Origin of the sequence: Streptococcus sp. oral taxon 431, from assembly GCF_023115445.1 — a bacterium.
GTDB lineage: Bacteria > Bacillota > Bacilli > Lactobacillales > Streptococcaceae > Streptococcus.
The window spans coordinates 1-57,671 of record NZ_JALDUI010000012.1; the positions used below are offsets into that span (position 1 = coordinate 1).

Genomic DNA, 57,671 nt, shown 5'->3' on the forward strand with positions numbered 1-57,671 from the left:
AAAGTGACAAATTTATTAAGGGAAGTTCCAAATATCTTTGAATGTTTAGAGCGCTTTTTTAAAACTAAATGACTATAAAAGTAAATCCAAATAGTCATAAAAAAAGACCTTAAAATCATTCTAAAGGTCTCATTTTTATTATTCGAAAAAATACGAAAAGAGTTCTAAATTAGAGTTAATCCTGACTCTTACTCCAGCTCTATCCCCTTGTCACGGAGATTAGCCAGACACTCCTCATAGTAGGCAGCATCATGTTCGCTGTAAATAGGACTTTTCAGCTTTTCCTCTGCTAAGTCTTGATAAGGAGGGCAGGTCTTGCCACGGTAGTTCTTGTCCAGCCACTCTGGACTGACATTGTAGCCACGGTCAGCCATCTCCTCCATGATCAAGCGATGATAGGCATAGAGACGATAGGGCGAGTGGGTAAAGACATAGTCCACTGTCTCATGCTTTCTGCCCCAGCCATTGCCACGAAGGGCGCAACACTCTCGATGTTGCCCCAAGAGCTGAGGACGGGGGAGTTGTGGGATCAAATCCTCATGCCAAAGTCTCATGGGAGTCTCCTTTCAGCAAGGTAGAATGTTGCAGATAAGCATTTGGGTAACGTTCGAGCAAATCTCTAGTTCTAGCAATCAAGTCTTGCTTAGAGGCTTGACCAAAGCGGTAGCGATCTAGCAAGAGCATATAGTCTCTGCACTCGTCAAGACTGGCTTGCTTTTTAAAATAGCCCCAAATATGCTGGAAGGCATTGCAAACCTGACCCCGGTGTTCTGGAATCTGGCAGGCACGGTCAATCAGCTCTTGAACCTGACTCACTTCCACCACTTCTTGCTTTAGATACTGGCGAATGTCCTTGTAAATATTGCTGGAATGGCTCAAAACAAGGTATTTATTTTCTGCCCAGAGTTGCTGACAAAGGGCACGTTGGTTGTTATTTTCCATATTTTTCCTTACTTTCTACTAGTTCCCAGGAAATACGGAAACAAAGTTATTTCTATAAAATGAGCGAATCATGAGCGGAATATGAGCGAATTGATCAAGCTCATCATCCTTTAAAGTTTTTCAAAAACTTTTTGAGTTCAGCATCGGCTTCTGGTGTGGTTCCGTGTAGTTGACCGAGCATTTCAAGTAGAGAAGCGGTTTGATTTTGGATTGCTTGATTGGTCGTGTTAATCTTGCCAACGATATCTGTCAGTGGCTCGACTTCTTCTTCCTCAAAGGTATCTACATAGCGAGGGATATTGAGGTTGTAGTCATTTTCAACGATTTCTTCATAGCTTGATAGATGGGCAAACTTGTCAATCTCACCACGAGACTTGTAGGCTTCCAGAATCTTCTCGATATGAGCATCTGTCATGATATTCTGGTTTTTCCCTTTATCAAACTCCTTAGAGGCATCGATAAAGTAGACATCACGATTGGTACGGTTCTTCTTGAGAATGATGACCGTTGTCGGAATGCTGGTATTAAAGAAGATATTGGCTGGTAGACCGATAACCGTATCAATAGCTCCTTCTTCTAACAAGGCCTTGCGAATGGTTCCCTCCGCATTTCCACGGAAAAGAACACCGTGAGGAAGGACGATAGCCATGACCCCATTATCCTGCTTGAGGTGGTAATATCCATGTAGGAGAAAGGCAAAATCAGCCTTGGACTGGGGCGCCAGTTTCCCAAAAGGAGAGAAACGAGGATCATTCAGGAAGCCAGAGCTTGCAGACCACTTGGCTGAGTATGGAGGGTTCATGAGAACACCGTCAAAGTTGGTCGGTTCTTGAGTCGGCCAGTCTTCATCCAGTGTATCAGCATTGTGTAGAAATTGATTCTCAACAGGAACGCCGTGTAGGATCATGTTCATCCGAGCTAGGTTATAGGTCGAAGTATTGAGCTCCTGACCAAAGTAGACGACTGTCTGCGGTTTATGAGAATATTTCTTGGCATTGAGCAAGAGAGAGCCCGACCCCATAGTCGCATCATAGATGGTAAAACCTTGCTGGTCTTCACGACCTAAAAAGGCAATCTGAGTCATGAGCTTGGCAACAGGCTGAGGTGTATAAAACTCACCAGCCTTCTTACCCGAGTCAGTCGCAAACTGACCGATCAGATACTCATAGGCATCCCCCAGCATATCGCCAGCATGACCAGCTACGTCTAGCACAGCCAACTCTTTCATGACTGCTGCCACAGTTTGGTTTTGCTTTTGCGGAGTAGCCCCTAGCTTTTTAGAGTAGAGGTCGATGTCTTCAAAGAGATTTTCATAGAGGTCGTCACTCTGCTCGATATCACGAAAACCTTGAGCTAGTTCTTCCAGCTGAAAAGTCCCCTCATTGACACGAGCTACCAGAGCTGTAAAGGTCAAGTCTGGCTTGATAATATAGTTGAGCTCGCCCTTCATGACAGAGACCAAATCCTCATGGGTATCCGCATCCTCGTAGTAGTTGCGATAGACCTCAAGGGCATCCTCCAGACTATCTGTCCCTTCTTCCATAGTCTCAGCCACGAAAAAGAGCATCTTGTCAGATAGATACTTGTAAAAGACCATGCCCAAGAGATAGGACTTGTAGTCATTGGCATCCATCTTGGAGCGGAGAACATCCGCTGAGTTCCACAGGGCTTGGTAGAGCGACTGGGAAGTTTGTGTTGTTTCCATAGTGTTTCTTTCTAAGTTCTGCAATTAATTTTTTTAAACAAGCAATCATTTATAACAAATCACTTCATTCTCAATCGTTCGAATCAAATCTAAAGGAATATCAGAGACAGGAAGTTGATAAACGATATTTTTTCGAGGGTTATAAAATCCAAGATTTTTGATAGATAGAAAGTCGGGATCATAGGAATGTAGACCCATGATATAGTAGACGAGCACTTGTAGTGTATGGTCTTTATTAGGAGCTGTTTTAGTCACCTTAAAATCCCATAATGTATCTTTGGTCAGAAAATCTCCATCCCCCTTATCAATCGTATCTGTATAGCCTCCCAAAAAGTTAAAGCCATCCTTTACCAAAGGACCATAGAGGTCGAAAAAGCAAAGACTTCGCTCTACCATGATGCGAATATTCTCTATCGTTTCTGCATCCACCGAAATTTCCTCAAAAGGCTTATAATACTGTTTCCCCGCACGAAAAACGACATCAAAAGAAACCAAACGACAAGCACTTTCTATCGATAAATCGTCCAATCCTGTCACCAAATCGAGCAGTGCTTCTGCTAGGTCTCCCATGTTAACCCTATGAGCTCCCATGAGAGAAATTCTGAAAGCATCACGGGCTTCTGCCCCTTTCATGAGACGGGTCAAGTAGTCCACACAAATCCCCACTAAACTAGGAGATACAGACTCTACAGGATACAGAACTCTGTGATCTTCGAACTGCTCAACTGAAAATAACTTGATGGGCAGATAACCACCTCGAGGTTGGTTAATTTCTTTGATACGTTGTGTTACAGATACCATGAATTCTCCTTTTATATAAACATATCTTTCAATAGTTTCTTTTTCAATATCTCAAGCTGAGAAATTTTTTCTTTGTGTGAGTTGATGAGGTTATCTAGGTTAGAGAAATAGGCACCGATGGCTTGTTGTTCTCGAATATTAGAAGGCACTAATACTTTAATCTTAGAAAACTCTTTCTTTGTAATATGAGGTTGTGCAGAACCAACTTGATTTACTTTCATAAAATCACTAATCAAGTTTCCACGTAAAACAGCTAAAATATAATCTGGAGATATTTTGTTGCCTAATAAAGGTCTTAAAATTAGCATAGCTGAATTTATTCTAACGGAACTATATCTTTTTTGGATAATTTCATTATAATGCGCTACATTCCCAAGTGTCCCTCTACTAGTTAGAATAAAATCCCCTAAGATTAACTTACCATTTCTTAATTCCTTATCCTTCTTTTCTGATATAAATTTAGTTGAACTAAAATCTAATCCTGTCTTTTTTACATTCCCTGTGTCTAAAAACAAGGTATGACCAACACTATGGAAGTCATCTTCTCCTGGATAACTTTTACCTCTATCTCCATCTATTATTTGGAAAATCTCTGCCATTTTTAAACATTCCCACTCACCTTCAAATCTATCCAATCGAATCTCAGGCACTGTCTGTCCAGCTTTGGGAAACATCTTGGAAAGCATGGTCGCCTTGAGAGATTGGTAGTTGGTAAGATTGTCCTTGTAGCTCGTCAAAAGGTTGTCGAAGGTGCGGAAGAGGGAGCCTATAGCAGATTGTTCCTCTTGACTAGGAAGTGCTATTAGAGTTTCTAAAATATTTTTATTGTACAATCGCTTGATAGTAGTTCCTTCAATCCCTTCCCATTTCACTATTGAATAAAATTGCTTCAGAAAAGAATTATCCAACCGTTCATCATGCTTTAACCAAACTATATTTGAATCTTGAAAATAAGCTTCCTCTCCTTGGTATTCTACAGTTCTACCGATACTTCCTGAAGCGGAGAGCAAAATATCTCCAATCTCAGGATATGGATATTTAGATTTATACTCCTCAAATTTGTCACGTGTTATGAATGAATCTGGTTCGCCACCAAAAGTGCCAATTTTATAAAATGGAACCTCTCCAGTTTGAGAAGTTTCCCCCTTAAAAATTCTCTTATTCATAGCAACCGATCCAAGTTCACCTATTTGTTTACTTTCCCAGTTATCACTAAAATCATAGAATCTAATTTTAGGAATACTATTTTTACTCATTATTTTCTCCTAGGCTATCGTTAAATTCAATCCGCTTCTTTCTAAATCCATATCCATATAGCTTTAATACAGAATTTTCATGTTTTGATTTATTAGAAATCAACTTCCTTGTCTTTAAGTAATCAAGAAGTTTTTCATTAAATTCAGAATACGAAACCTCCACTTCTTGATTACCATTTCTCCCGTTACCTTCATTTTGATTTAATTTGTCAAAGGCAATTCTCCATTCATAGTAGATATCTTTGTCGATTTCTTCCTTCAAAAATTTCATTATATCAGATAGTTCCAATAAATCTAAATAAGAACCTAGCAAAGTAAGCCTATCTACTTCTATTTGACTTTCCGAATCAGAAATTAATTTTTCGAAAAGTTCTTTCTTATATTTAAGTAAAACATCATTCGCATTTAGGATAGATTCATACAATGGAATGCTAATTTCATTTTCATCTAATGCTATAAATTGTCTTATATATTTTTTAACTATTTTTTGTATTTTATTTTGAAGCGTAACATCTAGCGAATCATATCTATTTTGATTTATTAAATCATCAAAGTAATACTCATTAAATTTATTATCTAAAAGCAATACTAATAATTCAACTACATATTTTTCGTCTATATCAGGTTTCTTTAACAATTCTCTCATTTCCATATCGTTTCGAACAACATTAGTAGCATTCAAATAATCTTCTATATTTTTGAATATAAATTCTTCTAGGTATTCCATTGGTCTTTTACGAATAAACTCAAGATTTTCTTTATTGAATTCAATACGATTACCATTTATTAAATTCCATAAATCTTCTTCATCAATATCAGTATTATCAATTCTTTTAAAATAGAGTCCAAGCTGACTAAGTATTCTTTTTCGAATATTATCATTTAAATCCAAAGAATTAATAATATTGTCATTAAAATCATCTTGTAAATCATTATTCAATTTTGAATAAATTTCTTTATCCAACTCAAAATTAGGATTCAGATTAATAAAATCTACCAAAAAGTTATCAACTTCCTTATTTTGACCGAAATATTCTAAAACAATTTCAGTATTTACTTCTGCTTTTTTAGTTTGAACAAAATTTTGTACTAGTATTTCTCTATTTTCATTCGAAAGGGCATTGAACTTACCTTGTGTAAAAGTGATATAAAAATCTGGGACACTAGCGATAATTTTATCTGCTAATGTACTTTTTTTGATACTTTCATCATTATATAGGTAATCAGATTCATCACTTCCTAACTTTTCTTGAGGTAATTGATGATTAAATACAACATTATTATTCAATAATTGCTCAATATACTCAGGTTTATCACGCATCTCTCCCTCTGATAAAGTAACATACATTAAAATATACTTCAGGAATTCTTCATCAGAAGATTGACAATAATCTAGTAAAGGTTTTAATCCATTTTGACTAGTCATGATTTCATAATTTTTATGTTTTATATCTGATAACTCTGTGCCCATATCAGAATACCGTTCCATGAAAAATAGTACATTAGATTTGCCAATATCGTATAAGCCATTCTTATAAATATAATTCAGCACATTTTCCTCATATCCTGAACTCTCAAAATCAAATTCCTTAATTTTAAAATCTATAGCCGATAAATTGAAATTAAACTTCTCAAAATCACAATAATTATTATGAAAAATGTTAAGAAAAACCTCTTGTGTCATCTCTAGATATTTAGAAATCTGTTCTTTTGTTTCTTTTGTACAATCACTCAAATCAACTAAATTCATTAAAGATAATATCAATTTTCTTTTATCAACGTAAATAAAATCGCTATGTTCTTGGTTAATATATTCGTTGAAGAGATCCGAGTTATGATGTAGCCATTTTCTCAAAAATACCCTTATATCACGCTCTGAGAAAAACGATTTATTTTCAACATTTAATCTAAATAATTCGTTATAAAAGTCCAGTAAAAATTCCAAAATATTATCTTGGTAAAAGATTAATTTCAACTTCTCATTATGTTCATTTGAATATAACAGAAATCTAAATAAATCATAATTTAACACATTACTACTTTTATAATTTTTTAATTCTAAATAATTAAAGATTTCATCAAAATTTTTTAGAGAAATATTATATTTATTCTGTCTGCCAGAAATTACATTTCTTAAATATTCTTTTTCTTCTACCGTTATCGTATTCGCATAGAAATGAGTTAAATAATCTTGATAACTCTCATCAATATAAGCATTTCTAATTAGGAAAGAAATTATAGAGAATTGAGGATTCTTTCTTATTTCTTCTGTAAAATCATTTTTAAAATCATCAATATTTGACGCATATTGATAAATATCTGATAATCTATAGCTGTCTAGTTCACCAAGTTCATCATTTATTTTCTTAATTTCTTCTTTTAATTTTTCTATTATTTTTTTATTTTTAGTATTCTTTAAACGCTCTTGGAATTCTGGAGTATTCCTACTAGGAAATAAAGAATCAATATCCTCATTTCGTTTATATTGATTATACTCTGCATCATGATAACTATCAAAAGAATAAATTTCACTATCTCCTGCAATTAACTCTTTTATGTAATCATAACGTGTTGAAAAATCTTTTTCAAATTTTCCATTTACTTTAATTATTTTTCTTCCAGATGGTATTTTTAAGATAGTTCCATATAATTCAACTTCATCGTTTAAATGTTCTTCCTCAGCATTCTCTATCTTTCTCTCCAATGCATTTTTCTTATTATTTAAATCCTCTCTAAGATTTTTTAATGCTATTTCTTTTGAGTTCAACAATTCATATAAATACCCTTGATTTCTTTGCAAAAGTGAAAAATCTTTAGGGAAAATATTCTTATAGACTACCATTGAAAAAATTTTCTCATGCTCTAACGGTAACTTACTTAATGTTTCTTTATAAGTCAGATACTCATTGCAAACATTATTGATTAATCTCATATCATCGAGATACAAAGAGATATTAAATAAAAAAGTTTTATCTAAACTATCGTATTCCCACATTTCTGTTAGCAATTTTTTTAATATGTCATGAGAATTAGAAGCAGTTACTACAGGAATTACAGGGATAATAAAATCAAAAAACTTCGTTCTTTCTTGTGATTCAAACAAATCATCCTTTACAAGATAGAAAAAGACTAGTTTACGTTTGTGATTTGCCTTTCGATTTCTATTGATAACTATATTTAATTCCTTCAATTTTTCAAAAATTCTAGAGTCATTAAAACGTTCAATATCTTCAAATACTATGATATCTGCTCCTGATTGCTTAAATAAATAAAGGACATCGTCTAAGTATCGATCAAAATAGGATACTTTAGAATTATCATTTGAAAAAATTTCGATATCAGTTTCAATTTTTTCTGCTTTTAAGGATAATTTTTTGATAAAACCAAAATCTTTTTGTAGCTTCAGTAAAAAATAAAATCCATATACAATTAAAACAAATAAAATTACTAGTACAAGAAGGGAAATAATAGGTTTCGTAGTCCAAGATAGCCAAGAAAAGTTCTGAATCAAACCATTCCATGAAGAAATATTTAGTAAGTATAAGGATAATAATACTAAACTTACATAGACCGAAATATTAAAAGGTTTAATCTGTGATTCTGCATCAAGAGTTTTAAAAATTGATTTTCTTATTCGATTAGGATTAATTTGATGAAGTAATTGATTGATTATCTTTCCTTCTATGGTATTAATTTGACGATTATTTAGCCCATTTTTTTCACTACCTATTGTTTCATCATACTGCCCTAAAGATATATGGAGGAATGTTTTATCAGTATATTTTCTCTCAAAGCTCTCAACAACACTACTTTTCCCCGCTCCATAATTCCCAGTAATAGCTACATTGGTCACTTCCGAATTATCGTCAATCGCAAACTCAAATGCTTTTTGTGTTACTGGCTTTATTTCAACATTTTTATTTGAAGTAAGTGCTCTAAACTTATATTCTTTTCCCATTGACTTTTCTATTTCCTTACGATTATAATATTCTTTTCATCTATATATACCATTATATCAATTCTGACTCAGTATATAAAGCTTTTATACACAACACAACCCCTTAGAAACGGATTTCTAAAGGGTTATTTTTTATCCTACCACTGTTATTGCTTCTTCTACTTTATCTTTTTTCTCCTTCTTACTCGAGCCAGTCAATCGTCGCTTGCTATCTCGGATTGTATTCAAGTCTTTGAGGAGTTTACTCAGATGTTCTTTTTCAGGGAAAGCTTCTGCACTTGCTGCGGTATAGCGCATAAAAAGGTCATAGATAGTTGAAAGTTCGGTACGGAGTTGTCTGGTCTTGCCAACTTCCTTGGCAGACTTAGAAGCACGCGCCTTACTTTCCACTTGATCATACTCCTCTTGCGCACTAGTAACTGCCAATAGCATTGGATTCAGTCCTAGACTGGTTACTGCTCCATAATAGGGTTCTTCACTCAGTGTTTTGAGAAGACTCTTGACTTCTGCTGTTTCAACATCGTTACTGTGCTTGGTGATATCCTTGTACTTAGTAAAGACTGGCTTGAGTGTCTCATAGGCTTCCTTAAGACTACTTTCCTTGATTTTAGCAAATCCTCTATGAAGGGTAAAGAGACCTACTAGAGCACTATCTCTTTCCTTATCCACTATGGTCAGACTGGTAGTCTCTTTTTTCTCCACACTAGCAAGTTGAGCTTGATAATCTGATAGCTTACTTTGGAAGGGATCAAGATGCTTGCCGTACATAGTCTCATCCTTGTGAGACTTCGTGAAATCTTCTAAAACTTGACTTGTATCAATCATGAGACTTTCAAATTCTCGATTAGTAAAGTTAGTATAGCTTAGCGGACGGATGTTATAAGTTTTTGTCATGTTGTGACCTTTCTATTTTAAATTATTTAGCTTCTATTTGTTCAAACAAATCGTGGATTAACTCTGACAGATAAAAATGTTTTTGATTTGTCTTTACGATACTTCTTTGTCTTTCCTTTGGAACCAAAGAACTTCCCTCTGTTTTATAGGCCTGTATTAAAATAGCTATTAGTCCGATTAGACATAGCATCATAAAACTAGAGTACCAATCATCATCAACTGTTTTGTTTTTCTTCATCAGAATTTCCCCTTTAAGTTTATAAATAAATAGTAACAGATAAAAATGAAATTTTAAGCACCGTTAGCTCAACTGACTCTTTTTTCAGCTCAACAGCACACTTTTAGATTTTTTGTAATGTTCACAGGACAAATCTGACATTTCAAAAAGAAAAATCCCTATCTGGCTAAACAAATACCTTGTCTGTCAGATAGAGACTTTTACTATTTTTAGATTTTAACCTTTCTAGCCTTATAATACATCTAAACTTTAGGAAAGACGACTATTCGAAAGTTCGAAGACCTCAAAACTTTTTCAGCTTGAGCATTCGAAACTTAGAACACTAATAAATTTATGTATTTCTTGTCTTTCTAAGTTTAGAATACATATAAATTTTGGACGATTTATATTTACGAGACTTCGAAGAACTACCTCCCAACTCTCAACGGTTCAATCACCTCTTCTATCAGTTGGGTATAGGCTTCTTTGATTTGTTTTTTATAGAGGAGTGGGTTGAGGGCATCTGCCACGTCAACTTTATAGTCCTTGTAGCGCTGACTCTTGGTCAGTTGGCTTTCTCCTAGTTGCTTTTTAGCGCCCTTGCGGTAGTGATTGACATAGTAGCGGAGTTCATCTTCACCCACATACCAGGTCTTACTAAATTCTTGGATATGCTGCTGGATGACTGCTTCAATCATCTGGTCAAGGATATTGGCGATGGATTGACCTCTGTAGCAGTCAGGATTTGCCTGTACTTCTTGCCAAAGTTCTGAGATGATCTGGGCAAGGTTTGGATTGGTCTTCTCTAGACTTTGGATATAGGTATCCACTGCTTCTCTGTCCTGTGCACTGAGACTCTTTTCCTGACTTTGCTCTTGCTCGATCAGGCTTTGGATCAGGGTCAGTATATAGGCATAGTTAATCTCATCGACTTGAATAGACTCCAGTTCGTAGTGGATATCCAGTGGCTCCCCATCTTCATCACCATCTTCTGAACGACTTTTAAGTTCGGCAAGGATATTTTGATAGAAGCCTAGATAGTTTTCCAATTCTTCTGCGGTTAGTCCAGTCTCTGCATAGATTTCTTCCTCGTCATACTCTTTATAAACTCGGATAGAAGCCAAGTATTTATCAAAGGATTGATAAGCCTTGGCTAGTTTTCTCAATTCAGGCGTAGAGATTTGTTCGATTTGGAGTCCTTCTTCGGGGTCATCGGTGATTAGATTTCGAAAGTCGCTACAACTTCTCAAAAAGTTTCTCTTTTCCTCTTCCCAGCTAGGGGCTAGGACATCATTTTCACCACCATTTGAGTAGAGCTTGAGGGCATTATCGACTGCTTCCTTAAAGGCTAGTGGCTTTTGGAAGGTGATGATATGACCATAGGTCTTACTAGAATCAAAGATCCGGTTGGTTCGACTAAAAGCCTGAATCAAGTCCTGCGGTTGCATTGGTTTACGATCGATAAAGAGGGTCGATAGACAAGGTGCATCAAATCCTGTTAAGAGACGATTGACCACGATAACCAAGTCCAACTGCTCATTGCGATAGAGATACTTGTCTTGCTTACGGGCAAGGCGGTTATTGACATCGGTATTAAAGCCACGGAGATCTGCCATGGTAAAGTGAGTATCAAACTCTCGGTTATAGTCTTCTAAGACCTGTTTCATATGGTCTTGGTTGGCTCTTGAGTCCTCTTCATTTTCTGTGACAGAGTAGGTAATGGTAAATTTCGGAAAGTCTGGAAGGAACATCTTGACTCTCTCTGATACCTTGACCCGTGTTTGACCAGCCTTGACTCTTTTGAGAAGGTCATAGTAGGCTTGAGCTTGAGGGATAGACTTGACCGTCAGAATGGCATTGTAGGTATTGCCCACACCTTTTTGGATGCCTAGTTGTTGGCGGGATTTATTGATAATGGCATCCAAGACTTCCAGCATATGCTCCTCATTCTCGTAGACGGTATCTGGTATTTCATTTTCAGACTGGTCTGTGATGAGGGTATTGCGATAATCTACCTTAAAGCCTAAGACAGCTCCGTCATGGATGGCTTCCTTGACCGTATACTCATGGAGACGGTCTCCATACTGTTGCTGGGTGGTTTGGGCTAGGTCTCCGACCTGCTGGCGTTTATTTTCCTTAAAGATGGGGGTGCCTGTAAAACCATACCAGAGGGACTGAGGGAAAAAGGCTTTAATGTCTTTTTGTGTTTGTGGAGTAACGGCACGGTGGCATTCATCCACGACAAAGGCCACTCGGAGTCCCTTGATTTTGTCCGCATCTCGTTGGTAAAGACCTTGGTCAAACTTGCGCATCATGGTCGTGATTTTCTGGATGGTTGTCACCACGACACGTTTATCATTACTTCCTAAGCGCTTGACCAAATCATGTGTATTGTCCGTCTCGTCGATATCGATGACGTCATTGGTCGCATATGAGAGGAAGGAAGATGTGGTTTGTTGGTCCAAGTCCCTACGGTCAACGACAAAAATCGTCTTTTGGATAGATGGAATTTGAAGGAGATTGCGAGCTACCTTATAAGAGGTCAAGGTCTTCCCTGAACCTGTTGTATGCCAAACATAGCCTGATGCTTGCTGGCGAGAGGCTTCCTGCACCGCTTCGATGGCATGGATCTGATAGGGGCGCAAAAGGATGAGAGATTTCTTGCTATCGTCAATGACAGAATACTGCATGACCATCTGATGAGCACGAGGGATCGAAAGAACTTCATGGGCAAAGCTAGTCAAGTTTGTCACAGGATGATTGTCCTTATCCACCCATTTGGTTAGAAATTGTTTGTTAAGTTTATTTTCACGAGCTGCAGCAATATAGCGAGTATCTACTTTGTTGGTCACAACAAACATCTGCAAGCTAGAGTAGATACCACGGAATTTTCCTTCACGGTCATATTTTTTTATCTGATGAAAGGCATCGATAAAGGCTGCTTGGGAACTCTTGAGCTCGATTTGAATCATGGGTAAGCCGTTGATGAGAAGAGTAACATCCAGTCTACGGTCTTGATCCATAGGATTTACTTTTTCTCGTTGGACTTGATTGACAACTTCGTAGCTAGACTTTCCTGCTGCGATATTGTCACGCCAAATGACTGACAAACGGATGGTACCTAAGCTAGCATCTTCTCTTTGAACTTCGACTTTGGCAATGCCGTTTTCTCCGACCAACCACTTGGCAGCATCATAGTAGCTGACAAAGTTGAGTTGGTTCTGAATCTGGCGTTTTTCCTGCTCAGTCAAGGGATGGTCTGCTAGCAGAGCAACGTTGTTTTGGGCTATTTTCTCAAAGAAATTGTCCCATAGTTGTTCTTCTGTTTTTAAGTCTTCTCTATAAGTCCATTGGCTTTCACCAGTTACCAGCTGGTTAATCAGTTGTTTTTCTATTTCCAGTTCTGGTTTTACCTGCATCTATATTCCTCCTTCAGGGACAATATTCTTGCTATTATTATATCATAGTCCTATCAGAAAAACTTCTGATTTCACTAACTTCACTTTCGTAATACAAATAGTCTTTCTCCTTAAAATATGGTATAGTAGAATCATACTACTCAAGAGGAGTTTACATGTCACACGATAAACAAATGAAAGCTGTTTCTCCCCTTCTACAGCAAGCAATCAATATTTCTTCCATCATCGGTGGAGTTGGTACTTTGATTTTCTGTATCTGGGCCTATCAGGCTGGTGTTCTGCATTCTAAGGAAACCCTATCTGCCTTTATCCAACAGGCCGGTATCTGGGGACCACCACTTTTTATCTTTTTACAGATATTGCAGACGGTCGTTCCCATCATTCCTGGTGCTCTAACCTCTGTGGCAGGTGTCTTTATCTACGGTCATATCGTGGGGACGATCTACAACTATTTCGGTATTGTTATTGGTTGCGCCATTATCTTTTACCTGGTGCGTCTCTACGGAGCCCCCTTTGTTCAGTCTGTCGTCAGCAAGCGCACCTATGACAAGTACATTGGCTGGTTGGATAAGGGCAATCGTTTTGACCGTTTCTTTATTTTTATGATGATTTGGCCAGTTAGCCCAGCGGACTTTCTCTGTATGCTGGCTGCTCTGACCAAGATGAGCTTCAAGCGCTACATGACCATCATCATCTTGACCAAGCCCTTTACCCTGGTTGTTTACACTTATGGATTGACCTACATCATTGATTACTTTTGGCAAATGTTCGCCTGATCACTAAAAAAAGTTGATCAAAAACTCAATTTTATACTCAATGAAAATCAAAGAGCAAACTAGGGAACTAGCCGCAGGTTGCTCAAAGCACTGCTTTGAGGTTGTGGATAGAACTGACGAAGTCAGTAACATATATACGGCAAGGCGACGTTGACGCAGTTTGAATTTGATTTTCGAAGAGTATTATCAGAAAATAAAAAAAATAAAACGCATAGGATCAAGGTTTTTCAACACCTGATATTATGCGTTTTTCTGATTGTAAAGATTTTTTCTCAACCTCTTTTTGTTAAGCTTCTTTTTTCAATAAGAGAGAAACAAGGACTGATGTCGCAATCATCCATGCTCCTAGAATAATAAATGTCATTCGACCATTCGTTGTTACTAAGCCAATTCCTGAAAGAACAAAAGGTGTTAAGGAGGCACCAAAACTACATCCCAAAACCGCATAGGAAGTCGCTTTGTTGAGGAGCTTTGCAGGGATTCTCTCAGAAATTAACTGAAAGACTGTCGTCAGAGCAATGCTATAGGCAAATCCTCCTAAGACAGAACCTGCAACGACAACCCAAAGAGAAGGTGAAAGAGCGATGATGATTTGCCCAATACCAAAGGTTACACCCGCAACCAATAACAATTTTTCCTTAAAGGCGGAGATGAGGAAAGAAAAGCTAATTCCCGCCAGAATCCCAATCAACTGCATGGCACTGAGTACCAGACTAGACAACTGAGCATCTCCAAAGCCTGCCTCAATCATGAGACTAGGAATACGGAAGGTAATAGCTGTATTGGTACATACAATGACTGCAGCTCCGACAGCTAGGAAGAAAATCAGCTGTAGCATGGAGCGAGTTAGTTTCGCTGCTTCTTCTGTCTTTTGCTTGGACTCATGAACTTCTTCTTTGTTATAAGGGACAAAGAGAAGGAAGAGTACAAGAACCACTAGACCTGCAGCGTAGGCTAGGAAGGTTGCAGTCCAGCCAAAGGCCAAAAGCTGACCGACTGTCAAGGTCAAGATAGAGGCTCCCACTACCTCAGCTGAACCACGAAAACCAAGCATCTGGATACGAGTCTTGCCATGGTACCGTTCACTGATGATAGAGATAGCCTTGGCGTTTAGCATCCCCACACCAATCCCAAAAAGAAGACGAGTAGCAAAGACAAAGTAGTAATCCTGATACCAGAAGGGAGCTGTTCCACTGATTGACAAGATCAAGAGTCCCAAGGTCAACTGAAGTCGTTCAGGAAAAATCCGTTCTAAAACTCCATTTAAAAGGAGCATAGCCATAATCCCAAAGGATGGGAGACTGACTAGAAGTTCAACCTGACCAGTCGAATAGCCCTGATAATAGTCAAACATGGATGGTAGGGCACTTGATATTGAAAATGATGTGATCAATACTAACGATAGAGAAAGTATACTCACTTTTTCCAAAAATTGTTTCATTTTATCCTCATTCATTATTTATGTTAAGTCAAAAGAGCTAGATATTACTGTAGAGATCAAAGATTTCTTTCATCTAGTCCCTATCACTCTTTTAGCAAAAAGGTCCTTTCCTATCATACACTGTTTCCCAAAAATTGGCAAGCAACTGCTTTATAAGTTCAACATAAAAAGTAGGACCATCTGACTCGGCGAAGCCTTGATGGTATCCTACTTTTATAGATTTTAGTAAACTATCTTACTTAGATTTTCAAGAATCGACGCATTGAGATTCCTGAACCAAGTGAACCGATACAGATTCCGATGAGGAACAAAAGACCGATCATCAATGGAATAAAGGTATCTGGGGTAATCAAGGATAGGTTTTGTCCAACCAAGGATGGGTTGACAGATTGGAATACTCGGTTATAGATAAAGTAAACCAGAACTGATGGAAGAGCTGCTCCCAACAAACCAATAAAGGCACCTTCTAGCAAGAATGGGCCACGGATGTAGCTGTTTTTAGCACCAACCAAACGCATGATTTGGATTTCACGACTACGTGAAATGATAGTAATACGAATGGTATTTGAGATCAAGAAGACCGCGATGAAAATCAAGAGTCCTGCAATGAACAATCCCCAAACACGGATGAAGGAAGCCAACTTGAAGAGGCGTTCCGTATTGGCACCACCGTCTTGAACCTCAGAAACTCCTTCGATTTTCTTAGCTTCTTCAGCGACTGGTTTCACATCACTTGGTGAATTGGTATCTACAATGTAGGCATCATGAAGAGGATTGGCATCTCCTTCAAAAACCTTCCACTCGTCACCCATGGTTTCAGTCAGCTTTTGGTACTGCTCTTCTTTACTTGAGAAGGTTACACTTTTAACAGCTGGCATAGCCTTGAGGGCATCATAAACCTTGTGGTAATCATTGTTTGTAACTGTTTGACCCTCTTTGACAATGGTTTCACTATTGTCTTCAACGTCTTTACGGACATAAACCATGACGCGGACGTTGTTTTCGATATCCGTTGCCAATTTTGCAGTATTAAAGATAACTGAGGCAAAAATAGCAACCAAGGTCAAAGTAATCATTACTGAACTGACAGCAGCAATGGTCATCCACCCATTACGCTTTAAACTCTTTAAAGCTTCGAATAGGTGGCGGAAAAATCTACTAATCATCGTATCCGTACTCTCCTTTCGCTTCGTCACGAACCACGCGACCATTCTCGATGGCAATGACACGGTGGCGCAAGGTATTTACGATTTGGCTGTTGTGGGTGGCCATCAAAACAGTCGTACCTTGGAGATTGATGCGCTCCAAGAGGTTCATGATTTCCCATGAGTTATCTGGATCCAAGTTACCTGTCGGTTCGTCGGCAATCAATACCTTAGGATTGTTTACGATAGCACGAGCAATGGCGATACGTTGCTGCTCACCACCTGACAATTCATTAGGGAATGAACGAACCTTATGCTTCAAGCCGACAAGATCCAAAACTTCCATAACACGTTTTTTGATATTGCGACGGCTTTCACCGACAACCTCCATTGCATAAGCGATGTTCTCATAAACGGTTTTCTTTGGCAATAGTTTGTAATCCTGAAAGACAACTCCAACACTTCGACGAAGAAGCGGAATATCTTTCTTTTTAATCTTAACAAGATTAAAACCTGCAACCTGCAAACTTCCTTTTTCAACTTTAACTTCACGGTACAAGGCACGGATAAAAGTTGACTTACCTGCACCCGAAGGACCTACGATATAGGCAAATTCTCCTGGTTCAATTTTCACAGAGACGCCACGTAGGGCTGTTGTCCCGTTGTCATACTTTTTGACAACATCTCTCATTTCAATGATCGACATGTGACTTCCTTTCTTTTAACTAATACGCCATTTTAGATAAGCATCGATGAAACCATCTAAGTCCCCATCCATGACCTTATCTACCTGCGCAACTTCAAAACTGGTACGGTGGTCTTTCACCATGGTATAAGGGGTGAATACATAGGAGCGAATCTGGCTTCCCCATGTGATTTCTTTCTTGTCCCCCTTAAGGGCATCTACCTCAGCAGCTTTCTTTTCCTGCTCCATCTGATAGAGTTTTGCCTGGAGCATCTTCATCGCACGGTCACGGTTTCCGTACTGAGTACGGTCAACGGTTGATGCAACGACAATCCCTGTCGGAATGTGGGTCAAACGGACACCTGTTGAAACCTTGTTGACGTTCTGTCCACCTGCTCCACCTGAGCGGAAAGTATCCATCTTGATATCATCTTCTCGAATATCAACTTCAATAGTATCATCCAACTCTGGCATAACTTCTACAGAAGTAAACGAGGTGTGACGACGCTTAGCTGAGTCAAATGGCGAGATACGTACCAGACGGTGAACTCCCATCTCTGACTTGAGAAGTCCATAAGCATTTGGCCCTTCAAAAGACAAGGTCACTGACTTAATACCTGCTTCATCACCAGCTTGATAATCCAAGACTTCAACCTTGAAACCTTTGGCATTACCATAACGAGTATACATACGAAGAAGCATATCGCCCCAGTCTTGGGCTTCTGTTCCACCAGAACCTGGGTGAATCTCTAAAATAGCATTATTATGATCATAAGGCTCTGACAAGAGCAGAGTCATCTCGTAGCTAGTCATCATCTGATCTAGCTCAGCTAACTTCTCCACCAACTCATCCTTAACAGACTCATCCTCTGCTAAAAAGTCTAGTAAGATTTCAGCTTCATCCTGCAACTCCTCCATCTTGTGGAAAGTATTGTAGGTATTTTTTAGTTCATTTAATTCTTGCGACGTTTTTTGGGCTGCAATATTATCGTTCCAAAAATCAGGTTCTGTCATTTTGTTTTCCAAAATGGCAATTTCTTCTTCTAACCCTTCGAGGTCAAAGAGACCCCCTAAAAGAAGCTAATTTTTCACGATTGGCGTCAATTTTTTGACGAATTTCTGAAATGTCCATATATACTCCTTTTTTGTATCGTTTTATTATACCATAATTTTTCTTATTTATCTAATCGGTGTTTTTTAAAATTTCTTATCAAAATATTTCTATTTGAAGACGAGAGAGGTATTCTCAATCATTTAGTGTGTGAGAAATCGAAAAACATCTCAGAGCTGATCAAGTTTCTTGTCCAAAAAACATTGATTGATTCTCTGAGATGTATATAAATACTATTTTAAAAGAAAAGTATCTGACAGGTCTGAACACAGCACCTAATCAACTTTCTAGCAAAGCAACTAAGATTATTCTTTATCTGCCTTCAAAGTCGGTTTTGTTTCAGCAGCTTCATCTTTTTCAGTCGCTTCTGCTGATTTTTCTCCCTTCTCTACTGGCTTATCAGAATCCTTCTTAGGATCTTCTTGACTTCCCTGAACTTCTACTTTATCAGGATTCAAGCTCCAAATGCCATCTTGATTGACCTTGTAGCCATCAGGTGTTGTGCCATTTCTCAATAAGGAACCATCTGCTTGGAAATAATACCAGTTGCCATTCAATTGTTTCCAACCAGTCTGCATAGCTCCACTTGCATTGAGATAATAACGAGTGCCATCGACATCTAGAAAATTTATTTCATTTTCATCATCCCACTACTTTTGAAAAACGAGATAATCACTATGACAGGAAAATTATGTTCAAGTACATTCACAACATTGCTTCAGCTAGGCATACCAAACTCTGCTATATCGCTAACTTCTATGAGAAAAGAAAAAGATAATCAGCAATAACTTCAACCAGACACATTCAATTACCTCTACACATCATTTCATTCGTTCAATGTATTATCTCATCATGCATAACAAACTTTACGATTACACTTCGACCCAAAATAGATAAAACTATTAATGCTGCATTATTTCAATACCTTGTTTCAATAAATACCAGATGAGGTGTTATTTTAGTATACCTTTTTTAGATTAATAAGTGTTAAAAATAAGACAGTAGCCTCTGGATAGCTACTGTCTTATTTAATTCTTAAAGCCTTGATAGACTTGATGAATGGTTGAAAAGAGTATTGAATGAATTGAGTTAATAACAATTATGATAGGTGAGTTGATCTTTTAATTTTAGCCAGTGCAAGATTAAGTGCATAGTGTAATGTTTTATCATTTGTTATAAAAAGAATAACGAAATAATAAACACCACAAGAGACAATTGTCGATAGAACCATGAATATCATATTAAGATTCACCGTAAAGGAGTCAACCTGGAAAAGCGTTTTAAAAACTAAATAAATAGGAATAAATCCAAGAGAGACAATAATGTAACGTAGTAGAGTCAAGAAAATTTCTTTCAAATCATGCAATTTATGTTTCTTGATAAAATAAATTTCTAGTAGTACTACGATAATTTCTGCAATAATAGTAGTACTGATGTAATATTCTGGTAAGAAAATATTATTGAAATATAAGAGACAGTTAAATAAAATATTGATCCCACCACCAATAAAGTAAAAAGCAGTTAACCGATTTTCGTGGTCATTAATGAATATAATTTGTCTACCAAGAATCAACTCGATTGCCCATATAATGCTCCTAAAAGCGAATAGGCTAGTAACGATACCAGCTTCAAGATACTTCTCAGATGAATAGATAACCGTTGCATACTTACCTAAAATCATGATTCCAATACTAGTTGGAATTGTAAGGAAATAAAATAATGATGCTGCTTGATTTACAAGGCTCTTATAAGAATTGTAATCTTTTTTTCCAAGATAATATCCCAGACGCGGGACACTTACGTTAATAGCTCCACCCAGAACACCGGCAATCAACATGACAATGTTGGAAGCGATGGTATAATAAGAAACGTAGTTTTCATCAGGTCCCTTGGTGATGAACAACCTATCAAGCAAAGTATAGAGCATGCTGGAATTTGCCAATAACAGCATGGTCAAGAGTGGTTTAGATGCTTTTACCAACTCAAGGAAGCCAATCTTGACAAAGGAAACTTCTCTCTTGATCCAAAGAAAACTAAGTAAATAATTCAGTACAGTTGTTGCACTCATGACAATTGCATATGGAACAATATCATCCGCTGTTTTTACAAATGTGAAGATAGTAACTAGCATAGTAATTCTAATGATCAACGTCTTGTAAAGTATGAAGGAATAATTTTCATAGGCTTCATTCATCCACTCAATATTGAGAAATTGAAATAGCGCTTGTGTACCTAAGATATAGTAGAGAACTTTAAGATTCTCAATACTAGTATCCAAGAAGATGAAGGTGAAGTAGATGCCAGTTGTAAAGATAGAAGTAAAAACAGAGATATAGAATAACTTAGAAAAGACATAATTAATTTTATTCTTATCATCCTTAACCTTACTGATAGCTCGAATCCCATAATTATATATTCCAAAGGCAGCGAGTGGAATAACAAAGCTGGCCCATGTATTAGCAGTATTAAAATATCCGTAGTTAGATTTACTTAGAATCCGCGTCAAATAAGGATTAGTTATCAGCGGAAAGACGATATTAAGAATATTAACTAGCAAGCTAGCCAAAGCATTGACTTTTATATTTTTCATTACACTTCCTTTCTTAACTGTAAAATGCTCTCCCGTATTATATCATATTCTAGCTTTTTAGGATAAAATCTTAAAATTGAATAGGTTATACTAGACGAGACAGAATTTATAAAGTCTTTTACACTAAAGTAGAAGGGAGATACATATGTCTAGAAAACTTGTTGTATGTTCAACTGGAGAAGGCAAGGATTTTCCTATCCAGTTGGTAACTTTTCTTCGACTCATTACAGTGGCAAAAGAGTCTATACTCTAATATAATGTCATACTGTCCTTCAAAATTGACATAATCTACAAGCTATACGTAGCTACACCTAGTAGATTCTTATTTAAATTTTTAACAACTTGAAGATTTTCTTCAAAGTTTTTATATCTAGTTATACCATACTCTTCTACAAATAAAATGTTGTCAGAATCTAGTACAGACTTAATGTTATTTAAATTTCCAATGACAATATTTTCTGGTAAGGCTTTAGCATATTGCTTAGAAAATTTATCAAAAACATTTTTATTCGTTGCTATCACTAATAAGTTCTTATTTCCATTCTTATATTGTATAACATCTTTAAAATTAGCTACATTATCTAATTTCACTACAAAATCTACACCATATTTTTCATAATCTCCAGCTCTATTAATAGTTGGATTAAAAATATACGCTGCTACGTTAACAAATATTACTAAAAACAGAGCTCCAATTCCGAGTATAATCACACGAATGAATAAAGTAACTTTATTTACTCCAGATTCTATGTCATTTTTTTCAAGTTCTTTTGAATAAACTGTCTCCAATTTTTCAATTGTGACCCCAGAGTATGTCTGTTTATATTTATCAATCAAATAATCCAATTTCTGTTCAATAATATCATTCGCCAATTTACTTGGTGTTAATATTTTTACTGTAATTCCCGCATTATTTAATAAGGAATTTACTTCTATCTTTTTGTTCCAAAAATCAAAATTTGAGTTTTTAAGTGTAACCTCAGATGTCAGTAATTCTGACGCAATTTTTTTCATATCTGATTCTGATTGGTCATTGAACAAATAAGCTCCATTTAAATTGGCTTGAATCAAACGTCCATAGAAATCACTATATCCTCCAATTGTGTTACTATTAGGAGTTTTAGTTTCATCTTCTGGCGCTATGATTTTATACGAAAGATAACTAGAATAATTACTAGCATCCTTTACAACAGACTTTGTTGTAAGTACTTTATATGAGTATGGAATAGCTAAACAAAGAAATAAAACTATTAGTGAAACCAGATTTAATACTCTTCTCTTATAAATATTTGCAAATAAATCTGCAATCGAATAATTATCAAACATTATACATCTCCTTTATTATCAACTGTGTATTTTAATTTTCTTTCTATTAGGGTTGCTACAAAAAAGATAACAAAAATAATTCCCCAATATTGCAATGTAACTAAATTAAAGAAGCTCTCTGTAAAGCCTCCTCTCGGCATAAAGAATAGATTATTTAAAATTAATAACGTAATACCGAATAATAGTACTCCAGATTTATAAGCTGATTTTATCATAAATATGAAACCTATTCCCATTAGAATACTCAACAGAAATAGTCCAAGCATTCCATAATCAGTATACATTTCCATTATATAGCTTCCACCTATGCCATGACCTGCCAAATAATCCTGTTTCAAAACAATATACGAAATATTGTGAGCGTATCTGTCACTTTCAAGAGCTAATTCTAGACTATTATTAGCACTAGTAAAGGGAGTTCCACCAAATAAAATACCTAAATTCCCTCTAGTGATATACTCAATTATAGGACTAAATGTATAATTTCTAAACTCTTTTATTGGTAAATTACTTCCATATAAGTATCCCCTTGCTAAAACACCAAAGCTAGTTCCTTGTTTATAGATAAAATCTAAAAAAAGTTCAGAAATACTCATATTCCCAATCCCTGCTCCATCACGGGCATAATTCAAAAATCCCATAACAAGCATCATGATAGGAGCACCTATATAGAACATAGCTTTTTCTTTTACACCTATCCATATCCCTTTTTCTGTTTGATTTCTCATAAAATAATAAATAAAAGAAAATATCAAACTTAATACAAATGGATTTCTAGTTCCTATTAAAAGATTAATCACATTTCCAACGACAAACATACCTAACACTATTGTTGAATGACGTTTGTTGGGCTTAGTAGCTAAATAGATACACATGGCATAAACTACAAACGTTGATAATGTATAGGTAAAATAAGGTAGCTCGCTTTTGAAATCTGCATAATACTCATAATATGATACATTTACTCTATACATTAGCCGTTCGATTAACCTAATTAAATAGAACGGATATGAAACTAGAAATACTGCTAGAGATACTTTTCTTATACTATTTATAAATAATATAGATTTTTGAGTTTTATAGCCCTCTTTTTTATTGTTTTCTTTTTTAGAAATTAATAAACCTCCTATTGTTAATCCAATAATAGAAACAATAACAGCCAAAAATGAAAATCTATAGACATCTTCCTGATAAGTATTTATCAACCCCTGCTTGAAATAATCTATGGTTGGTCTAGACACTAAAAATAGAAAAATTGTAATGTAAAAAATAAGGTGGATTATATAATACTTTATATTGTTAAAACAGTATAGGATACTACTTATAATAAGCATAACTAAAGTTATCAATAACGTAATAATCGAATTGTTATATATATATGCAATACCCAAAAAAATAGTTATAACATAGCTAAATAGCGTAATTAGATAATACACTCTTTTCCAATCTAATATCAAATACTCACCTCATTCCTCTACACGGTAATTAAAAAACATCCCCAGTAGAAACAATACGTTTCTTAAAATTATATAGGTACTCTGATAATTCTAACTCTATCATTTCTACTTCCTCCCTGTATTTATCATCTCTATTGTAAACTTGTAAATTATTCACAGAAATAGCTGGGTTGAAATACTCAAACTTTGCTTTATGATGGACAGAATCTATACCGATGAAATTTTCTATATCTTGTTTTGTTTCCTCATAATTCAAAACCAAATCCTCAAAATTTAATCGTAATGCTAAAGTATTTGTTTTTTTCTCATTTTCTCTCATCATTTTGTAATAATTACAAAATTCCTTAACATCGGTTGGATATGGCACCTCTTGATTTCTTGGCTTCCAAAAGTATTTATTCATTATAAATACATCCCGAGGATCTCTAGAAATTATTATTGGAAATAACTCTTCAATTTTATAATTATCAATTATATTAAGATTATGGGGCAATAAAAGCTGATCTAGGACTATATACTCTTCTTTATCCGAAATTTCTTTTATTACATTCAAAATAAATTTTCTACTTTTTTCATAGAAATCATCCGACGCTACCATACTCATTTCTAATTGCACTTGTTTTGGCTTTGTTGTCTTTTTAAAGATAATTCTCTTTATAACTCTCATAAGCCAGGCAATTTTTGAAGGTTTTTGATGATAATACCAAATCCCCTGATATTTACTAGTTATTATAGAATCCAAATAAGATTCTACCACATTCATGAAGTTATGCGATATTTTATCTTTATAATCAGCTATTCCCCAACCATCATAATGATACAACTTTTCCATGAGTTTTCTAAAATTCTTTATGGCTTCATCGCTTCTTATAGCATTATTATTATATAGTAATTTATATTCTAAATCAAATAATCCATCGGGTGCATATAAGAATACATACTCAAAGTCTGAATTTTTTGTGTTTATTCCTTCATATTCTTTTAATAAATCTGTCACAGCAGAAGATCCACTTCCCATATAACTCATAGGAACTATGATTTTATCCATATTTTTATCATCCTATAATTCTTTAATGATTTTTTTTATACTAGCAATTTGTTTATCCAAGGAAAATTTATCTACATGTTCTCTACACACTTCCGACTTAATTATTCTATTTTCCTTATTTTTACTAAGTTCTTCTAAAATATAATTTGTAATTTCTTCATTGTTGTCTGAAACAAAGCCACATTTTTGAGAATTATATAGTTCAGTTGTTCCCCCTACAGGTGTACTAATGAATCCCTTTCCCAAAGCTAAACTTTCGACTAAAACGGTAGGAAAGCCCTCTGCTTCTGATAATAAAATGACATAAGAGGATTTTTTTATGTATGGATACGGGTTTTTAACATAGCCCAACATAAAAACATTGTTCTCTAACTTATTATCATGTATAAATTTACTAACATATTCCTCTAAATCTCCTTTGCCTAATAGATATAATTTTTTATCGGGAATCTTTTCAACCACATTCTTAAAAACTTCTAACAGTCTCTTTATGCCCTTTGATTCTTCTATTCGTCCTATATAGATAAGACTATCCTCTTCAAATTTAATTTCCGCATTTTCAAGAGATTTAGCATTGATATCATTAAAATCATATCCATTATATACTAGTTCTATTTTTTTCTTATACTCAGGATAAATTTCTTTGATGGATTCTTCTGTTTTTTCTGAAATAGCTATTATTTTGTTAACAGATCTTAGTTTTTTACCTTGTCTAATCCTAGATATTTTATGATTTTGCAAATTATAAATTGTTCCATGATTCCACGATATTGTTTTCACATCATCATTAAGTAAATAAACTGGATAAAGATAATTAAAAGCAATCTCATAATCGTATTTTTTTCGAGTTATTCTATTTCTAAAAAATTTTGGAAAGAACAAGAACAGCTTCCATTTAATACTTTTAAAAAGACTAGTATTTTCTAAATTTTTGAATACAGGTTCTAATACATTAATATTTTCATCGTCACTCACTACAATACCATGATGATTTATCTCTAAAACATCAATATCATATTCATCGCTTAGGCCTTTTGAAATATTTTCCAGAATTTTTTCAGCTCCGCCCCCCATACTAAAAGACCAGGTTATAAACAAAATTTTCTTTTTATCCATATCTCACCTATTTCAAAAGTTTTTTCACTATTTTTTTTTGATTATATTTTATCAAATACATTAGTATTTTTCTCTTTAAAGGTTGACTCTTTAAATATTTATTTTTTATCCAATTTGGATATTTAATTTTAACTTTTTTTAGATATTCGTCTAATAGAGGAGAGGCTTCATCTATTCTTAAGATATTTGCGTATCCTCCGTATAAAATATGGTACCAGTTAAAATATTCTAACTCTTCTTTATATTCTCCTGGATAATTTTCTGCATAGTATTCTTCTACACTCTTTACCATAATTTCTATATCTCTTATTTTATTTATAGCAGTGCCACCACGCATAATAGAACCTTCTGTTAAATAATATTTGTATATACTATAATTAAAATATTTTGCTCTACTTACATTAGGCCATAGTTTTGCTACAAACTCAAAATCTTCATATAAATAGCCACTTTTAAAGGTTACTTTAGTTTTTCTTAAAAATTCTAAATCATATATATAATGCCAAACAGCATTTGGAAGAGTAAAAAGTTTCTTTTCTGTATTAGGAATAAGTATCGTATTTTCTTGTATTCCCATACTTATAGTCTCTAGTTTACTATTCTCATATCCTACTCGATAATCAAATATATTTACTTCTTCTAGTTTTTGATTAGCTATAAATTCTATTGCCCCTTCATCTATCTCATCATCTACATCAACAAACCATAGATAATCTCCACTAGCTTCTTCTAGAATTACTCTTCTTACATGAGCTAAACCTGAATTGGTTTGTGTTATTACTTTTATCTGGGATATTTTTTCACTATACTCTTTTAATATTGTTTTACTATTATCTTTTGAACCATCATTTACTATTAATAATTCTAACTTTATGTTTTCTTTTGCTTTCTCATACTCTTTGAGTATAGAATCTATACAACGGGATATATATTTTTCTCCGTTGTATACTGGTATGCCTATTGTTAATTTCATTCTTTTTTTCCTATTATCTCTTTTATAAATCTATATACTCTTCTAGAATTTCTGTCATCGTATATTCTAAAAAACTTTTCAATTTTTTCTTTGTATCTATCTTCCAGGATCCACTTATTATTAAATTGTTTTTGAATATCTGATATTAATTCATCTAGGGTATCTATTGATTTTCCGAAGCCATCTTTATAATCATAGTATCCTTCTTCGTACTGACCCTCCCTAAATTTTTTATAATCAAATTGATAAAACAAAACTGGCTTTCTCATATAAGCAAAATCCATAAATACACTTGAGTAATCTGTAATTAAAAAAGCTGACTCTTTTAATAATTCTTGTATATCATATTTTTTCCAATCTGCCAATATTATATTATCCGAAGAAGTTTGAAATTCTTGTAAATTATTTTGCATATTTCTATGCGGATAAAAAATTAACGTTAAGTCATTTTCTTCTAAAAAAGTTTTTAGGTCCTTACTTAATAAAAACTCATTCCATTTTTTAAAATATTCACTTTCTGTAAAAATACTGCCTTCATTAAAGCTAGTTCTAGCTTTAGTATTTAGGTTTAACCATTCTCTCCATGTAGGCATTACAAGAATTTGATTATTTTTTACAATGTTATTATGGAGGTTGTCAAATCTAGGAAAACCTAAATATTTTACATACCCACTAGGATAACCAAACTTTTCCTCTATTTCCTTGTACTCTTGTTCTGCTCCACATATAAAGCCACGCATCTTTGTATTTTCATAATATAGCCATTTAGCATCTGAAACTGTTATTCCATGTTGTAAAAATACTTTATTGGTTTTTAATCCTAAATATACTTCCATAAGATTAAAAACAGCTGCATTAGGGTTTCCCGCTTTTTGTGTACTTACATTTACTCCTGCACTTAAATAATAAATCCAGTGTCTCAAAGACCAATACTGTATACATTCTCCTAACTCTTTGACTTTTTGAGCATCAGGAGATTTCAAATCAATAACATATATTACATTTTCCTCTGGGTGATTTTCTCTAATATATTTAAACAACCAATAGCCATTATCTCTAGCTTCTTTTTCACTTTCACATATTAGTATTAGATTCTTATTCTTGCGTCTAAAGAAAAGAGAAATAACATAGGCTATAGGAAAAATAAATATAAGCGAAATAATATCTCTTATAGAAATTAATCTTAATTTTTCAAAAAAATTTCTACTCATCTTAGTACCTCCTCATATACGTGCTTATAGTTTAATGAAAATTTCCAACTTATTCTCTTTTTTATTAGAGCAAAAATCTGATGTTTGGAAAAATAATCCAAGGGAAGAACATCCAGAGCCAAGCCATGTGGGAGGTCCAAATCTTGTTGGTAAGGCTTGATGCAAGTTGTTGCCTTATCTCGAATAGTGATAAAGAGGTTGCGGTCAACAAAGTCTCTATCACTTTTTGATAGGAAGTAACGCTCATCCGCATAACAAGGCCATAGCTCTGCTAATTTTTCATAATCCTTGCGGGGCATAAAGAAGTCTAAATCATCATCCCAAGGGATAAAACCTTTATTTCGTAGAGCGCCAATAGCTCCTCCACCACACAAATAACAGAGCAATCCGTGTTCTTTACAAAAGGCGACAAAATATTCAGCCATCTCTAGGCTACGAGCTTGAATTGCCTTTAAATCACTCATCTCATTCTCTTCCTCTTCTATAGAATACATCATTCTATTATACCATAAAAATAGTTTATAAATCCATCTGACCATGTGAAAAATCAAAGCCCAAGATAACTATTTCCATAGGTATCTCAAGCTCTGATTCATCTTATATTTTATCTAAATCCCATTTGGGCCAATTTATTTTGGTAAGCTTTTTGATCCACTCGAAGGGATTGACCACCGTATACGTCAAAGTCGTCTACCCAGTCTCCAAGTTCTGGAACTGTCAATCTTTCAATACCATTCTGACCTCCTTCAAGAACTGATAAGCCATTGGTCAATAAGAAAGTATATGGAAGATTTGTAGAGGTCATGGCAAATACTTTTCCTAGTGCTTCTGAGCCTGTGAAAAGTTTTGTCGGATCTTTAATTTGCTGTAAAACAGCAGTCATGACTTGTTGCTGTCTACGAGTACGACCATAATCCCCTTCATCATCATCACGGAAACGTGCATAGTTAAGAAGAGTCGAACCATTCATCTGTTGTTTTCCTACTTTAATGGTTTGAGTCGGTGACTCAGTTTCCGTTGCGTGCAAGTCATCTCCTACAGTCGCTTCTGTAACTGGGACCCCGTTTAGAGTTGAAAACTGAGCATCAATGGTCACACCATCAGGGAAGAGCGTATCAATGGCAGTCGCAAAGGCTTGGAAATCGACAAGGGCATAATATTTAATGTCTAGATCAAAATTATCCTTGAGGACCTTGCGGACCATTTCAGCTCCTTGTTTACCTTCTTGTTCCCCTAATTCGTAGGCCAAGTTTAATTTATGGTCGGTCTGTTTTTGACCGTTAATAACTTGGCTATATCCATCGATATAAACTAGGTTGTCCCTCATAAAACTAACCAGCTTAAGCTTCTTATCTTTACCACTAACATTCAGAACCATGACAGAATCCGTCCGTGTTTCTGAACTATTCTGTCCGATACGGCCATCTGTTCCCAAAATAAGAATATTAACACCATCTCGGGTATCCTGTCCATTAAAAACCTCAACCTGAGCAGCTTTGGCATCTTTGGACCCATTTGAGCTATTAGGATTTGCCGATTGGAATCCCTTTAAGAACATGACGATCATTCCAACTGCTACACAAAGCAATAACATCCCTAACCAAGCAAATAAGCGTTTAAAACGAAAACCTCTTTTTTTCTTTGGCTTCTTAGCCTTCGTTTCCAGTTGAGCTCCACTACTACGGCGGCTAGAGCGACTACGATTAGCATAGGTTGGCAGGTCGATACCAGAGTCTGAAAGAAGTTGTTCTTTGGTTTCTGGATTGAAAACTTCCGCTGAATCTTTTTGACCTTCTAACTTAGCATGTAAAAAGTCAAATTCTCTCTTTTCTTTCTCATTCAAATAATGAATATTTTTCAAAAGATAGTCATATCTCAGTTTTTCATGGTGTGTCAAAGGATTCTCTCTAGTCATTCCTTCTCCTTTCCTTTATCCTGTATGGTATAGATAGGATAAGCACCTAGTACTTTATAGTGGATCCCAATCGTTTTTAGTTCTTTTTGAGCAAAATGGACCAGTTCTTTATCAGCATAGTCCACATCAATGATAAAAAAGTATTCTCCCAAGGCTGTTTTTAGAGGACGACTCTCAATTTTAGTCAAGTTGATTCCTCGCCAAGCAAAGGTAGAAAGTGCCTTATATAATGCACCTGGAAGATTATCTGGCAAAGTCAAAGCTAGACTCATCTTTTCAGAACCTGGACTCAAGGGAATTTGTGGTAAGTTAGGTCCCAAAACCCAAAAACGAGTAAAATTGGCTTCCATTTCTTGAATATCTTGAGTGATGAGTTCTAAACCATATTCCTCTGCAGAACTTCTTGGAGCAATCGCCGCAAATGGTTGATCAGAATGCTCAGAAACATAGCGCGCAGCGTAGGCTGTACTGGCAGTGACTTCTAGTTGCGCATCTGGATAATGCTCGTCAATAAATTTCTTCCCCTGTGCCAAGGCCTGTGGGTGAGAAAAGATTTTCTCAATTTTAGATTGCCCTGGCACTGCCATCAGCTGTTGATGGATTGGCTGAACAATCTCTGCCACAGCTTGAATGCGAGCCTGATGGAAAAGATAGTCCAAGGTTTCATGAACACTACCTTCAATGGAATTTTCAACTGGAACTACTGAATAGTCTACCATTCCCTGTTCATAGGCCTTTATAACGTCCGTAATATTTGAAAAAGGCTCTAGTTCCTCATGTGGAAAAGCCGTCTGCACAACATGGTGCGAAAAAGATCCTTTGGGACCTAGATAGGCAATTTTCATCTCAATTCCTCTATAATTTCCTCTGGGCTTAGCTTGGACACATCGATAACTTTACTAGCCACTTCCTCATACCAAGTCTGTCTTTCATTAAAAATTGCAGCCAAATCTTCCTTGCTATTGTTCAGAAATAGTGGGCGTTGATTGTCCTTATCAGCTGAAATTCGCTGGTAAAGGGTCTCAAAATCTGCTTTAAGATAGATGTTGTCTGGATTTTGCTTTAGCAAGGCACGATTTTTCTGAGAAATGACCACCCCACCACCAGTAGACACGACTTGGTCCATTTTTAGTAGGTCAGCCAAAACTTCTTCTTCTATCTGACGGAAGGCTGCTTCTCCTTTTTCTTCAAAGAAACGAGCAATTGGCATCCCCAGTCGGTCTTCAAGCAAGGCATCCATGTCTACAAAGTCAGGATCTAATCCTCTAGCAATAGTTGATTTTCCTGCACCCATAAAACCTAGTAAAACCTTAGCCATGAATCAAAGTCTCCAAATCATCAAAGAAGCTTGGGTAGCTAGTATTAATGGCTTCTGCACGATCCAATTCAACTTCTCCATCTGCCACTAAAAGCGCTGCAATGGCTGTCATCATGCCGATACGGTGGTCACCAAAGGTATTGACTCTAGCTCCATGGAGAGCAGATTTCCCTTCGATAATCATGCCGTCTGCTGTAGGAGTAATCGCTGCTCCCATGCTATTTAAAGCATCTGCAACAACCTGAATACGGTCTGTCTCTTTGACTTTAAGTTCTTCAGCATCTTTGATGACCGTTTGCCCTTGAGCTTGGGTAGCAAGGAGAGCGATAATTGGTAATTCATCAATTAAGCGCGGAATCAAGGCTCCGCCAATCTCTGTTCCCTTCAAATCTGAAGTTTCAACAGTCAAGGTTGCAGACTTAGCAATTGGATCAATATCAGTAATCTCTAATTTGCCACCCATAGCACGGATGACATCGATAATACCTGTACGTGTTTCGTTAATACCGACATTCTTAAGTACCACATGAGAATTTGGAACAATCAAACCTGCCACCAACCAAAAGGCTGCACTAGAAATATCTCCTGGAACGACAACCTTTTGTCCACTTAGTTTCTGTGGTCCCTGGACAGTGATTTTCTTACCATCGACACTCAAGTCTCCGCCAAATTGACGCAACATATCTTCTGTATGATTACGAGTGCACTCCTTCTCAATGATGACAGACTGGCCCTGAGCCTGCAAAGCTGCAAAAATCAAGGCTGACTTGACTTGAGCAGAGGCAATCGGCAATTCATAATGAATAGGTGTTAAGTTTTTTGTTCCTTTTAAGTGTAACGGTGGCAAGTCTCGCTCTGTCTGACCAGAAATGCTAACTCCCATTTTTTTCAAAGGAAGGGTCACACGGTCCATAGGACGTTTAGAAAGACTGTCATCTCCAAACATCTCTACTTCAAAGTCTGTACCAGCAAGGACACCTGAAATCAAACGAATAGAGGTCCCAGAATTCCCCATATCGAGAGCGTCCTTAGGGGCTTTCAATCCATCTATCCCAACACCTTGAATGGTAACGACACCGTCTTTATCCTCTATCTCAACACCGAGGTCACGAAAAACTTGCATAGTTGATAGAACATCTTCACCACGTAAGATATCATAAACCTTAGTCTCACCTTCAGCCAAACTTCCAAAAATAATAGAGCGATGACTGATAGACTTATCACCTGGTACTCGAATACTACCGTTCAAGTGGTTAATGTTTGTTTTTAACTTCATACTAGACCTCATACTGACAATACTTTTTCTTATTTTATCATAAAAAGTCAGAAATTTCTTAAAAATTCCTGACTTTATGATAGTTAATAATATTTTTTCAATAGACTTTTACCTTTTTGATTTATTTCAACCTGAAGCTTTTTAATAGCAATTCTTTTTCATTTTCAATTTACCAGCTATCTGAAGAGCCACCACCATCAAATCCACCGCCATCCCAATCATTTGAAGACCAAGATGAACTAGAACTACTAGTATCATATCTAGATGTAGAAGAATCTAATCTACCATAAGAACTTGACTGTACTCTTTGTGAAGCATAGTAGCTTTTTTTGAGCTCGGAAGTCCAAGAAGCATTCTTCACAAAATCTTTATCGTTTGGATAGAGTTTTCCCTTCCCATTATAAGAGTATTGAGAGCGGTTCAGCCTATCTAGTTCTTTCTTTTAACTTCTGCGTAGTATTCTTCTATCAGTAATGTAGTCCAAGTATCATTAGGTAAAAAACCTTTTGAGTCTGGATAGAGTTTGTTATCTCCTGTGTAGTTATACTGAGACCTAATTAAACGCTTATTTTTTTATAGTAAGATTTACGTTCTTCAGTCCACGTATCGTTAGGTACAAAGTCAGGAAAATCTGGATATAGCTTCCCCTTTCCCTCATACTCATACTTAGAAAAGCGACATCTTTTTAAGTACCTGAACCACGTTACTAAACTCAGTAAAAGAAAGAACATTAGATAGAACAATATCGGAAACGGAATGTAATCGAAATACTTACTAAGGCCTTCATTATTTTTTAATGATTTTTCATAGATTTTTGGAAGCTGAGTATTCTTATTCTCTTTCTTGTTTATGATTTCAGCTTTCCCAGATTCGGCTTTAGAGATACCTACTAGAATTCTGTTAAGAGCATCAGTATATTTCCCTTCTTTCATGTAAGGCTTCGAATCATTTAGTAAAGAACTGGCCTTCGAGTCAGTAAGCCAAATTGCTGCTTCATTGGATGTTTCAATACGAAACTTCCTATCCTTTATAGCAATAGCGATTAAAATTCCACTGTTGGAATCTTGTTTCCCAATTTTCCATTTGCGTGCAACCTCATTGGCTACCTCTTCGATACTGGAACCGTCCAGGGTATCTATAATGTAAATACCTACTTGGGTTTCACTTCCAGCATTCATACTCTCTAACGTTTCTGCAACACTAGTGGTTAAATAACCATTAGGATCGTATATCCCATTTAAAGGCCGATCTGGAACAGCTATATTAGCCGCCACTAGCGGCATAAAAAAGAATAAAGGGATAATTAAGAGTAAAATTAACTTTTTCATAGGAGATCCCCCACAAGACTAATCAGTTAAATTGATTTTAGGGATAAACTTTGCATCTTTCTCTGCTCCAATTAACTCAGCTCTATAGTTAGAAACTTTCAAATTTGTTTTGCATTTTGTTTATTAGTAAAGACAATCATTTCCACAGTCATTATTAAACAGACCAGGCTAATAATTCTAGCTTATACAGTAGTTACCGATAATAAAAATACGATTGAGAAATGCCGATAAATCATAAACAAAATATTTTTTTATTTTAGCAATTCTGAAATTGGTTCAAAGACAATTTTTTCAATATCAGAAAGGTAGATAGAAAGTTGTTGCTGTTTGGCAAAGAATTCTGACAAGAGAGAGTTACCTTGAATCTGCTTGCCAAAACTTTCCATTTTTTCTTGGAAAGAAGCATCTGGAATTTGACCAGTTTGTGCCATGATTTGGATTTCATGTTGAAAAGCAATATAATCTGCAAAAATTTTGCTTGCTTCTGCATCCGCTTGGATGGCATCCTTGGCTTCTTTAACCGCCTTGTATTCTGGCAATTCGCGTAGTCCACGACTTAGTGCATTTGCACTATCATAAATATTTGACATAATTGTCCTCCTTATTTGACAACGACTGTATAGTCGGTGTTTTCTGTTATGAGGTGCTCGGCTCGTTCCAAGTCTTGAGCATTTTTAAATGAAATTTGTAGAATCCCGTGAATATCTTCACGGTTTTCCTCATTGATATGGATATTGACCAAAGAAGTTCCACGTAGCAATTCCAAGATGCGTAAAATCACATCTTCCTCATCGGGAACATCTACATAAAGGTCAAATGAGCTATCTACTCCTCCGCGTTTATGGATTTCCATAGCCTGACGTTGCTCACGCGCTTGATTGAAAAAATTCCATATTTGGTTTTCATCACCCTTACTGATAGCTTGTCCAATCTCGTTCAAACGGCCCCTGAAGTCCTCGATGCGTTCAACAATGGTCTCCCGATTGGATAAGAGGATAGAAGTCCACATACCTGGCTCGCTTTCAGCAATCCGAGTCATATCACGGAAACCACCTGCCGCAAAGCGTCGAGCCATTTCATGCTCCGCAGCATAACTTGCAGTTTGTTCCATCAGGCCTGATGCTAAGATATGCGGAAAATGACTAATCTGAGAAGTCACTCGATCATGCTCTTCAGCATCGATTTCAATGAAACGAGCATGAAGACCTGACAGCAAGTCTCTCATTTCTTCAAGCGTATCTGGAGTTGTCAGACTCGAAGGCGTAAAGATATAGTAGGCATTTTCAAAGAGATTAACATCGGCAGAAGCCGCTCCTGTCTTGTGACTTCCTGCCATGGGATGGGCCCCGACAAAGCGAACAGACTTATCAGCAAAACACTTCTCAGCTGTAGCCACGATAGCTGACTTGGTCGAGCCAGCATCGGAAATAATGACACCTTCCTTTAAATCCAAGTTTGCCAACTTCTCGATAAAATCAAGTGTTTGCTGGATAGGAAGTGACAAAATAATAATATCCGCTAGTGGAGCAAAACTGGCAAAATCATCCGTCGCACGGTCAATCATTCCTCTCTCCAAGGCAATATCTCTAGACGTTTGACTACGATTGTATCCTAAAATTTCATAATCAGGATGATCCCGCTTGATTCCGAGTGCCATGGAAGCACCAATCAAACCCAATCCTGCGATATAGATGGTTTTAGCCATAAGAACTCCTTAATAATTCTTTGTATACTCCCGATGTTTAGCAACAGCTTCTTTTAATTCCTCCAGATTATCAGAAGAGAATTTCTCTAGAATTTCTTGGGCTAAAACTGTTGCTACAACTGCTTCCATAACAACACCTGCTGCTGGAAGAGCGGTTGGATCACTTCTCTCCACCGTTGCCTTATAAGGCTCATGGGTTTCAATATCGACACTCATTAATGGCTTATAGAGAGTCGGAATTGGTTTCATGACCCCACGAACAATAATCGGTTGGCCATTGGTCATGCCACCTTCAAAACCTCCAAGGTTATTCGTTCGACGAGTATAGCCTTCTTCTTTAGACCAGAGAATTTCATCCATGACTTGACTACCCTTGAGATAACCTGCTTTAAAGCCTAGTCCAAACTCCACACCCTTAAAGGCGTTGATTGAAATAACTGCTTGAGCTAGTCTCGCATCTAGTTTGCGATCCCATTGAACATAAGAACCCAGACCAACAGGAACACCACCCACAACTGTTTCGACAACACCACCAATAGTATCTCCATCACGTTTAATCTGATCAATATAATCCTTGATCTCCTGCTCACGTTCTTGGTTAACGATAGAAACTTCTGATTGAGCAGCCAGTTTTTTAATCTCTAAAACTGTTAAGTTTTCTGGAACATCGATTTCCTTGCCACCAAAGACAATAACATGGTTGGCAATTTCAATATCAAGCTCAGCCAATAGACGTTTAGCCACAGTCCCAACTGCCACCCGCATAGTCGTTTCACGGGCAGATGAACGTTCCAGGGAATTTCGCAAATCATCAAAGCGGTATTTGATCCCCCCTACCAAGTCGGCATGACCTGGGCGAGGATGAGTGATTTTTCGTTTACTTTTAAGGCTATCTTCAATGTCCTCGGCAGACATGATATCAAGCCACTTTTGATGGTCTTTATTAATGACATCCATGGTAATGGGAGCCCCTGTCGTCTTCCCATGGCGAACGCCAGAAGTAAAGACAACCTGATCACTCTCAATCTTCATGCGGCCACCACGGCCGTAGCCACCTTGGCGACGTTTGAGATCCTCATTGATATCCTCGGTAGTCAAAGGAAGGCCTGCTGGGATTCCTTCAATAATTGCTGTCAGACGAGGACCGTGTGATTCTCCTGCTGTTAAATATCTCATACATTCTCCTTATTTTACCAAGTAATCTTTCATTTCTTCGAGTGAGACGGGGTGAATAGTAGCTGAACCAAGCTCTGGTACCAGAACTAATTTCATGGTGTTACCACGCGCTTTTTTATCATGAGTCAAAGCCTGATAAAGCTTATCAACATCCCAGTTTTCATAATCCACAGGAAGCCCAAATTTCTGACACATTTCTCGGATAGACTGAGTGATTCCAGCTGGCATGAGGCCTTTTTGTTCGGCTACTTTAGAGACCTGAACCATTCCCATCGCTACTGCCTCGCCATGCATGACACGTCCATAGCCAGCAGTTGCTTCAATAGCATGGCCGATTGTATGACCAAAGTTGAGATATAGACGAATGCCATTGTCCAATTCATCCTCAACTACCATCTTGCGTTTCACCTGGCAAGAATGCTCAATCAAACTTTCTGAATGCTCCAAAATACTCTCTACAGAACCATCCATTTCAGATAACAAGTCCCAGAGTTCTGGATCTTCAATTAAGCCATACTTGATGACTTCACCCATTCCTTCCATCAACTCTCTCTTACCTAAGGTTTCAAGAACGGTTGGGTCAATCAAAACGCCATCTGGCTGGGCAAAAGTTCCCACCATATTCTTGGCAAAAGGAGTATTCACTCCTGTCTTACCACCGATTGAAGAGTCGACTTGAGCAGTCAAACTGGTCGGAATTTGAACAAAGTGAATACCTCGCATATAGGTTGAGGCTACAAAGCCAGCCAAATCACCAACGACACCACCACCTAAAGCTACGATGCCGTCACTGCGAGTTAAACCTTGCTTAACTAAAAATTCATAGACTTTCTGAACTGTAGTCAGATTTTTTCGTTCTTCACCTTCTAAAAAATCAAAAACAGCTACTTGAAAACCAGCGTCTTCAAGGCTGAGCTTGACCTTCTCTGCATAGAGAGAAGCCACTCGATTATCTGTTACAACGACCACTTTTTGTGGTTGCCAAAGTTCTCGCAACCATTTTCCTGCTTTAGACAGGCATCCTTTTTCAATCTGAATATCATAGGGATGATATGGAAGGGCTATTCTGATTTTCATAGCAGGTCTCCTTTTTCTTTATTGATACTTTTGTTTTAATAAATCCCAGATTTGATCGGCTGGCATTTCCTTACCTGTCCATAACTGAAAAGCTTCCGCAGCTTGGTAAAGCAACATGCCTAGGCCATTAACAGCGTGATTGCCCTGGTTTCTTGCCCACTTTAAAAATGGTGTCTCAAAGGGTTGATAAATCACATCAGCTACCAAAAGCTTTTCTGGTAAAACGATGCTTGTTGGTATTGGCTGAGAGGTTCCATCCATACCAACACTAGTCGCATTTACCAGTAAATCCGAATCAGTTATCCTTGCTTGCAGTTCAGAAACATCTTCTAAAGCAAATAAATCTACTCTAAATCCAGTCGCATTCTGTATTTTTTCTAAGTAAAGTCTTGTTTTTTCCATGGATGACAAACGAACAAAGACAGAAACTTGACTGACTCCATCCAAGATTGCCTGTGCCAAAATTGCCTTGGCTGCACCGCCTGCACCTAACAAAACCATTTTTTCCCCTGATATTTTAAAAGAAGGCAAGCTCTTAAAGAATCCCTTGCCATCTGTGTTATATCCAATTAATGTTCCTTCTCGATTCACAACTGTATTAACTGCACCAATAAGACAAGCTTCCTCACTCAACTGATCCAGATAAGGAATCACTTGCTCCTTGTAGGGCATAGAAAGATTGATTCCATACATCTGATAGCGACGAATATTAGCAACTGTTTCTGCCAAGTCAGTAGCTTCTACTTCCCAAGCTAGATAAATACCATTGGTATGAGTTGCCTCAAAAGCACTATTATGAATGAAAGGAGAAATGGAATGTTTGATAGGATTCGCGACTACAGCTGCCAGACGTGTGTAGCCATTAATCTTCATTCAAAATCTCCCGAATTTTTACCATGTTGGAGAGCGAGATTTGTCCTGGGGCACTAGCTACATCTAGACTTGCAAACGACCAACTTGAACCCGTTACATCTGAAGTGATACGAGATACCTTACCCACTTTGCCCATAGAAATCGTTACATATTCTTGTTCAGGGTTGAGGGTTTTAAATCCTCGTGTGAAATTCATGAGGTCTAATACATCTTGTGCTGTATGTGCCATTACAGATACCTTAACTACTTTCGGAGTTAGGCTAGTTAGCTCTGACAAAATTTCCATCATATTGTCTGGAGTTTCCTGGAAATTATGGTAACTCAAAACCAAATTTGGAAAATCTAGCATCTGCTCAAAAACATCCTTGTGACCAAAATACTCAAAATCAAGGTATTCAGGTTGATAGAGTTGAGCTACATCCTTGATAATCTGAACATAGTCTTCCGATGACAGGTCTATCTCTCCTCCTTCAGCACGTGTGCGCAAGGTAAAGAGAAGTTCGCGACCTGCAAACTTTTCAAAAATGGCAGGCGCTACCTGTAAAATAGCTTCTTTTGGTAGAAAATCAGCACGCCACTCAATGATATCTGCATCGATATAACGCATGGCATCAAGCCCTTGTGCTTCTTCTAAATTCTTTGGCATTACTGAAACGACTAATTTCATTTAGTTACCTTCATGCTAATCACCTTGAGGTAATTACTGCTTTCATCTTTTTTGTTATAGACAAAATCTGCTGGAAGTCCATATTTATTTAAAATCTGGTAACTTCTTCCTGCAAAACCTTTGTCGATTTGTTCGGTGAACTTTTGACGGGAAACATTGGCAGCATTGGTGCTAGCAATGATCATACCTCCCGGATTTAAAATCTCTAAACTCTGGGAAATCAACTTGTGATAGTCCTTAGCTACAGAGAAAGTTTGCTTTTTATTACGGGCAAAGCTAGGTGGATCTAGAACGATCACATCATAAGATAAGCCCTTACGTTTAGCGTATTTAAAGTATTCAAAGACATCCATAACAATGAAACGATGATTGTCAAGACTGAGTCCATTGGCATGAAAATGAGCTTCTGACAGTTCTCTCGAACGTTTGGCTAGGTCTACAGAGGTTGTTTCACTAGCTCCTCCCATTGCTGCAGCTACTGAAAAGGCAGCTGTGTAGGAAAACATATTAAGCAAGGATTTCCCCATAGCTAAACCATCCACCAAGCTACCACGCACTTCATGTTGGTCCAAGAAGATGCCTGTCATAAGACCGTCGTTCATAAAGACTTGATAGAGAACTCCATTCTCAAGAACTGTAAAATTTTCTGGTGCTTCTTGACCATAGATATGGGCAGACTCATAGTCTAGACCTTTAAAACGAATCTTTTCATAGGCACCTAAGACTTCAGGGAAAACCTGAGCAAAAGCTGCTAAAATCTCTTGGCGAAGTCCATAGATATAGGAATTATACCAGGAGAAAACAACATAATCTTCATAGAGATCCAAAGTCATTCCACCAAAACCATCGCCTTCTTGATTAAACAAACGGAAGGCAGTTGTCAACTCATCTTGATAGTAAGAAGAACGTTTTTGTTTGGCTTTTTCAAACAAACTTTCAAAGAATTTTTGGTTAAAAGAAAGCTGCTGGTTCGTTACAAACCAACCAATCCCCTTATTTTGACGAGATAAATAAGCCTTGCCCAAAAACTGCTTGCTTTGACTAAATACCTCAACTTCCTGATCAGTTTCAGATAGTTCTGGAAAATCAATTTCCTCCAAAAGTACTAGACCTTGGTTTAGTTTTTTTTCAACACGTCTACTGACGAATACTTTATTCATAAACACTATTATAACAAATTTTGTGACAATTCACAAAATAGAAACTATTGATTCATCCATCATCTTACCCTATCTGAGAGAATTTTTCTTCCCATCAGTCCTGCTATTTTTCTTTTATAGTATTTCAACACTTCTAGTCGAAAAATAGACATAAAATTCAAAGAGTATAATTCTAACGCAAACGTTTGCGCAGAAGCTAACTTTATGCTACAATAATTCTCATCACTGTAAGTAAGAGGATCAACTATGAAAAATCAAACCCTAATGCAATATTTTGAGTGGTATCTCCCCCACGATGGAAATCACTGGACACGCCTAGCTGACGACGCTGAACATCTAGCCAACTTAGGTATTAGTCACATTTGGATGCCACCTGCTTTTAAAGCAACAAATGAAAAGGATGTTGGTTATGGCGTCTATGACCTATTTGACCTTGGAGAATTTAATCAGAAAGGTACTGTACGTACCAAGTATGGCTTTAAAGAAGACTATCTTCATGCCATCCAAACTTTAAAATCTCATGGGATTCAACCAATGGCTGATATCGTCTTAAATCATAAGGCAGCCGCTGACCATTTAGAATCTTTCCAAGTCATCGAAGTGGATCCAGAAGATCGAACTGTGGAACTAGGAGAACCTTTTACCATCAATGGCTGGACTGGTTTTACCTTTGACGGACGACAAAACACCTACAATGACTTCCACTGGCACTGGTACCACTTTACTGGAACTGACTATGATGCCAAACGCCGTAAATCTGGGATCTATCTGATACAGGGAGACAACAAAGGCTGGGCTCATGAAGAATTAGTCGACAATGAGAATGGCAATTACGACTATCTCATGTATGCCGATCTAGATTTCAAACATCCTGAAGTGATAAAAAATATCTACGATTGGGCAGATTGGTTTATGGAAACAACTGGTGTATCTGGTTTCCGTTTGGATGCAGTTAAACACATTGACTCTTTCTTTATGCGCAATTTCATTCGCGATATCAAAGAAAAATATGGTCAAGATTTTTATGTTTTTGGTGAATTTTGGAATCCAGACAAAGAAGCCAACCTAGAATACCTCGATAAAATTGAAGAACGCTTTGATCTTGTCGATGTTCGCCTTCACCAAAATCTCTTTGAAGCAAGCAAATCTGGAGAAGACTATGATTTGACAACCATCTTTGAGGATAGTCTAGTTCAACTCAATCCAGACCGAGCTGTAACCTTTGTCGATAACCATGACACCCAACGAGGTCAAGCTCTGGAGTCTACTGTTGAAGAATGGTTTAAACCAGCAGCCTACGCCCTCATTCTTTTGCGAGAGCAGGGGCTTCCATGTGTATTTTACGGAGACTACTACGGTATTTCTGGTCAATATGCTCAGCAAGATTTCAAAGATGTTCTTGACCGTCTACTTGCTATCCGAAAAGATTTGGCTTACGGAGAGCAGATTGACTACCTTGATGATCCTAATTGTATCGGTTGGGTCCGTTCAGGAGCTGAAAATCAATCACCACTTGCCATCGTGATTTCTAATGCCCAAGCAAACTCTAAAACCATGTTCGTCGGTCAAGAATGGACTGACCAAACCTTTGTTGATTTGCTTGGTAACCATCCTGACCAAGTAACCATCAATGCTGAAGGTTATGGAGATTTCCCAGTTACAGAACGCTCTCTTAGTGTATGGGGACTGGCTAACTAATCAATTAATACTCTTCGAAAATCTCTTCAAACCACGTCAGCTTCTCCTTGCCGTATATGTGTTACTGACTTCGTCAGTTCTATCCACAACCTCAAAACGGTGTTTTGAGCAACCTGCGGCTCGCTTCCTAGTTTGCTCTTTGATTTTCATTGAGTATAAAACACAAAAAAAAATGCCCACAAGCTAGATTTTCTTTCTAGTCTGTAGGCATTTTTTCTATTATCAGTACTTAAATTTAGTCTTTCCAAAGATCCATGGCATTTTGAAAATCTGCAGAAACTTGAACATTTTGAGGATTAGTCGCTTCTCTCTCCTGACGCTTAGCCTCTACCTGGACTACACTCTTAATGCCTTCATGACGCCAGTTTCGTAGGATAGCCTGGATATACTTCCAATTTGGCTTTCCATTCAAAACGGCCTCACGTAAGGCTTCTTTGATTAGGTTCGCACTGGTTCCGTCTTCTTTCAAACTCTTTTCTAAATCTTCGATCTCAAAAGGACTCAAGAGACGCCCTAGTTCTTGTTGGAAGGTTTCCACCAAGTCTTTCAAATCATTTTTAGCAGGTGCCACTTGGCTTGATTCTTGTTTTTCAAAAAGCTGGTCCAAACGTTCTAAAGCAAGGGTCGCATCAAAAATAACTTCTATTTCTCCATTGAGTTCAATCGTACGATATTGGAGTAAGCCTTTTTCTGTCAATCTGGAAATCGCTTGATTGACTTCATAGACTTGCTTGCCTATTTTCTCAGCGATTTGACTTGGGGACAATTCCCCTAAAACTGTTGTATTTTGTAGGTAAAAGAATTGCCAAACTAAGAAATCATCGCTTGATGAGAAAAGTTGATTGTAGTTTAAGAACAGAGCACTTGGTAAGACCAAGTTCCCTGATTTGAAAGCATCTAAATATGTCATAATTCCTCTTATAAATATCCAAAATGAGACACATCTTCTTCTGCACTCTTCCACTCAAAAGGCGTTTCTTGGTAGACTGCATAATTTACCCAGTTACTGAAAAAGAGAGCTGCTGAGGAACTCCAACGCATACAAGGAAGTTCATGGATGTCATCATTTTTGAAATAATTTTCTGGTATATGGGGATCTAAACCAGCATCTAGATCTCTAAAATATTCCTTGGCTAGCGTATCACGATCATACTCCAAATGCCCAAAGCTATAAACTTCTCTTAAATCTCGGCTTGCAAGGATAGAGATTCCCACTTCTTTTCCAGATGCTAAAATCTCTAGATTTGTTTTGTTTAGAATATCTTCTTTGTGGACTTCTGTATGGCGAGAATGAGGGGATACATACAAATCATCAAAACCTCTCAGCAAAAGATGACCTTCTTTTAAAACATCCTGAGGATAAATTCCCGAAAGTTTTTGAGCCATCTGGTGTTTATCTACGCCGTAACGATAGTAGAGGCCAGCCTGTGCTCCCCAGCAAATATGCAGGGTTGAAAAGACATGAGTCTTTGACCAATCGATGACCTGAGTAAATTCCTCCCAATAATCCACTTCTTCAAAAGGGAGATGCTCAACTGGAGCTCCTGTGATAATCAAGCCATCAAAATACTGATCTTGAACTTCCGAGAAGGTCTTATAAAAAGTCTCCATATGCTCAGAACGAGTTGTTTTCGACTGATGACTTTCCATATATAAGAAATCAATATCTAACTGCAAGGGAGTATTAGCTAAATGTCGTAAAAGCTGAGTCTCTGTAACCATCTTCTGTGGCATCAAGTTTAAAATCAGGATTTTCAGTGGTCGAATATCCTGATGAGCCGCCCGCTGGTCATCCATGACGAAAATATTTTCCGTTCGTAAAATCTCAACTGCTGGTAATTTTTTATCAATTCGAATCGGCATGGAAATCTCCTTACTGTATCAATTCTAGGCTCAAACGAACATACAGTCGTCAAATGAAAAATCAGCTGACGAAAGTCCTTCCCTTTATTATACTGTAAGAAGATATAGTTTTCAATTATAGTTTTTCTCTAACTAGATATAGCCTTTTTTTATATCAGATGAAGAGAAAACAGCCCTAGGGACTGTTTTTCATTAATAATGCATAAGCACTTTATAATCGTAATCTCCGATAGCTTCGCGACCTTTAAGCTCATCAAGCTCAATCAAGAAGGCACAGCCAGCTACGATACCACCAAGTTTTTCAATCATTTCGATGGTTGCTTTCACAGTACCACCTGTTGCCAAAAGGTCATCTACGATCAGAACACGTTGACCTGGTTTGATAGCATCTGCGTGCATAGTCAAAGTATCAACACCATATTCTTTTTCGTAGTCAGCTGAAATGACTTCGCGTGGCAATTTTCCTGGTTTACGCACAGGTGCAAAACCAATTCCCAACTCAAAAGCAACTGGACATCCAACGATAAATCCACGCGCTTCTGGTCCTACGATCATATCGATCTTTTTGTCAGTAGCATATTGAACAATTTCACGAACAGCATAGCTGTAGGCATTTCCGTTGGCCATCAAAGGGCTGATATCACGGAATGTAATTCCTTCTTGTGGATAATTTTCAATACTTGCAATGTAATCTTTTAAGTTCATAGCATTTCTTTCTTTTTAAGTTTTTACTCCCTATTATACCATAAATCTTAGAAAAGAGAAATAGAAAGAAACCCTGGAAACTGAGTCCAAGGCTTCTGATCAAATCTGTAACTATTGCTCGTTTAATGAAATCTTTCCTTCTTTTTGCTTTTAGATTTTTGATTGCGTTGACGATTTTGTTGGATGCGCCACTCTCGCTCAAAGTAGGACATGGTTTCAAATACTCTGCGTGGTAAACCAACATCCAGCAAATAGATTGGGATTTTCAAAACATTTGCTTGCTTTGCAGTCAAAAATCTACTTCGTAGACGATTCCATAAAGAGTTGAATTTTTTAAAATCCTTGTCATAAAAATGAACTTCAATAGTATAAAAATCCCTTGAACTTCTACCACCCTTGATTCTCATAAGAGAAAACGTTTCTACCTACCCCCAGGAATAAAACTGCCAATCTTTTTTAGGATGTGGCTTATAGGAAAAACCTTGGACCGTACATTTCAAATACTCTTTATCTGAAAAAAGAAGTCGCAAACGTTCATACAAAATCCATCCAACAATGATGATTAAGAATAAGACAAAGAGTCTTAATGCCACCAATCCCACAGGTGCCTCCTTGGGATAGGTCATCATAAAAGATAGGATCCAAAGAAGAAAAGCTAACTCAACTAAGCAGAGAACAATAGTCCAAATGATTTTCTTACTGCTCCATTTGATAATTTTTTCTTCCATTAAGCTAACTCACTTAAATATTCATAGCGTTCATATTTTTCCAGCAAGGCTTCATTCTTCTCGTCCAATTCTTTCTGAAGAGTCGCTAGTTTCCCAAAGTCAGAACCATTTGCTAGCATTTCTTCCTCTATAGAAGAGATGCGGTTTTCCAAGGCTTCGATGTCACCTTCAATACTTGCCCATTCTTGCTTTTCTTGGTAGGTCATCCGTTTCCTTTCTTCGCGGACTTTGACGACTTTTTCTTTCTCAGCCTTTTGAACTTGACTTGTCGCTTCTTCTTCAAAGGCCTTTTCATCTAGGTAGTCTGTGTAATGCCCAAAGAAAGGACGGATGGTCCCATTCTTAAAGGCAAGGATCTTAGTCGCAACCTTATCAAGAAAATAACGATCGTGACTAACAGTTAAAACTGGACCAGCAAAACCTTGTAAGAAATTTTCTAGAACTGTCAAGGTTGCAATGTCTAGGTCATTAGTCGGTTCGTCTAATAAAAGTACATTGGGCTTTTCTAGGAGAAGTTTAAGGAGGTAAAGTCGTTTTTTCTCACCACCCGACAACTTCTCAATCAAGGTACCGTGCGTTGAACGCGGGAAAAGAAATTGTTCTAGTAATTCTGCAATGGATGTTGTAGAGCCACCACTGGTCTTAACCTCTTCTGCCACTTCTTGTAGGTAATTGATAACTCGCTTGCTTTCATCCAAACCTTCGATTTGTTGAGAGAAATAGGCGATTCGAACCGTCTCACCGATGATAACTTGTCCTTCAGTAGGTTCAAGACTCCCCGCAATGAGATTGAGAAGAGTTGACTTACCAACACCATTGTCACCAACGATTCCGATACGGTCTTTGGCTTGAATCAAAAGGTTAAAATCTTGCAGAATCTGTTTGTCGTCATAGGCAAAGGAAACATCCTTAAACTCGATGACCTTTTTACCGATACGGCTAGTTTCAAAATTCATGCTCAAGTCTGTTTCAACACTAGTATCAGAAACCTCCTTTTTCAAGTCATGGAATCGATTGATGCGTGCCTGTTGCTTGGTTGCACGAGCTTGAGGTTGCCGTCTCATCCAAGCCAATTCTTGCTTGTAAAGCTGTTCCTTTTTGTGAAGAAGAGCTGCGTCGCGCTCATCCTGTTCAGCCTTGAGACGAACATAGTCTTGGTAATTTCCTTGATATTCTGTCAAACCAGCTCGGTCCAACTCGAAAATTCTCGTTGAAAGCGCATCTAGGAAGTAACGGTCGTGGGTGATAAATAACACTGTTTTCTTGGAATTTTTCAAGAAGAGGGTTAGCCACTCAATGGTCGCAATATCCAAGTGGTTGGTAGGCTCATCAAGAAGCAAAAGATCATGGTTGCCCAGAAGGACTTGCGCCAACTGAACCCGTCTTCGCAAACCACCTGACAGGGCTCCAACGGGAGTTGATAAATTCTGAATACCCAACTTGCTGAGAACGGTCTTGACCTGACTCTCAATTTCCCAAGCTTGGAGGGAATCCATCTCCGCCATAACCCTTTCCAAACGTGCCTGCTTATCCTCACTGTAGTTGAGCATGAGCAATTCATACTCACGGATCAACTGGATTTCTTTCAAATCACTCGATAGAACAGTATCCAAGACAGTCTTACTATCATCAAAATCTGGGTCCTGAGTCAAGTAGCCAATCTTGTAATCATTTTTTACCGAAAAAGGGCTTACGTCACCATCAAAACCAGAAACTCCTGAAAGAACATCTAAAAGGGTTGTTTTTCCAGTTCCATTGACACCGATAAGACCGATTCTGTCCAAGTCATGGATGATAAAGGAAATATCCTTAAAGACAGTCTTGTCTCCAACGGATTTACTTAGTTTTTCAACAATAAAATCACTCATTTTTTCTCCCTCAAGTAGGTATGAATAGCTTCCAAGTTATTTTCCAAATCTCCATCCACAATAGCATTCTCAATCTCTGCTAAAATTTCTCCCATTTCTGGTCCTGGTTGATAGCCATATTCTTTGATCAAAATCCCACCATTGATTTGAATTTCTTTCTTATCATGAATGGTCAAACTCTCATAGGTTTCTGTGATAGCTTGCGGATTGACTTCTTTCCCTTGAGCTCGGCGAAGATTTTCAGCCTGTAAAAGTAAATCTAGATCAAAGCGGTAACAATCGCGCTTGCTTAGTTCTCCTTCTTCACGAAGTTCTAAGATTGTAAGTAAATCTTGAACTTGCTTGGCAAATTGACGCGAAGTTTTCCAATGTTTCAAAAATTGTTGAGCATCTTCCACTTCTAAAACCCATAAAAGTGCTGCCCAGGCTTGCTCAGAAGATTCAAAGGTAAAATCAACCTCTAAGTCAAACAAAGATTGGAGTTTGTCCTGACTACCAGCCATATCTGGAAGATAATCATAAGCTTTACTTGCAATCATGGAAGATAAACCTACTCGCCAATAGGGAGCCAGTAAAAGTTTATCAAATTCAACAAAAGTACGCTCCACAGAGATTTTCTCTAAGAGTGGCGTTAAGGTCTTCATCGCTTCAAAGGTTTCTTGCTCGAGTTCAAAACCAAGACTGGCTTGAAAACGAAATCCGCGCATAATGCGTAGCGCGTCTTCGTTGAAACGTTCACTAGCTACACCAACTGCTCGTAAAACTTGATTTTCTAGATCTTGTAAACCATCAAATAAATCAACGATTTCCCCTTCTTCATCCAAGGCAAAGGCATTGACTGTGAAATCTCGGCGTTTGAGGTCCTCTTCTAACGAACGAACAAAAGAAACTGAACTTGGTCTACGGTAGTCTACATAGACATCTTCTGTTCGAAAAGTGGTCACTTCGTACTCTTCATCTCCGTCTAAAACCAAAACGGTTCCATGCTCAATGCCAATGTCAGCTGTACGAGGGAAAATCTGCTTGGTCTCTTCTGGATAAGATGACGTCGCGATATCTACATCATGGATGGGACGATTGAGTAGGGCATCCCTAACAGAGCCTCCAACAAAATAGGCTTCAAAGCCTGCTTCTTTAATTTTTTCTAATACTGGTAAAGCCTTCTGAAATTCAGAAGGCATTTGTGTTAATCTCATAATAAGTGTTCTAATCCATAGACAAGCTCATGACGCTTGACAACTTCTTTGATTCCCAAATTCACCCCTGTCATGAAGGAGCTACGATCATAGGAGTCATGACGTAGGGTCAATCCTTCTCCCTGATTTCCAAATATAACTTCCTGATGAGCTACCAAACCTGGTAAACGGACTGAGTGGATTCGCATACCATCAAAATTAGCTCCACGTGCACCAGCGATGAGTTCTTCCTCATCACTAGCACCTTGTTGGATAGACTCACGAACCTCTGCCATCAATTCCGCTGTTTTGATAGCTGTTCCGCTAGGGGCATCTTTTTTCTTGTCATGGTGAAGCTCAATAATCTCTACATTTGGGAAGTATTTTGCAGCTTGTGCCGCAAATTGCATGAGTAAGACAGCACCCAAAGCAAAGTTAGGAGCAATCAAGCCACCCAAGTTTTTAGAACGAGAAAATTCTTTTAGTTCTTCAATCTCTTGACTAGTGAAACCTGTTGTTCCAACGACAGGAGCAAAGCCATTTTCAAGCGCAAAACGGGTATTCTCATAGGCAACAGCTGGTGTTGTAAAGTCCACCCACACATCTGCCTCAAAACCTGCCAAGTCATTCTTATCATTGAATACTGGAATTCCCTGCCAGTCAGATGCAGACTCAAAAGGATCCAATACTGCTACTAGTTCAAGTTCAGGATCAGACAAAACCATCTGACAAGCAGATTGGCCCATTCTCCCCTTAAAACCAGCAATAATTACTCGAATACTCATCTCAATCTCTACTCCTGTTTAAGATACAAAGGACCTTAGTCGCCCATGAAAAATAGGGAATGGCGCTGACTATACACGAAAGGCAAGACAGACATCTTTTTTCAAAAGGTAAGTAGGTAGTCCGTGTTCAATTTCTAAGATACAAAGGACCTTAACTGTCCATGAAAAATAGTCTAGATTATGGGTGTATAGCCCAGAGCAATACTTCCTTCTCCCAGGTGAGTCCCAATAACACTACCGAAGGTTGCAATTGAAACATCTGTAGCCACTCCACCATCGATTAAAAGATGGCGCAAATCTGCTGCTTTTTGAGGAGCATTCCCGTGAATGACAGTAATCTGGTAATTCCCATTAGCTGTTGCTTCTTTAACAATTTCAACTAAGCGTTTTGTAGCCTTTTTCTCTGTACGAACCTTTTCATATACTTCTATCACACCCTGGCCATTGAAATATAGGATTGGCTTGATACTAAGGAGATTCCCCAAAATGGCTGCACCATTAGAGAGTCGTCCCCCCTTAACTAGATGGTCAAGATCATCCACCATGATAAAGGCTGAAGTTTTCTGGATTTGATTTTCCAACTGATCTAAAATGGTAGTAAACTCTTCGCCTTGCTCTGCCCATCTAAAGACACTCTCAACCATATAGCCTAGGGGAGCGCTTGTAATACGGGTATCAGGAAAGGCAATGGTTAACCCTTCATATTCATCCTTCATATACTGGATATTTTGGTGAAATCCTGAAATTCCAGAAGATAGGAAAAGCCCCAAGGCATGTGTATAGCCTTTATCTTTTAATGATGATAAAATTTCATCCAACTTGGCAATACTTGGTTGGCTCGTTTTTGGCAATTCGCTTGCTGAAGCCATCTTTTCATAAAATTCTTGAGCGGTTAGATTTACACCTTCAACATACTCCTGTCCATCGATATTCACAGGAATGTCTAGCACAAATAAATCTTCTTTCCGCAAGGTTTCCGCTTGTAGAAAAGCAGATGAGTCTGTTATGACCGCTAATTTCATTTCTTAAAACTCCAAATTAATTCCCGGTATATCAAGGGCAATTTCTGTTACTTCATAAGTCAAACGATTAAGCATATCCAAACATGGACGAGCTAGTGTCTCAACTTCTTCTTGGCTGAAATCACTTGGTTGGTCGATAATACGACCTTCAACATGATTGACTTGAGAAATCGTTCCACTAATGACAAATCTATCAAAGACAATCATAAAGCTCAAAACAACTACTAAAGAGGTAACTTGATTTTCTTGATCATGCTGAAGCAACTGGAAGTTTACATCTACCTTAGTTTCAGGTGCTCCATTTTCATTTTCCCATTCAAAGTTACGCGCATCAAAGTGATACTGACTAACAAATTCTTGTTCACGTTTTAAATTCATTTTCATCTCCATTGGTACAATATAGTTGCCATTGTACCATATTTTTTTATTTTCTGCTAGATTTACTAAATACCAATCTCAGTTTTAACAACTTCAGCAATAGTGTCTACATAGTAGTCTACTTCCTCAGTGGTTGGGGCTTCAGCCATGACACGCAAGAGTGGCTCCGTTCCACTTGGGCGAACGAGGATGCGACCATTGCCTGCCATTTCTGCTTCCATCTTCTCGATAATGGCCTTGATAGCTGGCACTTCCATAGCTTTTTCTTTCATGGCATTTTCAACTCGGATATTGACTAATTTTTGTGGGTAAATGGTCACTTCTGAGGCCAATTGAGACAAACTCTTACCTGTTTCTTGCATGATCTTGGTCAATTGAACTGCTGAAAGCTGACCATCACCTGTTGTATTGTAATCCATCAAGATAACGTGACCTGACTGCTCACCACCGAGATTGTAGCCAGATTTTCTCATTTCTTCAACGACATAGCGGTCTCCAACTGCAGTGACTGCTTTATTGATCCCTTCACGATCCAAGGCCTTATGGAAACCAAGGTTGGACATAACTGTTGTCACAATTGTGTTTTGAGCCAATTGACCTTTTTCAGAGAGGTATTTCCCAATGATGTACATAATCTTGTCACCATCGACGATGTCGCCATTTTCATCAACAGCAATCAAGCGGTCGCTATCACCATCAAAGGCTAGACCAATGGCAGATTGACTTTCTTTTACAAGTTCTTGCAAAGCTTCTGGATGAGTTGAACCAACGTTCAAGTTGATGTTAAGACCATCTGGTGTTTCACCAATAACTGTTAATTGAGCACCTAGGTCTACAAAAATTTGACGAGCACTTGTTGCAGCTGCTCCGTTAGCAGTGTCCAAGGCAACCTTCATCCCTTCAAGAGGAGTTCCAGTTGAAACGAGGTAGGCTTCATATTTACGCAAGCCTTCTGGATAGTCAACAACCGTACCTAAGCCCTCTGCACTTGGACGTGGAAGAGTATCTTCACTTGCATCAAGCAAGGCTTCGATTTCTGCTTCTTTGTAATCGTCTAGTTTAAAGCCGTCACCACCAAAGAATTTAATTCCGTTATCAAGAGCTGGGTTGTGACTTGCTGAAATCATGACACCTGCACTCGCTCCCTCAGTTTTCACCAAGTAAGCTACTGCTGGTGTTGCAAGAACTCCAAGCTTATAAACGTGAATTCCGACTGAAAGGAGACCAGCAATCAACGCTGCTTCAAGCATTTGACCTGAGATACGAGTGTCACGTCCTACAAACACTTTCGGTGCTTCAGTCGTATGTTGACTGAGGACATAACCTCCAAAACGTCCCAATTTAAAAGCTAATTCTGGCGTTAATTCTACGTTTGCTTCTCCACGGACTCCGTCCGTTCCAAAATATTTACCCATTTTTTATCCTTTTCTATTGTTTTATTAATCTTTTTTTGAAGAGTCTGGCTTGGTTTCAGAACCAGTTGAAGACGAACTGCCCGAAGATGAGCTTGTCGTTGATGAGCTAGAACTACTTGCTGATCGAACTTGTTTCGTTGTTATCTTCATGGTTGTTTCATACGGTTTAATCACCGTTGGTAAAACTGTTCCATTCTTATCAATAGCTTGTAGAGGAACTGAACCCGTATAATTTCCTGTAATTTTTTCACTAGTTGGTAAAACAGCCACAATCTTATCAATCTTGGATAAGGTATCAGCATCACTAGTAACCGAAACGCGTTCATCTGAAACAGTCACACTATCGATGAGAATTCGTTCATCAACCTTACCAGAGTCAATCTGTGGAGTGACTGGTAAATTATCCCGTGTTGCCTTCTTCCCAATTTTAACGGTGATTTTCTGCGGTGTTGCTAGGGCTGTTAAACCGCTCGGTAGATTCTCAATGGTCAAGGGAACCTCAACGGTTCCTTCTGTCGCTTGTGTTAAATCTGCAGTAACCTTAAATTTACGAGTGCTTTCTTGCATCTCACTAGCCAAGGTTACTCGATTGGATCCAGTCAAAAATACTGTTACTTCTGAACTAAAACCGCTAATAAAATACTGCTCACTATCGTACTGAATATCAATCGGTACATTTACGACCGTATTGGTATAGGTTTCTGTTCGAGCCGGTCTTGCATTATTATTATTTTGATAATTTATAGAGGTAGCGTAAATAAATAAAACGCAAGCAAAGAGGAGTGAGGAGATGATATATAAACTATTTTTTTTCATTCTTCCAGCCTCCTAATATACGCTCTGTTAAGCTTGGCTCTTGTGAATTTTCCGGGATCAGTATACGACGTAGCTCTTCCTCAAATTCTTCCATCGTTAAATCATGCTTAAAGACACCATTATAGGTAATGGAAATACCTCCAGTTTCCTCTGATACCACAAAAGTGAGAGCATCAGAAACCTCAGATAAACCAATGGCTGCACGGTGTCGCGTTCCAAACTCCTTAGAAATACCAGTGTCTTCAGTAAGCGGAAGATAAGCAGATGTTACAGCTATTCGATCACCTTTTATAATGACTGCACCATCATGTAAAGGTGTGTTTGGAATGAAGATATTGATTAAGAGTTCTGCAGAAATCTTAGCATCTAAAGGAATCCCCGTGGAAATATATTCCTGCAAGGTTCTGACACGCTGAACTGATACAAGTGCTCCAATTTTCCGCGGGCTCATATATTCAACTGCTTTGACAAAGGCCTGAATCATCTGTTCTTCTGAACTCATTGGTGTACTTGAAAAGAAATCAGTCGCACGTCCTAATCGCTCTAAACCTGTCCGAATTTCTGGAGAGAAAATAACAACCGCTGCGATAACACCGTAAGTAATCAATTGATTGATCAACCAAGAAATAGTCGTTAAGCCTAGGGTATTTGCTGCTATCTGAGCTAAGATAAACACTAAAACACCTCGAACCAGGATCATAATCTTGGTTCCTGCAATTGATTTTGTAAATTGGTATAAGATATAGGCAACGATAAGAATATCAATCACATTTATCAGAATACTCCAAGGACTGGAAAACAAACTAGACCAGTATTGAAGATTAGATAATTGCTGAAAATTCATTCTAGGCCTCCTCTCCATAAAAAAGCTACTCTTCATTATATCATTTTATATGAAAATTTTCTTCCCCCTACTTCATTTTAAATTGGTAGAAAATATGATAGAATAAAATGATAGAAATGAATTAAGGAGAAACCATGTCTGAACTATATGATATTACCATTGTAGGAGGTGGACCTGTCGGTCTTTTCGCAGCCTTTTATGCTCACCTTCGTCAAGCCAAAGTACAAATCATCGATTCTCTTCCTCAACTAGGTGGTCAACCTGCCATCCTATATCCTGAAAAACAAATTCTCGATGTTCCAGGTTTTCCAAACCTCACAGGGGAAGAATTGACTAACCGCCTTTTGGAACAACTTGAAGGGTTTGAGACACCTGTTCACCTCAATGAAACTGTTCTTGAGATTGAAAAAGAGGATGATGTTTTTAAGATTACAACTAATAAGGGAAATCATACTTCTAAAACCGTTATTATTGCTATGGGAGGCGGTGCTTTTAAACCACGTCCACTTGAATTAGAAGGTGTTGAAGGCTATGACAATATCCACTACCACGTTTCTAATATTCAACAATATGCTGGTCAGAAGGTAACCATCCTGGGTGGTGGTGACTCAGCCGTTGACTGGGCTTTAGCTTTTGAAAAGATTGCTCCAACTACACTTGTTCACCGTCGCGATAACTTCCGTGCACTTGAGCATAGCGTACAAGCCTTGCAAGAGTCTTCTGTAACTATCAAAACACCATTTGTGCCGAGTCAACTTCTTGGAGATGGAAAAACTTTAGATAAACTTGAAATTACAAAAGTTAAATCCGATGAGACTGAAACCATTGAATTGGACCACCTCTTTGTCAACTATGGCTTTAAATCTTCTGTAGGTAATCTTAAAAAATGGGGATTAGAACTGAACCGCCACAAGATTATCGTCAATAGCAAGCAAGAGTCAAGCCAAGCTGGAATTTATGCTATCGGTGACTGCTGCTACTACGAAGGTAAGATTGACTTGATTGCGACAGGTCTAGGTGAAGCACCAACTGCTGTTAATAATGCTATCAACTATATCGACCCCGAACAAAAAGTACAACCAAAACACTCTACAAGTCTATAATGTCAAAATTACAATTTTATTAAAAAATCAAGTGAAATTTCATGATAAAACGCATAATAACAAGTATCTAAAGAACTTGCTATTATGCGTTTTCATGATTTTAAAAACTTTTCCACTAACCACCTTTATTTGCTTTTTATAGAAAGTTTAATACTTATTGATTAATTTTTTTAATATTTCCCTTATTCCGACATATTAAGACTAACAAACTCTGTGCACCGTATGAGTAATACTAGATAATATTCTATCTTAGTGTAATTTGTAGTGAAACTTCGAAGTTAACATTTACAAATTGACGTTAAATACAGTTATGAACATGTTATAAAGTTTGATGTTAGTGGTTGGTAGATTAAGTTAAGTGTTAATCTGGCTCATTTATTATTCCGTATCGGTAATCTAAATTTAACTTCAGCACCACGACAAGCTTCTCTATTTTTCAAGATTACTGATCCACCATGTAATTTAATTATTTGTTCAGTAATAAATAGTCCAATACCATAATTGGTTGCAGAATGCCTGCTATAATCTCCACGATAAAACTGTTCTTTTGCGTGAATTAAATCGATATCAGAAAAACCTTTCCCATCATCTAATACTGATATTTCTAAAAATTTATCTACAGTTTTTATATCCAATTCCAATGTAACTATTCCATTATTATTTTCAATTGAATTAGTTAAGACATTTTGTAAAGCTCTCTCTAAGAGTTTCATGTCTACACTCATTATACCATCTTCAACTACTACATTAGTTTTTAGATTGTTAGAATTAATTGACATTAATTCTTTAGAAACTGTTACCAATTGTTCTGATACAGCTTTTACTACCAACAATTGTGGCTGATATTCAGTGGCATTAGAATTCTTATTCATGATTAGAAGTGTTTTTATATATTCAGATATTCTATTGCTGTTCCTCAATATATAATCTATATAAATACTCTGGTCCGCTGTTACAGATGTATTTTTAAGCAACTCAGCATTTCCTTGAACAATAGATACTGGGGTTTTCAAGTCATGTATCAAGGCAGAAATCTGTTTTTGCTTATTTTCTTCCTGTATCCACTCTTTGATTAATGACTCTTGCAAAGCATCTCTCATTTTCTCCAAACTAAATAGAACTTCATTAAATTCTTTGACTCTTGAATAATGCAGTTCAAAATCTAAAGTTTGTTCTGATATTTTTTCGGAAACAGCAAATATAGGTGAGAGCTGTTTTACAAGATACTTAGCCCATACTATTGTAACAACCAATGTATTTAGTAAACTAACTAAAATAAGAATACTGACATACACTGTATTGACATTAGGAAAATATTTTGCCATGAAGTTATTTGTAAAATAGGGTTTTACTGAATATTGAATAATACAATAACCGTCATTTCGTAAAATTTCTATATAGCTATAAGATGGGGTATTATATACTTTCTCATTATTATAGTATCGAATTGCTCTATCTTCTTCATCTTTACTCATTGAACTAGAAATGATATTCCCATCCTTTGAAATTAATAGATATGAAGCATTATCTGGTATAAGATTTTTATCAAAAGTCTCTGTATTGGCTATCGCATTCTTCCGCTCATAAATCTGATTTTCTGTGTAATCGGCAGGTAAAATAAATCCTAATGAATACATGGTGGTGAACATCAGAATTACTAAACCAACTGAAAGAAACAGTACAATTCCTACACTTATTAGATATTCTAAAAATATTATTCTTAGCGATTGCCCTTTTAATTTTATTCCCATTTATATCCAATCCCCCATACAGTTACAACTGGAGATACACCTTCCTTCTGTAGTTTTACACGAATATTCTTAATATGTTCTGAAATAGCTGAAGAATTACCTATCCCATCATATCCAAATATCATCTCATAAATCTGTTCTCTTGAAAATACTTGCCCGCGCCTACGAGCTAGAAGTTCACAAATTCGATACTCAGATTTTGTAAAAGGAATTTTCTTATCATTTACATAAATTAAATTCGCTGATAAATCAAATCTAATTTCTCCAAGATTTAAACTTAAATGTCTCTCTCGGTTTTCTCGACGTAAATGGGCATCAACTCTCGCAATTAATTCATTTACTCCAAAAGGTTTTAAAATGTAATCATCAGCTCCTGTTGAAAAACCCGAAACAATGTCACTTTCCAAAGATTTTGCAGTTAAAAATAAGATGGGACAGTCTACTCTATCTCTAATAGATTTACAATAAGATATACCATCGATTTTTGGCATCATTATATCTAACAAGATTAAATCATACTCTGATAATTTAGAAATAGGTACTTCTGTTGGATTTTGAAAAATATCTACATGATATAATTTTTGCGTTAAAATATTTTTGATTAAGACCAAAAGATCCATTTCATCATCTATGGCTAATATTTTCACCATCTTATTACCACCTTCATTTCTATTCCATATTAGTTCTGCCGTTCCATTTATTAAACCAAATCAAACTTACAAATAACATTACAACTATTATTGGTGTTGCAACTAAAGACCATTTAAAAAATTCAAAATAAAATGAGTTTTCACCTGAAATTTTATCTACAAAATAAAGACCACAAAGTCTGGAAGGCCATGAACTTGGTAAGTAATACCAAATATTATCCCCCATACTTGTAACAGCAAGTAGCGCTATCAAAGTTTCAAAAAAACCAAGACCAATAGAGGCTCCACTCCCAAATCTGAGGCT

General features: G+C 37.1%; 50 protein-coding genes and 3 pseudogenes (1 of these 53 running past the window's edge). 4 read left to right on the forward strand and 49 right to left on the reverse strand.

What is annotated here, in order from left to right; genetic code table 11:
• Positions 1-188: 188 nt before the first annotated feature.
• The 9 genes from M1R56_RS06955 to M1R56_RS06995 all read right to left on the reverse strand — a co-directional run bounded on the left by M1R56_RS06955 (position 189) and on the right by M1R56_RS06995 (position 13,192).
• Positions 189-554: a TIGR02328 family protein gene (locus tag M1R56_RS06955; RefSeq protein ID WP_248035293.1), complete on the reverse strand. Its 366-nt coding sequence runs from the start codon at positions 552-554 to the stop codon at positions 189-191.
• Positions 538-942, reverse strand: a complete 405-nt coding sequence (locus tag M1R56_RS06960) for a YbgA family protein (RefSeq protein ID WP_248035295.1) — start codon at positions 940-942, stop codon at positions 538-540. Before M1R56_RS06960 ends, M1R56_RS06955 begins: the two co-directional genes overlap by 17 nt.
• Positions 943-1,045: 103 nt before the next feature.
• Positions 1,046-2,647 (reverse strand): type I restriction-modification system subunit M, encoded by a 1,602-nt coding sequence (locus M1R56_RS06965; RefSeq protein WP_248035297.1) that lies wholly within the window; start codon positions 2,645-2,647, stop codon positions 1,046-1,048.
• A 45-nt stretch (positions 2,648-2,692) separates the two neighbouring features.
• Positions 2,693-3,448: a hypothetical protein gene (locus M1R56_RS06970; RefSeq protein ID WP_248035299.1), complete on the reverse strand. Its 756-nt coding sequence runs from the start codon at positions 3,446-3,448 to the stop codon at positions 2,693-2,695.
• An 11-nt stretch (positions 3,449-3,459) separates the two neighbouring features.
• The gene (locus M1R56_RS06975) at positions 3,460-4,704 is read right to left on the reverse strand and encodes a restriction endonuclease subunit S (protein ID WP_248035301.1); all 1,245 of its coding nucleotides are present in this window, start codon (positions 4,702-4,704) and stop codon (positions 3,460-3,462) included.
• Positions 4,697-8,662, reverse strand: a complete 3,966-nt coding sequence (locus M1R56_RS06980; RefSeq protein ID WP_248035303.1) for a hypothetical protein — start codon at positions 8,660-8,662, stop codon at positions 4,697-4,699. The genes M1R56_RS06975 and M1R56_RS06980 overlap by 8 nt, the downstream gene beginning before the upstream one ends.
• Before the next feature lie 132 nt (positions 8,663-8,794).
• Positions 8,795-9,556 carry a DUF6261 family protein gene (locus tag M1R56_RS06985; protein ID WP_248035305.1) on the reverse strand — a complete coding sequence of 254 codons (762 nt, stop codon included), beginning with the start codon at positions 9,554-9,556 and terminating at the stop codon, positions 8,795-8,797.
• A gap of 22 nt (positions 9,557-9,578) precedes the next feature.
• Positions 9,579-9,794, reverse strand: a complete 216-nt coding sequence (locus M1R56_RS06990; protein WP_248035306.1) for a hypothetical protein — start codon at positions 9,792-9,794, stop codon at positions 9,579-9,581.
• 407 nt (positions 9,795-10,201) lie between these two features.
• A complete protein-coding gene (locus M1R56_RS06995) occupies positions 10,202-13,192 on the reverse strand; it encodes a type I restriction endonuclease subunit R (RefSeq protein WP_248035309.1) in 2,991 nt (996 codons plus the stop codon).
• A gap of 155 nt (positions 13,193-13,347) precedes the next feature.
• Between M1R56_RS06995 and M1R56_RS07000 the strand changes: the two genes are divergently transcribed.
• The gene (locus tag M1R56_RS07000; protein ID WP_248035311.1) at positions 13,348-13,968 is read left to right on the forward strand and encodes a TVP38/TMEM64 family protein; all 621 of its coding nucleotides are present in this window, start codon (positions 13,348-13,350) and stop codon (positions 13,966-13,968) included.
• 286 nt (positions 13,969-14,254) lie between these two features.
• On the opposite strand, the gene M1R56_RS07005 is transcribed toward M1R56_RS07000, so the two are convergent.
• The 5 genes and pseudogenes from M1R56_RS07005 to M1R56_RS07025 form a co-directional block, all read right to left on the reverse strand.
• A complete protein-coding gene (locus tag M1R56_RS07005) occupies positions 14,255-15,409 on the reverse strand; it encodes an MFS transporter (protein ID WP_075232085.1) in 1,155 nt (384 codons plus the stop codon).
• 239 nt (positions 15,410-15,648) lie between these two features.
• Positions 15,649-16,575 carry a permease-like cell division protein FtsX gene (gene ftsX, locus M1R56_RS07010; protein WP_049504537.1) on the reverse strand — a complete coding sequence of 309 codons (927 nt, stop codon included), beginning with the start codon at positions 16,573-16,575 and terminating at the stop codon, positions 15,649-15,651.
• Positions 16,568-17,260, reverse strand: a complete 693-nt coding sequence (gene ftsE, locus M1R56_RS07015; protein ID WP_049548597.1) for a cell division ATP-binding protein FtsE — start codon at positions 17,258-17,260, stop codon at positions 16,568-16,570. Before ftsE ends, ftsX begins: the two co-directional genes overlap by 8 nt.
• A 15-nt stretch (positions 17,261-17,275) precedes the next feature.
• Positions 17,276-18,371, reverse strand: a protein-coding gene (gene prfB / locus M1R56_RS07020; protein WP_148131633.1) for a peptide chain release factor 2 whose coding sequence is annotated in 2 segments (ribosomal slippage) — positions 17,276-18,298 and positions 18,300-18,371 — 1,095 coding nt in all. Because the reading frame shifts where the segments join, the coding sequence is not laid out codon by codon here.
• A 284-nt stretch (positions 18,372-18,655) separates the two neighbouring features.
• Positions 18,656-18,970 (reverse strand): annotated as a pseudogene (locus M1R56_RS07025) (MBL fold metallo-hydrolase); the annotation flags it as partial.
• A gap of 41 nt (positions 18,971-19,011) precedes the next feature.
• Between M1R56_RS07025 and M1R56_RS07030 the strand changes: the two are divergent.
• Positions 19,012-19,247 (forward strand): annotated as a pseudogene (locus M1R56_RS07030) (IS110 family transposase); the annotation flags it as partial.
• A gap of 202 nt (positions 19,248-19,449) precedes the next feature.
• On the opposite strand, the gene M1R56_RS07035 reads toward M1R56_RS07030, so the two are convergent.
• From M1R56_RS07035 to M1R56_RS07130, 20 genes and pseudogenes are all read right to left on the reverse strand, one after another.
• Positions 19,450-20,940 (reverse strand): oligosaccharide flippase family protein, encoded by a 1,491-nt coding sequence (locus M1R56_RS07035; RefSeq protein ID WP_248035313.1) that lies wholly within the window; start codon positions 20,938-20,940, stop codon positions 19,450-19,452.
• A 288-nt stretch (positions 20,941-21,228) separates the two neighbouring features.
• Positions 21,229-22,266, reverse strand: a complete 1,038-nt coding sequence (locus tag M1R56_RS07040; RefSeq protein ID WP_248035315.1) for a prephenate dehydratase — start codon at positions 22,264-22,266, stop codon at positions 21,229-21,231.
• Positions 22,266-23,720 carry an O-antigen polysaccharide polymerase Wzy family protein gene (locus M1R56_RS07045; RefSeq protein ID WP_248035380.1) on the reverse strand — a complete coding sequence of 485 codons (1,455 nt, stop codon included), beginning with the start codon at positions 23,718-23,720 and terminating at the stop codon, positions 22,266-22,268. Before M1R56_RS07045 ends, M1R56_RS07040 begins: the two co-directional genes overlap by 1 nt.
• A gap of 31 nt (positions 23,721-23,751) precedes the next feature.
• A complete protein-coding gene (locus tag M1R56_RS07050) occupies positions 23,752-24,771 on the reverse strand; it encodes a sulfotransferase (protein ID WP_248035317.1) in 1,020 nt (339 codons plus the stop codon).
• A 12-nt stretch (positions 24,772-24,783) separates the two neighbouring features.
• Positions 24,784-25,887 carry a glycosyltransferase gene (locus tag M1R56_RS07055; protein ID WP_248035319.1) on the reverse strand — a complete coding sequence of 368 codons (1,104 nt, stop codon included), beginning with the start codon at positions 25,885-25,887 and terminating at the stop codon, positions 24,784-24,786.
• Between the two features lie 7 nt (positions 25,888-25,894).
• A complete protein-coding gene (locus M1R56_RS07060) occupies positions 25,895-26,860 on the reverse strand; it encodes a glycosyltransferase (protein ID WP_248035321.1) in 966 nt (321 codons plus the stop codon).
• Positions 26,857-28,071 carry a CDP-glycerol glycerophosphotransferase family protein gene (locus tag M1R56_RS07065; protein WP_248035322.1) on the reverse strand — a complete coding sequence of 405 codons (1,215 nt, stop codon included), beginning with the start codon at positions 28,069-28,071 and terminating at the stop codon, positions 26,857-26,859. The genes M1R56_RS07060 and M1R56_RS07065 overlap by 4 nt, the downstream gene beginning before the upstream one ends.
• 44 nt (positions 28,072-28,115) lie before the next feature.
• Positions 28,116-28,535, reverse strand: a pseudogene (locus tag M1R56_RS07070) (LicD family protein); the annotation flags it as partial.
• 140 nt (positions 28,536-28,675) lie between these two features.
• A complete protein-coding gene (locus tag M1R56_RS07075) occupies positions 28,676-29,986 on the reverse strand; it encodes an LCP family protein (RefSeq protein ID WP_248035324.1) in 1,311 nt (436 codons plus the stop codon).
• Positions 29,983-30,831, reverse strand: a complete 849-nt coding sequence (gene pheA, locus M1R56_RS07080; RefSeq protein ID WP_248035327.1) for a prephenate dehydratase — start codon at positions 30,829-30,831, stop codon at positions 29,983-29,985. Before pheA ends, M1R56_RS07075 begins: the two co-directional genes overlap by 4 nt.
• On the reverse strand, positions 30,828-31,304 hold the full coding sequence (locus tag M1R56_RS07085; RefSeq protein WP_248035329.1) for a shikimate kinase: 477 nt from the start codon (positions 31,302-31,304) through the stop codon (positions 30,828-30,830). Before M1R56_RS07085 ends, pheA begins: the two co-directional genes overlap by 4 nt.
• Entirely contained in the window at positions 31,297-32,580 is a 1,284-nt protein-coding gene (gene aroA / locus M1R56_RS07090; protein WP_248035331.1) for a 3-phosphoshikimate 1-carboxyvinyltransferase, read from the reverse strand. Before aroA ends, M1R56_RS07085 begins: the two co-directional genes overlap by 8 nt.
• A 557-nt stretch (positions 32,581-33,137) precedes the next feature.
• Positions 33,138-33,908 carry a TPM domain-containing protein gene (locus tag M1R56_RS07095; RefSeq protein WP_248035333.1) on the reverse strand — a complete coding sequence of 257 codons (771 nt, stop codon included), beginning with the start codon at positions 33,906-33,908 and terminating at the stop codon, positions 33,138-33,140.
• Positions 33,909-34,159: 251 nt separating this feature from the next.
• A complete protein-coding gene (locus tag M1R56_RS07100) occupies positions 34,160-34,498 on the reverse strand; it encodes a YlbF/YmcA family competence regulator (protein ID WP_248035335.1) in 339 nt (112 codons plus the stop codon).
• An 11-nt stretch (positions 34,499-34,509) separates the two neighbouring features.
• Positions 34,510-35,613 (reverse strand): prephenate dehydrogenase, encoded by a 1,104-nt coding sequence (locus tag M1R56_RS07105; protein WP_248035337.1) that lies wholly within the window; start codon positions 35,611-35,613, stop codon positions 34,510-34,512.
• 9 nt (positions 35,614-35,622) lie between these two features.
• A complete protein-coding gene (gene aroC, locus M1R56_RS07110) occupies positions 35,623-36,789 on the reverse strand; it encodes a chorismate synthase (RefSeq protein WP_248035338.1) in 1,167 nt (388 codons plus the stop codon).
• Between the two features lie 9 nt (positions 36,790-36,798).
• Positions 36,799-37,866, reverse strand: coding sequence for a 3-dehydroquinate synthase (gene aroB, locus M1R56_RS07115; protein ID WP_248035340.1), 1,068 nt, complete (start codon positions 37,864-37,866; stop codon positions 36,799-36,801).
• Positions 37,867-37,884: 18 nt separating this feature from the next.
• Positions 37,885-38,739 (reverse strand): shikimate dehydrogenase, encoded by an 855-nt coding sequence (locus M1R56_RS07120; protein WP_248035342.1) that lies wholly within the window; start codon positions 38,737-38,739, stop codon positions 37,885-37,887.
• Positions 38,729-39,406 carry a type I 3-dehydroquinate dehydratase gene (aroD, locus tag M1R56_RS07125; RefSeq protein WP_248035343.1) on the reverse strand — a complete coding sequence of 226 codons (678 nt, stop codon included), beginning with the start codon at positions 39,404-39,406 and terminating at the stop codon, positions 38,729-38,731. Before aroD ends, M1R56_RS07120 begins: the two co-directional genes overlap by 11 nt.
• On the reverse strand, positions 39,403-40,566 hold the full coding sequence (locus M1R56_RS07130; RefSeq protein ID WP_248035345.1) for a class I SAM-dependent rRNA methyltransferase: 1,164 nt from the start codon (positions 40,564-40,566) through the stop codon (positions 39,403-39,405). The genes aroD and M1R56_RS07130 overlap by 4 nt, the downstream gene beginning before the upstream one ends.
• Before the next feature lie 246 nt (positions 40,567-40,812).
• Between M1R56_RS07130 and M1R56_RS07135 the strand changes: the two genes are divergently transcribed.
• Positions 40,813-42,264: an alpha-amylase gene (locus M1R56_RS07135; protein WP_248035347.1), complete on the forward strand. Its 1,452-nt coding sequence runs from the start codon at positions 40,813-40,815 to the stop codon at positions 42,262-42,264.
• Positions 42,265-42,499: 235 nt separating this feature from the next.
• Here the strand turns inward: M1R56_RS07135 and M1R56_RS07140 are convergent, their stop codons facing one another.
• The 12 genes from M1R56_RS07140 to cdaA all read right to left on the reverse strand — a co-directional run bounded on the left by M1R56_RS07140 (position 42,500) and on the right by cdaA (position 53,863).
• Positions 42,500-43,174: a DnaD domain-containing protein gene (locus M1R56_RS07140; RefSeq protein ID WP_248035348.1), complete on the reverse strand. Its 675-nt coding sequence runs from the start codon at positions 43,172-43,174 to the stop codon at positions 42,500-42,502.
• 8 nt (positions 43,175-43,182) lie between these two features.
• Positions 43,183-44,127, reverse strand: a complete 945-nt coding sequence (gene metA / locus M1R56_RS07145) for a homoserine O-succinyltransferase (protein ID WP_248035350.1) — start codon at positions 44,125-44,127, stop codon at positions 43,183-43,185.
• A gap of 192 nt (positions 44,128-44,319) precedes the next feature.
• The gene (locus tag M1R56_RS07150; protein WP_006145170.1) at positions 44,320-44,832 is read right to left on the reverse strand and encodes an adenine phosphoribosyltransferase; all 513 of its coding nucleotides are present in this window, start codon (positions 44,830-44,832) and stop codon (positions 44,320-44,322) included.
• 425 nt (positions 44,833-45,257) lie between these two features.
• A complete protein-coding gene (locus M1R56_RS07155) occupies positions 45,258-45,560 on the reverse strand; it encodes a hypothetical protein (RefSeq protein WP_248035353.1) in 303 nt (100 codons plus the stop codon).
• A complete protein-coding gene (locus M1R56_RS07160) occupies positions 45,560-47,428 on the reverse strand; it encodes an ABC-F family ATP-binding cassette domain-containing protein (RefSeq protein ID WP_248035355.1) in 1,869 nt (622 codons plus the stop codon). The genes M1R56_RS07155 and M1R56_RS07160 overlap by 1 nt, the downstream gene beginning before the upstream one ends.
• The gene (locus tag M1R56_RS07165) at positions 47,425-48,624 is read right to left on the reverse strand and encodes a CCA tRNA nucleotidyltransferase (protein ID WP_248035357.1); all 1,200 of its coding nucleotides are present in this window, start codon (positions 48,622-48,624) and stop codon (positions 47,425-47,427) included. The genes M1R56_RS07160 and M1R56_RS07165 overlap by 4 nt, the downstream gene beginning before the upstream one ends.
• Positions 48,621-49,388 carry a 4-hydroxy-tetrahydrodipicolinate reductase gene (dapB, locus tag M1R56_RS07170; protein ID WP_248035359.1) on the reverse strand — a complete coding sequence of 256 codons (768 nt, stop codon included), beginning with the start codon at positions 49,386-49,388 and terminating at the stop codon, positions 48,621-48,623. Before dapB ends, M1R56_RS07165 begins: the two co-directional genes overlap by 4 nt.
• A gap of 173 nt (positions 49,389-49,561) precedes the next feature.
• Complete coding sequence (locus M1R56_RS07175) at positions 49,562-50,410, reverse strand: DegV family protein (RefSeq protein ID WP_248035360.1); 849 nt, start codon at positions 50,408-50,410, stop codon at positions 49,562-49,564.
• 3 nt (positions 50,411-50,413) lie between these two features.
• Positions 50,414-50,788 carry a DUF1149 family protein gene (locus tag M1R56_RS07180; RefSeq protein ID WP_153224934.1) on the reverse strand — a complete coding sequence of 125 codons (375 nt, stop codon included), beginning with the start codon at positions 50,786-50,788 and terminating at the stop codon, positions 50,414-50,416.
• A 65-nt stretch (positions 50,789-50,853) separates the two neighbouring features.
• The gene (gene glmM / locus M1R56_RS07185) at positions 50,854-52,203 is read right to left on the reverse strand and encodes a phosphoglucosamine mutase (protein ID WP_248035362.1); all 1,350 of its coding nucleotides are present in this window, start codon (positions 52,201-52,203) and stop codon (positions 50,854-50,856) included.
• Positions 52,204-52,227: 24 nt separating this feature from the next.
• The gene (locus tag M1R56_RS07190; protein ID WP_153224932.1) at positions 52,228-53,019 is read right to left on the reverse strand and encodes a CdaR family protein; all 792 of its coding nucleotides are present in this window, start codon (positions 53,017-53,019) and stop codon (positions 52,228-52,230) included.
• Positions 53,006-53,863, reverse strand: coding sequence for a diadenylate cyclase CdaA (gene cdaA, locus M1R56_RS07195; protein WP_045763531.1), 858 nt, complete (start codon positions 53,861-53,863; stop codon positions 53,006-53,008). The genes M1R56_RS07190 and cdaA overlap by 14 nt, the downstream gene beginning before the upstream one ends.
• Before the next feature lie 134 nt (positions 53,864-53,997).
• Here cdaA and M1R56_RS07200 point away from each other — a divergent pair, with 134 nt between their 5' ends.
• Entirely contained in the window at positions 53,998-54,966 is a 969-nt protein-coding gene (locus tag M1R56_RS07200) for an NAD(P)/FAD-dependent oxidoreductase (RefSeq protein WP_248035364.1), read from the forward strand.
• 371 nt (positions 54,967-55,337) lie between these two features.
• Here the strand turns inward: M1R56_RS07200 and M1R56_RS07205 are convergent, their stop codons facing one another.
• The 3 genes in view from M1R56_RS07205 to M1R56_RS07215 are tightly spaced (at most 19 nt apart) and all read right to left on the reverse strand, a layout consistent with a single transcriptional unit that may run on beyond the window.
• A complete protein-coding gene (locus tag M1R56_RS07205) occupies positions 55,338-56,717 on the reverse strand; it encodes a HAMP domain-containing sensor histidine kinase (protein ID WP_248035366.1) in 1,380 nt (459 codons plus the stop codon).
• Positions 56,708-57,367, reverse strand: a complete 660-nt coding sequence (locus tag M1R56_RS07210; RefSeq protein WP_248035367.1) for a response regulator transcription factor — start codon at positions 57,365-57,367, stop codon at positions 56,708-56,710. The genes M1R56_RS07205 and M1R56_RS07210 overlap by 10 nt, the downstream gene beginning before the upstream one ends.
• A 19-nt stretch (positions 57,368-57,386) precedes the next feature.
• Positions 57,387-57,671: the final stretch of a lantibiotic immunity ABC transporter MutG family permease subunit gene (locus M1R56_RS07215; RefSeq protein ID WP_248035370.1), read on the reverse strand. 453 nt of this gene lie beyond the right edge of the window; 285 of the gene's 738 nt are visible here — the last part of the coding sequence; its start codon lies off the right edge, out of view; its stop codon occupies positions 57,387-57,389.

Bases quoted from the DNA above. Each gene is read 5' to 3' on its own strand.
- M1R56_RS06955 (WP_248035293.1), bottom strand. From the start codon at position 554: ATGAGACTTTGGCATGAGGATTTGATCCCACAACTCCCCCGTCCTCAG.
- M1R56_RS06960 (WP_248035295.1), bottom strand. From the start codon at position 942: ATGGAAAATAACAACCAACGTGCCCTTTGTCAGCAACTCTGGGCAGAA.
- M1R56_RS06965 (WP_248035297.1), bottom strand. From the start codon at position 2,647: ATGGAAACAACACAAACTTCCCAGTCGCTCTACCAAGCCCTGTGGAAC.
- M1R56_RS06970 (WP_248035299.1), bottom strand. From the start codon at position 3,448: ATGGTATCTGTAACACAACGTATCAAAGAAATTAACCAACCTCGAGGT.
- M1R56_RS06975 (WP_248035301.1), bottom strand. From the start codon at position 4,704: ATGAGTAAAAATAGTATTCCTAAAATTAGATTCTATGATTTTAGTGAT.
- M1R56_RS06980 (WP_248035303.1), bottom strand. From the start codon at position 8,662: ATGGGAAAAGAATATAAGTTTAGAGCACTTACTTCAAATAAAAATGTT.
- M1R56_RS06985 (WP_248035305.1), bottom strand. From the start codon at position 9,556: ATGACAAAAACTTATAACATCCGTCCGCTAAGCTATACTAACTTTACT.
- M1R56_RS06990 (WP_248035306.1), bottom strand. From the start codon at position 9,794: ATGAAGAAAAACAAAACAGTTGATGATGATTGGTACTCTAGTTTTATG.
- M1R56_RS06995 (WP_248035309.1), bottom strand. From the start codon at position 13,192: ATGCAGGTAAAACCAGAACTGGAAATAGAAAAACAACTGATTAACCAG.
- M1R56_RS07000 (WP_248035311.1), top strand. From the start codon at position 13,348: ATGTCACACGATAAACAAATGAAAGCTGTTTCTCCCCTTCTACAGCAA.
- M1R56_RS07005 (WP_075232085.1), bottom strand. From the start codon at position 15,409: ATGAAACAATTTTTGGAAAAAGTGAGTATACTTTCTCTATCGTTAGTA.
- ftsX (WP_049504537.1), bottom strand. From the start codon at position 16,575: ATGATTAGTAGATTTTTCCGCCACCTATTCGAAGCTTTAAAGAGTTTA.
- ftsE (WP_049548597.1), bottom strand. From the start codon at position 17,260: ATGTCGATCATTGAAATGAGAGATGTTGTCAAAAAGTATGACAACGGG.
- M1R56_RS07035 (WP_248035313.1), bottom strand. From the start codon at position 20,940: ATGAAAAATATAAAAGTCAATGCTTTGGCTAGCTTGCTAGTTAATATT.
- M1R56_RS07040 (WP_248035315.1), bottom strand. From the start codon at position 22,266: ATGTTTGATAATTATTCGATTGCAGATTTATTTGCAAATATTTATAAG.
- M1R56_RS07050 (WP_248035317.1), bottom strand. From the start codon at position 24,771: ATGGATAAAATCATAGTTCCTATGAGTTATATGGGAAGTGGATCTTCT.
- M1R56_RS07055 (WP_248035319.1), bottom strand. From the start codon at position 25,887: ATGGATAAAAAGAAAATTTTGTTTATAACCTGGTCTTTTAGTATGGGG.
- M1R56_RS07060 (WP_248035321.1), bottom strand. From the start codon at position 26,860: ATGAAATTAACAATAGGCATACCAGTATACAACGGAGAAAAATATATA.
- M1R56_RS07065 (WP_248035322.1), bottom strand. From the start codon at position 28,071: ATGAGTAGAAATTTTTTTGAAAAATTAAGATTAATTTCTATAAGAGAT.
- M1R56_RS07075 (WP_248035324.1), bottom strand. From the start codon at position 29,986: ATGACTAGAGAGAATCCTTTGACACACCATGAAAAACTGAGATATGAC.
- pheA (WP_248035327.1), bottom strand. From the start codon at position 30,831: ATGAAAATTGCCTATCTAGGTCCCAAAGGATCTTTTTCGCACCATGTT.
- M1R56_RS07085 (WP_248035329.1), bottom strand. From the start codon at position 31,304: ATGGCTAAGGTTTTACTAGGTTTTATGGGTGCAGGAAAATCAACTATT.
- aroA (WP_248035331.1), bottom strand. From the start codon at position 32,580: ATGAAGTTAAAAACAAACATTAACCACTTGAACGGTAGTATTCGAGTA.
- M1R56_RS07095 (WP_248035333.1), bottom strand. From the start codon at position 33,908: ATGAAAAAGTTAATTTTACTCTTAATTATCCCTTTATTCTTTTTTATG.
- M1R56_RS07100 (WP_248035335.1), bottom strand. From the start codon at position 34,498: ATGTCAAATATTTATGATAGTGCAAATGCACTAAGTCGTGGACTACGC.
- M1R56_RS07105 (WP_248035337.1), bottom strand. From the start codon at position 35,613: ATGGCTAAAACCATCTATATCGCAGGATTGGGTTTGATTGGTGCTTCC.
- aroC (WP_248035338.1), bottom strand. From the start codon at position 36,789: ATGAGATATTTAACAGCAGGAGAATCACACGGTCCTCGTCTGACAGCA.
- aroB (WP_248035340.1), bottom strand. From the start codon at position 37,866: ATGAAAATCAGAATAGCCCTTCCATATCATCCCTATGATATTCAGATT.
- M1R56_RS07120 (WP_248035342.1), bottom strand. From the start codon at position 38,739: ATGAAGATTAATGGCTACACACGTCTGGCAGCTGTAGTCGCGAATCCT.
- aroD (WP_248035343.1), bottom strand. From the start codon at position 39,406: ATGAAATTAGTCGTTTCAGTAATGCCAAAGAATTTAGAAGAAGCACAA.
- M1R56_RS07130 (WP_248035345.1), bottom strand. From the start codon at position 40,566: ATGAATAAAGTATTCGTCAGTAGACGTGTTGAAAAAAAACTAAACCAA.
- M1R56_RS07135 (WP_248035347.1), top strand. From the start codon at position 40,813: ATGAAAAATCAAACCCTAATGCAATATTTTGAGTGGTATCTCCCCCAC.
- M1R56_RS07140 (WP_248035348.1), bottom strand. From the start codon at position 43,174: ATGACATATTTAGATGCTTTCAAATCAGGGAACTTGGTCTTACCAAGT.
- metA (WP_248035350.1), bottom strand. From the start codon at position 44,127: ATGCCGATTCGAATTGATAAAAAATTACCAGCAGTTGAGATTTTACGA.
- M1R56_RS07150 (WP_006145170.1), bottom strand. From the start codon at position 44,832: ATGAACTTAAAAGATTACATTGCAAGTATTGAAAATTATCCACAAGAA.
- M1R56_RS07155 (WP_248035353.1), bottom strand. From the start codon at position 45,560: ATGGAAGAAAAAATTATCAAATGGAGCAGTAAGAAAATCATTTGGACT.
- M1R56_RS07160 (WP_248035355.1), bottom strand. From the start codon at position 47,428: ATGAGTGATTTTATTGTTGAAAAACTAAGTAAATCCGTTGGAGACAAG.
- M1R56_RS07165 (WP_248035357.1), bottom strand. From the start codon at position 48,624: ATGAGATTAACACAAATGCCTTCTGAATTTCAGAAGGCTTTACCAGTA.
- dapB (WP_248035359.1), bottom strand. From the start codon at position 49,388: ATGAGTATTCGAGTAATTATTGCTGGTTTTAAGGGGAGAATGGGCCAA.
- M1R56_RS07175 (WP_248035360.1), bottom strand. From the start codon at position 50,410: ATGAAATTAGCGGTCATAACAGACTCATCTGCTTTTCTACAAGCGGAA.
- M1R56_RS07180 (WP_153224934.1), bottom strand. From the start codon at position 50,788: ATGAATTTAAAACGTGAACAAGAATTTGTTAGTCAGTATCACTTTGAT.
- glmM (WP_248035362.1), bottom strand. From the start codon at position 52,203: ATGGGTAAATATTTTGGAACGGACGGAGTCCGTGGAGAAGCAAACGTA.
- M1R56_RS07190 (WP_153224932.1), bottom strand. From the start codon at position 53,019: ATGAAAAAAAATAGTTTATATATCATCTCCTCACTCCTCTTTGCTTGC.
- cdaA (WP_045763531.1), bottom strand. From the start codon at position 53,863: ATGAATTTTCAGCAATTATCTAATCTTCAATACTGGTCTAGTTTGTTT.
- M1R56_RS07200 (WP_248035364.1), top strand. From the start codon at position 53,998: ATGTCTGAACTATATGATATTACCATTGTAGGAGGTGGACCTGTCGGT.
- M1R56_RS07205 (WP_248035366.1), bottom strand. From the start codon at position 56,717: ATGGGAATAAAATTAAAAGGGCAATCGCTAAGAATAATATTTTTAGAA.
- M1R56_RS07210 (WP_248035367.1), bottom strand. From the start codon at position 57,367: ATGGTGAAAATATTAGCCATAGATGATGAAATGGATCTTTTGGTCTTA.